Raw genomic sequence first — 56,455 nt, 5'->3', positions numbered from 1 at the left:
AGCTTCATCCGACCTGCCATCAGCCACCTCTATCAAATACTGCTTCCATCTTATGCTATTTCATTTTAAATTGGTATAAATATAATTTATGTTAATTGTTTCCCTTTTTTACGATAATTGTATAGTTTTCAAATAAATTTTTAGATGAATTAAGAATATTGGTTTAAAGATTCCGGAACGTAGAGTATTTCGGAATCTTTAACTTTCACAAGTATTAAGTAATTTCATCTGGATTGATACCCAGTTCTTGCAGCTTTTGCCGCAAGATAGCGCTACGCTGACGTTCGGTATCAACTTGGGCGATCGCCTCCTGAGCACGAGCACGTTCGGTATCCACTAGCAATAAAGCTTCGGATTCCGCTTCCTCTGGCGTCAGAACCAGTTCCCCTTCTGGGGTAAAAAACCGCAGTTTTTCCTCTAAAATCCCTAAATAAAGCTGCAATTGTTCACTCCAAAGCCATCCTTGATCATTGGGTTGAAGGACTTGATATTCCCCATTCATCAGGTGAAATCCCTGGAACTCTAAAGTATAGGGATCAAACCAAAAATAATCGGGAGTGCGCCAAACATCTTGATAAAGTTGTTTTTTTAAGCCCCGATCTGTATTGGCCGTGCTATCAGAGAGAATTTCGATAATAAAGTTAGGATATTTTCCTTCTTCTTCCCAGATGACCCAACTTTTTCGCTCTCGGCGTTCCGTATTCAAAACTACGAAAAAATCCGGTCCCCGCATCTCTTCCGATTTGCGCTGGCGGGTACTGTAATAGACACTCATGTTAGCTGCTACAAAAAAATCATTACGCTTTTTCCAAAACCTCTCTAAACAAGCCAGCAGCAGCAGCAGTTGTTTCAGGTGTCGATAACTTTCTAAGGGCGGCTCCTTACTCCATAAATCGCCTGGGGGAAAGATAGGAATCTCCGAGGTTTGACTCTGTACCATATTGGTCTCCCCGTTTATCGGTGTTTTTATCTAGTTTAGCAGATTTTTGGATAAACAACAGAGGTAGATCGGAAGAACCCTATTGCCTCAAATCTCTAAGACTCTAACTCTTTAAAAATTTGCCTTATCTTAGGTTTGAATTCAATTAAATGGGCGAATTCTTTCCTAGGGTATGGTTGACTCATACATCTTTAAATAGGGTGAGTAACTGGGTGGATTAGAGTGTAAAAATAATTTAAGTTTTCTATAAAATTTGTATTCAAACCTTACAGCTTGCTCAGGTCCATTTACATGAAATTAGATGGACTGGTTTATTCCTAGAAAATTTACCCTGATCAATTTTGACAGACTGGGGGGTGATGCCTGCTGTATAGGGAGTGATTAGGACACTGAGTAAAAGTTGATGATTCCCTGATATTAATAATGATAACTTTGAGGCTGATTCCTAAACTTTCGTTTATCTCTCCCCTAGGTTGCCCCCGATATTAATCTTCTAGGAGTCTACTCAGCCTCAGTTTCACCCTAAAACTCAATGATATTTCTTCACCTGTTTTTTACTCGACATCGATTTCACCGGAGAGTAATTTAGCCAAGAGTAACTCCCGGGTAAACTTGAGGTTAGTGGTTTTGGCTTGTAAGGTTTCGATTTGCCGACAGAGGGGGTCGAGGGTTTCGATAAACTGACGGTGGGTAGCGGGGTCGGGAATAGCGATCGCTAATTGTCGAAACCAGCCGAGATTGATTTCGCGGTACATTAATCCAGATGCCAGATTAAAAATGCGATCGCGGTTTTCCTTAATCCAAAAATATAAATAGTAAGCCGATAACTGCTCATTGGGGATACAAGTGATAAATCCTTGGTTGGTACAAGCAGTGGTGGTATTAATTGCCACAACCCCAATCGTTGCCCGAGATGTCATCATTACCGAATAGGGGGGGAATGTGCGAATTTTACTACGCTGCCGCCCTAATTCGGTAATTTTGTGAGTGGAACCCGAAACATACATTGTTCCAGCCGTGGTTAAATCGGTGGTTCTATACCAAACTAATGTTCCATTAGCCCAGTATTCAGGCTTTTTCTTCGCTGGGGTATCGCCGCTAATGGTTTCGATCGCCTCACCAATTGGTGCGATCGCCCATCCTACCGGGAACAATTCCTGACCGGTCACTTGTTGTTCTTCCGGCGTTGCTTCCCGCCATTCCAAATTAGGAATCCGCCATTTCACAAACCACTCGTGATAGATACTTTGCGCCATCTGTTCCAGTAGCTTAATCCGCTGTTGGTTGTTAGAAATTAAATCATCATAATCCGTCAGAATAGCTGCTATTTTTTGTTGTCTACCCAAATCTGGATAGGCGATCGGCATTCCTTTCAGAGCATTCAAACTGATATAACACTGAACGACTCCAGCCTTCCTAGCCTGTAAGGCATTTTGAAAAATGGGTCCTTTCACCCAATAATAAAGATATGGAGACCAGAGAATCGTCTGATTGGGTCTTAAAATAGCCAGACTACTAGAAATCCCAAATAAGTCTCCGGGTTGGACTAAATAGGGTTCTCCAATACTCCCAATAATTCCCAGTAAAATATCCCCGGCTTCCGGCTTACGAATCGACTGAGCACTCTTACAAAAATAACGGTCAAAATCTGCTTCAGAGATACAGTCAACCTTGGAAAGTTTTAACCGTCCCGGTTTAATATTTTTAGCCGTTAAGTAGAGGATACCCTCGTCTTGTCTTTTAATTTTGGCATGAGTGCCATCTCCAACAAGACAAAGTTTTCCAATGGGTTTTTGCGTCCAGTTGTTTCCTTTTTTCACGGTTTTACCTGAAACGTATGATCATAACAGACTTTAGAAGTAACCAGTCCGCAGTCCTGAACCGAAGATAGGAATGAGGACGGCGCGAACTCATTGGCTTGTTTATTCATGCTCTTTTACCTTTAATAAGCCATGAATAGTTTGAGAAATTCGCTCTTCGAGTTCCCTCGCTTCCACTGTGAGCATCTCGAATTCGTCATTAAGTTCTTGTAACTTTTCATAAAAATCAAAATCATCTTCGGGTTTGGGGGCGATTCCAACATAGCGCCCCGGATTTAAGCTATAAGCCTGTTCTGCAATTTCTGAAATGACGGCAATTCGGCACAAACCGGGAACATCACGATAGATATTGTCCGGAAATGTTTCCTCCCAATTGGGTAAAGTTCCGTAAGCAGGGACTGTAGGATTGTACCGAGTATGTTCCGGTAAAGTTGCCACAGGTTCAACCAATTGTCCACGATACATTCGGACAATATTTCCTAAAAATTGAATTTGTTCATCGCTAAATTGCCGGTGGGAACGGTAAACGTGCTGATAGAATTGACGAGCATCGATAAACAGGATTTTATCTTTGCGGGGGTTATTCACTTTGTCTCGATCAAAAAACCAGAGGGTACAGGGTAAGCCTACACTATAGAAAAAGTGAGAACCGACAGCAACGATCGCCTCTAAAACTCCTTCGTGAATTAGCTTTTTGCGAATTTCCAACTCCAGGCCGCGAGCATCACTGGCGGAATTTGCCATAACAAACCCCGCCCGCCCTTTAGCATTTAACGCACTATAAAATAATTGAATCCACAAATAGTTAGCATTGTCAACCCGAGGTAACCCCAAGGGAAATCGGGGGTCATCTTTGATTTTTTCTTTGTCTACTTTGTCTACATTAAAGGGAGGATTTGCCATCACAAAATCGAATTGACCTACACAATTATGAATATCTTCATAATAGGTATTGCTCTGGCGAATATCTCCGGTGAGCCCGTGGATAGCAAGGTTCATCAAGCAGAGGCGAACATTGTCAGCAATTTTTTCCTGTCCATAAATCCCGATTTCAGTGCTAGGATTTTTCTGCCGTTTTTCTACAAATGAGGCACTTTGAACAAACATTCCCCCACTGCCGCAAGCCGGGTCAAAAATTCGACCATGATAGGGTTCAATAATTTCAACAATTAGCTTGACTAAAGAGGTAGGGGTAAAAAATTCACCGCCTTTTTGTCCTTCACTCATGGCAAAATTGCTGAGGAAGTATTCATAAATTCGCCCAAACGCATCCCCTTCGATATCTAAGGCGATGGTATCAAAGTCCGTCAGCAGTTGCCGGAGGATCTCGTTACTGAGACGGTGGTAAGTTTTGGGGAGGATATTTTTTAAAGCAGGGTTTTCCGCTTCTATCGCCCGCATCGCACTATTGATCTCTTCCCCGAGGTTGGCTTCTGCCGGACGATTCAGCAGAGAGTCAAACCGCGCCTGGAGGGGAACGGATAAGACTCGTTCCCGTTCGGCGATCGCGAGATCGCTTGTGTGATACCGCTGTAAAGCTTGTGTAAACTTATAGTCCGCATAGCGCAGGAAGATTAAACCGAGTACCGGCAGGGAGTATTCCGACGGTTTGAGTTTGGAATTGGCACGCAATCGATCCGCCGCATCCCATAAGCGTTTTTCAAGTTGATAGTAGTCTGGCATCGGTGAGTTTTCCCCTATCTGTGAATGATATTTGAGCGCGTAGACTTGGGTGGCTTCCCTCCATAGGGTGTTGACAGAACTTTTATTGTATGGTAATTATGGCGCGGAGTCTAATAATTTTTTCAACAAAAAACCCTAGTGCCCTAAATAGGGTGCTGCGATCGCAACAAAGTCTCTTCTGGACGGGTTAATTGACGGAAGGCTTGAGTCAGCAGGATGGTTTAGGACTGTTCCTCGGATTAGCCTAGATATCGGTGCTTTCTGGGTTTTAAGTAACGATCAGTAAATGGGGTTACCCCATTTATAGGGGCCACCTCTGGGGGGGCCTCTAAATGGGGCCTAAGCGATCAAGGGGAGCAGACCGGACATGGAGTAGCCGTTGCTACAAACGCGCTTAACGTGAGGTTTGAGTCTGAACAATCAGAACTTATCGATGGCGGGCTGATTCATCAAGTCTGCTCAGAGCATCGGTAGAGTAGAGGGAAGACAACTCAGTTTCTTGTCCTAGCTTATTTAATAAGGTACTCGTGTCCTAGGTCTTTTAGTGTCGCTTCCTAGGGATTCCCCAAATTAGGCTAGATTTTCTATGAAGCTTGACTAAAAGTGAGAAAAAAGCCCGAGAAATCGGGGATGATTTGTGCTTGAGGGACAAATCGGAAATCCGGGTCTTAGGGTCTGAAAATGCTGATCCATTCAAGAGTTTTGCTCCTGGAAAAAAGCTTAATCGGTGAGAGTTAAGCGTAAACGGGCTTTAAAAACTGCATGGAGTATAAAACCAGGATACAATAAGACATCGATAAAAAAGCCCAGATCAAGAGCGATCGCCACTATTAATTTTGTAAATGGTAGCCATAATTACTGCTGATAGAGGTAACAATCCGCTAGGGTAGACTTGTTTTGGCAGTGCAGTCTTTAAGAGTACCTTCTCTGCCGACTCTAGGGGGTTTGACTGTCATTGGCAGTTGCTCCTAGAGGAGTTGGGGACTCTTTCATCCTGGACTTTTGTCCATTAGATTGGACCATCATAAATTGTGTTTTGGAAAATCTCAGACTGTGCAGACAAACCCGGACAAAAATGGTTTACTAAAAAGGATGGATAGCGTTATGGTGAGAATGAGGCTTTAGATTTACTTGCTTTTCCAACGGTGGGCATTAACAGTGGCAAATGGCAACCTATCGGGACGGTTACGGCGATCGCTTGTGGTTTATACGGCATTGGGGATGCTCTCCATCGGTGCAATCATTTCTATCGTCAGTATCGGATTCCTATATCATCATCTCAACCAGGACCGACAACAACAGGTCTTTTTAGTAGCCCAAACGAAAAGTCAAGCCCTAGAGCAGTATTTCTGGCAGGTGAGGGCGAGCGCTGAACAGCTTTCCTATAGCAAAACTCTGGCAACATCGAGTCAATCCCTTGGGGTTGACTTAACTAAGGGGTTACCGTTGAGTTCCCCCCTGTTGGTAGAGGTTCTCCAAGAAGCCCCAAAAATAGCAGGAATCACCCGGCTCGATCGCCAGGGTAAGGTAATGGTCCAGGTAGGAATGGAAATTCCACCAACGTTGTGGCCGAAATCCGACCAGGATGCGGCAGAACCGATCTCCTTCCAGCCGGTGCAAGTGGGTAACCCGTCTTATTTACTCGTTACAGTCGCCCGAGTTCACCCGCCCTCCCCCGAACCCCAGGGGACGGATTTATTCTTATTCACGGTCTCGGAAATTGACAAAATTTTACAGCAGTTTGCCGGTGCAGGGCAATCAGTAGAAATTGCTTTAGCAAGAATCAATAATGCGCGGATCGATCGCCTGCTGCCGTTCCTCTCTTATACTGAGCAAACTGGTTTGATGCCGCTTGGACCGAATACCAGGCTTTTAGCCTTGCGGAACGAGACCCTGACTGACCCACGGGGTGTGCGATTCTCGAAGAACAGTCTTCCCGGTTTGGAAGCAGTGGCCTTTGCACCGATTCCGAGCAGTAATTGGGTGGTTTTGTTACAGCTTTCCTCCAATCATATCGCAGCCGGGATTCACCAGATCCAGCTTTTAGTTGCGGTTACCGTGGTGTTATTACTCTTAGGCACTGGATTAATCGCACTTTTGCTCTATCCCCTCACGCGTCCGATTCTCATTCATGCCGATCAATTGGAAGAGCAACTGCAAGCGAATATGGCATCCTTGGAACGGGAACTGCAAGAACGGAAGCGGACCGAACGGCTATTAGCCTCACACGCTCGGGAAAGTGCGGTAATTGCGGGGTTAGGACAGTGGGCGCTGGCGGGGATGGAGGTGATGAGCCTGATTGAAGAAGCAGCGGAGGAAGTGCTTTATACTCTGGATAGCGATTGTTGTTGTTTGTGGGAATTGTTACCCGATCGCCAGGAATTGGAGTTAAAAGCGGGGGGGGGATGTTGTCAGGATGCGATGGGGTCGATAAAAATGGGGGTGAATACAGAATCTCAAGTCGGTTATACTTTGTTGATGAATGAAGGGATTTTGTCCCCTAATTTCCACGAGGAAACCCGTTTTACGCCCTCCCCTTTTTTAGTGGAACGCGGTATCGTAAGTGGGATTACCGTGCTAGTACATGGACAAAGCGAACCTTATGGGGTTTTGGCGGCTTATAGTACAGAACGCCATCAATTTGATTTAGAAGATTTGCATTTTCTACAGGCGATCGCCAATGTTTTAGCAGCGGCGATCGACCGTCAGAAACGAGAACGCGCTTTATGTGAGAGTGAAGAACGGTATGCTTTAGCCGTAGCTGGGGCAAATGATGGACTGTGGGATTGGAATTTGATCACCAACCGGGTGTATTTTTCCCCGCGATGGAAATCCCTGCTGGGGTATCAGGGGGAAAAGGGGGAGAAGATTTCTGAGACTCACTCGCTTTACCGTCCCGAAGACTGGTTCAGCCGAGTTCATCCGGATGATCTCGACCCTTTGAAACAAGCGATCGCCGATCATCTTGCCGGAGTTACACCGCACTTCAAAAGTGAACATCGGATTTTAGATGTTCAGGGACAGTATCGTTGGATGCTGTCTCGGGGTCTGGCGGTGCGCGATCATCAGGGAAACCCCTATCGCATGGCGGGTTCCCAAACTGACATCAGCGATCGCAAAGCAACGGAAGAAGCCAATATCCGTCTGGCTGCCTTTCCCAAATATAATCCCAGTCCCGTCCTCGCCTGCGATTTTCAAGGAGAAATTGTCTATGTCAATCCTGCTACCGAGCGAGTATTAGAAGAATTACGCCTAGGATTAGCAACCGGCTTTTTACCCAGGAATCATCGAGAACTGGTTGTCACCTCCCTCAAGCAGGGAAAATCCGGGTGGCAGGTGGAACGCTTCGTCCAGGATCGCCTCTTTTATTGGTTGTATCACCCGATTCTATCCCTGAATATTGTGCATATTCACGTCATGGACATCACCGATCGCCAAAATGCCCAAGATACATTGCGTCATGAAGCCCTGCATGATAGCCTCACCGGATTGCCGAACCGGGCCTTTTTCCTGAACCGTCTCACTTCCGCTTTAACTCGGGCCAAAGTTCAAGTCGATTATCAATTTGCGGTGATTTTTCTTGATTTAGACCGATTCAAAGTCGTCAATGATAGTTTAGGACATTTTATTGGAGATTGCCTGCTTGTCGCTTTGGCAAAACGTCTGCAAAAGTGTGTGGGTTCTGGGGATATTTTAGCTCGGTTTGGGGGGGATGAATTTACAATTTTAGTAGAACATATCCCGGATATTCAATCAGCAATTACCGTGGCTGAAAAAATTCAAGCTGAACTCATTTCTCCTTTTAATCTCAAAGGTTATGAAGTTTTTACCTCAGCAAGTATGGGCATTGCCCCTAGCACCTTAGCCTATAATCGTCCCGAGGAGTTACTCCGGGATGCAGATATTGCCATGTATCGCGCCAAAGCCCGAGGCAAAGCGCGATATGAAGTGTTTGATAGTAAAATGTTAGAAAATGCCGTTGCTCAATTAAACTTAGAAAATGATTTGCGGCGCTCTATTCTGAAAAATGGTGACCTGCCTCTCCCCACTCCTGTAATTCCCTCAGAATTTATCCCCAACAAAATCACCCAACCTGGGTCTGATTTGGTCATTCCCTATACTTCAAGTTCAGCAGAAAAAACAGACAGTCCCCCCTATTTAGAACCAGCGGAATTCCTACTGCATTATCAACCGATTGTGGCGTTAGATACGGGACTACTCTCAGGATTTGAAGCCTTAGTACGCTGGCAACATCCGGAACGGGGGTTAGTGTTTCCGGGGGAATTTATCCCGTTGGCAGAAGAAACGGGCTTAATTTTACCTTTGGGGGAATGGGTATTGCGGGAAGCTTGTTTGCAAATGCAACAGTGGCATGAGCAATTTAAGACCCCGGAACCGTTGAGTATTAGTGTTAATTTGTCGGGACAACAGTTGGGGCAACCGGATTTACTGGCCCGCATCGATCGCATTTTAGAAGAAACCCATCTGGATCCGAGTAGTTTGAAGTTGGAAATTACGGAAAGTGTGTTAATGGAAAATGCAGCCTTAGCCGCAGAGTTACTCGAACAGTTGAGAGCGCGCAATATTCATCTGTGCATTGATGATTTTGGAACGGGATATTCTTCTTTGTCTCATCTTGCACAATTTCCGATTAATACCTTAAAAATTGATAAATCATTTGTGATGGGAATGGAGGGAGATAATGAAAGTTCGGAAATTGTCCGGGCGATCGCCACCCTCGCCCATAATCTCGGGATGTATGTCACCGCAGAAGGGGTGGAAAAAGAGCAACATTTAGTGCAACTTTGGTCCTTGCACTGCGATTATGGGCAGGGGTATTTTTTCTCTCCGGGGTTAGATCGGGTAGCGGCCCAAAAATTGCTAGAACAATCTCCTCGGTGGTAAATCGGGTCCCGATTTGTCAATCCGGCTTTATTAGCATGAATTAGTAATTTTGTCAATCGTTTAAAATAAATCATCCAGAGAGGAGGGGAAATCATCTCGGGGCGGAACCTGGCGATCGGCAAACTCAGAAGGGGGGCGATCGCTACTCCAGGCCCACCAAACACAACCGCAGTCACCACACTCGTAAAACTCCTGCCACTTGCGACGGTGGTTTTCCATGTAAACCGGCGATCGCCGGTTAATCCAAACCCGCTGCGCCTGCATCGAGGTAGCATGGCAGGAAGGGCAGTAGAACTCGTGAGCGTGAACTGCCTTCGTTGTCCATTCCGGTGGAATTGGCTCAAAAGCTTCCATGTCTTAAACTTCACTCATTAAAATGGCCGATAGCTGCCCTAAGATTCCCTGGAACGGCTGGTTTGGTCCAAACCCACTCCAAAGGAGGAACGAATCGCACTATCGTATTCTATTGTAGGACGCACTGGGCGTTTCTTTGCCAGTTCCCCCAAACTCTAACTCTCCCCACTCTCCACCGGAATCTCCCTATCATGGATCCATCAACCGAAATCTTCCGCTTATTGGACTTGATGCCTGCATCGGGTCGGATGCTGTGCAAAATCCTCAATAAACCGCAACAATCCACGGCGATCGAGAGTTCCTTTCCCCTGCCTTGGGCGAGGGAACGACCGATTTATATTAACTTTGACCTCTGGCGTAAATTATCCAGACCCCAAAGAGATTTGTTACTTCTGAGAACCGTGAGTTGGTTATTGGGGGTGAAATGGTTTAAACCCGACTTATATCAAGGGATTGTGATTGCGGGATTGTTAGGGACTCTCGTGCAACTCGTCGAAGGAGATGCCGTCGGAGTCGTTACCGCTGGGGGGTTAACGGCCCTTGCAGGCGCTCAAATTTGGCGAAGCACCCACCGCAGCGATCGCGAGATAGAGGCCGATCAAGCGGCCATTCAAATTGCCCTGAGAAGAGGATATAATGAACCGGAAGCAGCTAGACATTTGTTGAGTGCGATCGAAACTGTCGCGACCCTAGAAGGGAGACCCGGGTTAGATTTTATGGAACTGATTCGCGTCCAAAACTTAAGGGCGATCGCCGGACTTTCTACCGTCGGGATTCCTGAAGACGGGATTCGAGAATAGGGACAAAAATGAACGCTAAAAATAGCCGGTTAAAAACCGGGTTTCTTCTAATGAACTCTAGCCATTCACTACAAAATTAGGCCAGAAACCCGGTTTCTTGTCCTTAGCAAAGGTTAGAAAACGGGTTTCTTCTAACAAGCTCTAGTAATGGACCCTAAATTTACGAGAAAACCCCGTTTTTTTGTCCCTGTACGCGTTTATTTTGTTGCTCAAGCGGTTATCGGCTCGGGGGTTCAATGACTTCACGAATCCGATAAATCGGTCGTTGCTGAGATTCATGATAGGTTCGCATCAATAACTCAGCTAATAGGCCAAAACTAAACAATTGCACCCCAGCTAACAAAAGGACCACAGTCAAAATCAGTAAGGGGCGGTCTCCAATACTTGCTCCAAATCCGAGTTTTAGAATCGTTAAATACAAGCCTAATAGAAAACCCAAGACCATAGAAATAATCCCAAACCCTCCAAAAACGTGCATAGGACGGGTAAGAAATTTTTTCATAAAGAAAACCGTTAACAAATCCATCAAGACCCGAATGGTTCGGCCTAATCCATACTTACTTTTACCATAGCGCCGAGCATGGTGACGGACTGGAATTTCGATAATTCTCGCCCCTTCAATAAATGCCAAGGCGGGTAAAAACCGATGCAATTCCCCGTATAAATTCATATCCGCCACAATTTCCGTGCGGTATGCTTTCAAAGAACAGCCGTAATCGTGCAATTTAACCCCAGTTACTTTGCCAATCATGGCATTAGCAATTTTAGAAGGAAGCAAGCGAGTGAGGGCCGCATCTTGACGATTTTTACGCCAACCACTGACGAGATCATATCCCTCATTTAGCTTCATCACCAGTTCGGGAATATCAGCGGGGTCATTTTGCAAATCCCCGTCCAAGGTAACGATAATCGGCGATCGCGCCGACTTAAATCCCGCTGCCATTGCCGCAGTTTGACCATAGTTACGGCGCAAAATCACCGCTACTAGGTCATTTCGCTGTTGCGCTTCTTGTTTGAGCGCTTCCGTGGAGCCATCGGTGGAGCCATCATCCACGCAGATGAGTTCATAATTAAGTTGAGCATCACTCAGAGCCTGGGCGATCGCACTAATTAGGTGCGGCAGACTTTCCACCTCATTATGAATGGGGACAACCACAGATATATCTAGGGAGGAAAGCGCGGGTTGGATGTAGGCTGGGTGCAAAGCGGGTGAAATTTCCATTAATCTGTAATAATCAAACCCAAATAGTCGTGTTTTCCCTTCGGGCTAAAATCGATGAGCAAGTGAAATCAATTTGGATTACAGGAACATCGAACCCCAAGGACCAAGGATCTATTATGACGCCTTGATCCAGTTTTTGAAAGGGTCGCTAATTTTATCCCTTGCTCATCCGGTCCTATTTTCCGGGAATCGAACCGCCCTCTTACCTTCAAAGGAAGAAATTAATCAGATTATAGAATGTCGGGATGAACGGAGATTAATTAACTGAATATGCTCCCCCGGATTGGGATAAATTTCCTTAGCTCGTGACTGATGGGTTAATTTTAATGAATTAGCCTTTCCTATTTCTTAACTAATTCTACGATAATGACTTTAAAAACTGTTGATTCTATTCTCTGTCGTGCTTTAGCCGAAACCGATATTTCTCCAGCAGAAGCCGTGATTTTGCTCCAGCAAACCGAACCCGAACAGATAACCGCCATTGCCGAGGTTGCAGACCAACTTCGGCAGAAACAATCAGGCAATCTGGTCACCTACGTGATTAATCGTAATATTAATTTTACGAATATCTGCGAGCAACATTGTAGTTTCTGTGCCTTTCGTCGGGATGCGGATGAAGAAGGAGCATTTTGGCTCGATTGGGGAAAAATTTTGGAAAAAACTACCGATGCCGTGCAACGGGGAGCCACAGAAATTTGTATGCAGGGCGGCTTACATTTGGAGGCAAAAATTGAGGGTAAATCCTTGCCTTATTATCTGAAATTGGTGGGGACCATTAAAAATGAATTTCCGGATTTGCACTTGCACGCTTTTTCTCCCCAAGAAGTCCAGTTTATTGCCCGGGAGGATAAGATTAGTTATGAGGAAACCATTGCCGCTTTGCAAGAGGCGGGAGTCGGTTCTATGCCGGGAACTGCTGCGGAAGTCTTAGACGATCGCATCCGAAATATTATTTGTCCCGAAAAAATTAATAGCGAAACTTGGCTAGAAATTGTCAGTGCCGCCCATCGCCTAGGATTACCGACTACTAGCACGATGTTATGTGGACATATTGAAACACCGCAGCAACAAATTGACCATTTGGAAAAATTGCGATCGCTCCAACAAACTGCCTGCGATCGCAACTATCCCGCCCATATTACTGAATTTATTTTACTTCCCTTTGTAGGAGAACAAGCCCCCGCCCCCTTGCGCCGTCGAGTCGGTCGAGATCAACCCAGTCTCGCTAATACTTTGCTCCTCACTGCGGTTTCCCGGATCTTCCTCGGCAACTGGATTCCCAACCATCAACCGAGTTGGGTGAAACTGGGATTAGAGGGTGCAACAAAAGCCCTCAACTGGGGATGCAATGATATTGGGGGAACCTTAATGGAAGAACATATTACGACAATGGCTGGGGCGAAAGGGGGAAGCTGTATGGAACCGGAAACCCTGCGATCGGCGATTACCTCAATTAACCGCCCTTACCAACAACGAGATACCCTATATCGCCCCATCACTGTCCCCATTTACTCTTAAAAAAATGTGACTACCCAATTCAAAAGAACATGACCCCATTTAGGCTAAATCTGATGCAACCAAGCGGAACCGATGTTCACGCTAATCCCGTCTATGGGGTCAGTACAGCAGAGGAAAACCCCCGGAGGTTTTCAGAAAATCCCTAGCAATTTTGCACTCTCTATGGGCGATAAAATTGTTTTTTTCCTTTTTATTAAATCCGGTATCCTCAAACCAAGAATTCACCCCAGGGATGTAAAATAGTCCCTGAAATTTCTACTTAAAAAACCCGGGTGTTCCCTCCCTTTAATTCTTCCCCTGGCTTATTTCTGTATCCTGTATCAGCGGGGTTCTGCCAGTAGGCGGATCCCACATTTTTGAAAATAGGGGGAGGATACCCGAAAGAAAGGAACAGTTTGCGTTAAATTGTCAATTGCACTCCTGACGCTCGGTAATATCATGTCTGAGACTAACTCTGAGACCCAAGACACTAAAGAGACCCCAAAAGTAAAACTGGAGAAACAGAAAGTTTCCATCGCGATCGCTGCTGTTGCTGCGGTCCTGTTACTCGGTGGAGCCATTACGGCATTCTGGGCGATCGCCCAAAAACGGCCTTTACCTGAGATTCCAGTGGGTGCCGAACTGATTCCTGAAGATGCTTTAATGACCCTTTCCCTCACCACTGATGCGGGACAATGGCAAAAAATGCGCGAATTTGGCACTCCGGAAAGCCAACAGTTGCTGGATAATTACCTGGTGCAGTTGCGCGATCGCTACCTTACCGCCAATGGATTCGAGTATGAAAAAGATATTAAACCTTGGGTAGGGTCCGAAGTTACCCTCGGGGTTTTACCTCCCTTCCCAGTGAATGCCGGTGGGGAAAAGAACGAAATAGTGCCCTCTCCCGCAGCATTTTCGGGTCGTCAGTCTCTGCTGATGGTGTTACCGATCGCCAATCCCAGTCGCGCCAAGCAAATTTTAGAATCTGCCCAACCTCCACAAGGGGGCAGATGGGTCCCTCGGACCTACAAAAATATAGAAATTAAAGAAACCCAAGGGGTGCCGGATGAGAAGCGCTTTTCAGTCACTGTTATCGATGGCAGCTATTTAGCGATCGCCAAGGATAGCGAAACCATCAACCGCGCCATTGACACCTTCCTCGGCGAACCCTCCATCGTTGATGCACCGGGTGCGATCGCCGCATGGCAACAAATCGAAACCTCCCGACCCTTTGGCCGTTTTTATGTGAATGTCCCCGTAGCTGCCGCTGTTGCCTCGTTAAACTCCGATCGCGCCGTTCCCGAAGAAATTGCCCAGCAACAACAAAACCAAGGGTTCGCCACCAGTATCACCCTCCAACCGGAAGGGATTGCCTTTGATACCGTGGCATGGCTCAAACCGGATAGCGAACGGAAATATGCCGTCGAAAATAATGCCAAAACCATGACAACGCGCCTCCCTGCGGACACCGTAATGATGATGTCTGGAGGAAATTTACAGCGCGTCTGGCAAGATTATAGTCAAGGAGTGGCAACAAATCCCCTGGGACCGATTGATCCCGAGTGGTTGCAAACAGCAATCCGAAATACCACGACCCTCGATTTAGAAAAAGACTTACTCCCTTGGATGCAAGGGGAATTTTCCCTGGCAATGCTGCCAGCGCCAGAAAACAATCCCTCATTTTTTTCCGTTGGGGTGGTATTAATGGTCCAAGCCAGCGATCGCCGTGCAGGAGAGGCGACTCTCTCTAAGCTGGATCAGGTCATGACTGAACAATATAACTTTAAAGTTGAATCAGCCCAGGTTGGGAAACAGCCTATAGTCAAATGGACGGCTCAAAATGGGTCCGTGAGTGTCAACCACGGCTGGTTAGATGGGAATGTCGCCTTTATCAGCGTTATGGCCCCAGTTGTTGAGAGAATCGCCCCCAAACCTCAAACCCCCCTGGGTATGAGTCAGCAATTTCAAAGCGTGGTTCCCTTAGAGTTGACCCCGAACAACGGCCATTTTTTCATCGATATGGAACGCGCCCTGAATACCAATACTCCCGCCTGGTTGCAACTACCTCCCCAGCAAAAAATCGCCTTTAATGCCATGCGGGCGATCGGGGTGACTGCGGCAATTGAAAACCAACGGACCACCCGTTATCAAGTCTTTGTAGCGATGAAAAAAGCGGGTAATCCCCAACCTCTCCCCGGTGCCGCCCTTCCCAGTGCACCACCGACGACCCCTTCTCCCGCCCCTACACCACAACCGACTCCAGGGGCAGAAACTCCCAAAACTCCAGAGTAACAGCGACTCCCAGAGACTGGCGGGGCGATCGCTACAAACCCACACCCGTTCTAAGCGGAACGTTCCGCTTAGAACGGGTGCGGGTTTTTTCTCCAATGCGATCGCCTCTGAAAACTCCAGTGCGAAATTCACAGGTTTGAGCCGCCCCAAGAATGGTTAGGATGGAAATAACTAGAATGTCTCAATCTAAACTGATGGGAGAATGCTTGTGGACCTCAGTAGCCTTCAGAATTGGCTAGACAATACCTCTTTCTGCGTCCTATTTATCACCCTGTTGTTGTATTGGGTAGGTGCAGCATTTCCGGGAATTCCTGCTTTGTGGCCCTTGGGGACCAGTGGCATGGCGATCGCCAATCTCTGTATTGCCGCCTTACTCGGTGCCAGATGGATTGAAGCGGGATATTTCCCCCTAAGTAACCTCTATGAATCCCTATTTTTCCTCGTTTGGGGAATTACCACGATTCATCTAATCGCGGAAAATATGAGCCGCAGTCGGTTAGTTGGGGTTGCCACTTCCCCGGTGGCAATGGCAATTACGGCATTTGCCGCCCTCACATTACCCGGGGAAATGCAGCAATCAGCACCCCTCGTCCCGGCGTTGAAATCTAACTGGTTAATGATGCACGTCAGCGTCATGATGCTCAGTTATGCCACCCTGATGGTGGGTTCGTTGCTGGCGATCGCCTTCTTAGTCGTGACTCGGGGTCAAAATATCGAACTGCGGGGGAGTTCCATAGGGAATGGGTCCTATCGCAGCGATCGCTACCGCCTCCAACGTGCAGGAACCCCCATTCCCGCAGTGGAAGCTCCAACCCCTACCCCTGAATTTACCACCGGATTCTCCAGCGATAACAATGGCAAGGGCCTCAGTGGCAACGTTGCCTTGCTTGATGTCGTCCAAGTTGAAACCCCCGCACAACCTGCTACCGCAACCCTCCAACCCTCCCTCTCTCCCCAACGCCTCAGCCTCGCCGACACCTTGGATAACATTAGTTATCGGATTATCGGATTAGGGTTTCCCCTCCTCACCATCGGGATCATTGCCGGTGGAGTTTGGGCAAACGAAGCCTGGGGTTCCTACTGGAGTTGGGACCCCAAAGAAACCTGGGCTTTAATTACCTGGTTAGTCTTTGCTGCCTATCTTCATGCGCGCATTACCCGAGGTTGGCAAGGACGAAAACCAGCAATTTTAGCAGCCGCTGGGTTTGTCGTAGTCTGGATCTGTTATCTTGGGGTCAATCTTTTGGGTAAAGGGCTGCATTCCTACGGTTGGTTTTTCTAAACCGTCAACACAAAGCGGTCATGGGGTCCCATCAGGAGTCGCTCTGAAAGGGCGATCGCCAGGGTCGAGGGAGACTGAATATCCACCCCATAACCGCAGCCGGGAAACTGTCAAATTAATAGAACGCGGAGATAGAAATGGATCAGCAATTTGAGGCGCTCGGAAACGAAGACGTCTTGTCTACCAGTGGCAGCAATCTAATGTTTCAATGCACGTTCAAAGTCAGTGAACTCATGGACTTGCTACAAACAAAATTAGAAGAAGAAAGTTTATTTACCGAGGGCTTAGAATGTGAAGTGTTAAGTCCAGGCAAATACTGGCGACGAGGAAAAGTTCAACTGCGTCTTGAATTTTGTCCCGAAGACAGTAACCCGGTTCAAAATCATCTCAGCGGGTTTGCCGAAGCTTCCACCATGAAACAAGAATAATTGGGAATTCTTCTTCCCCCACCTTAACTGGGAAAAAGATACAAGATTGGCTAAGTTTATATAGCAAGTGTTGGCTTAATTTTCTTATCCAATCTAAACTCAGCAAGACAACCTATTGGGTGCGTTAAACTTCTCTAACGCACCCAATTTCATGGAAAATTCCCTCAACTTCACCTCACTATTGTGTGTACAGTCAGACCAGGAGGAATAAAACAGTGGATGAAAGCTGGATAATATTAAATTCCGAAGAGGATGTAATTTCTCAACAATTCAATTCCGAAAATCAAATTGAGGATTGGCCCTTGAATTTTACGGGTATCCAAATCCTTGATCACCTGCGAGAGCACCTGAGTGAGGACGAGCAAGCTTTTATCGATGGGTTTGAGTGTAAAGTCCTCCAACCGGGGAAAAAAGGGCAGACTGGAAAAATTAGAATCAATGTGCAATTTTGCCCGGATAACCTCAAGGAACCAGATTCTCCCCTGGATGATATTCGGAAAATGGAGCGTTAGAATCCAGCCGGAGTTATGCTGGTCAAGCGGGGTTAGCTCAAAAGTTGAGTTTTTGTACAACGTAAAACCCCAGCTTTCGCCACGATAAAAGAAGGTAAAAAAATCAAAGGGAGAGACGAAAATGAATGATAAATGGATTGAGTTGCATCCAGAAAATGACGTAATTTCTCAGCAATCCAATTTTGCAAAAATTAGTAACTTGCCGGAGCTATTTACACTGGCAAATTTACTCAAATCCTGGGAAAATCAAAGTTACGATCCGCTTAAAAAGTTTTTTCTCAATGGATGGGAATGTAAAGTTCTCCAACCTGGAAAAGGATGGCAAACTGGAAAAATGAAAATCCATATAGAATTTTATCCCGATCGCCCCACAGAACCAGAATCTCCCCTGGATGAAATTCGGAAAATGGACAGTTAGGATAAACAACCGATGCTCAATGACTCATGACTCAATGGACGCCTCTCCATGTTAAACTCCATCGGACTTTGCGACAGCGCGGGTTATTGTCACCGGGCGATCGCATTTTAATCGCCGTTTCCGGTGGACAAGATTCGCTTTGTTTAGCCCAGTTGCTGTTAGATTTACAACCTAAATGGAATTGGCATCTGGCGATCGCCCATTGTGATCATCAGTGGCGTAGTGATTCCACTCCTAATGCCAAATATGTGGAAACTCTCACAAAACAATGGCAGTTACCCTTTTTCCTCCAAACCGCAGGCACTGAAGTCCCGCACACGGAAGCCGGTGCGAGAGAATGGCGCTATCATGCCTTAAGCGCGATCGCCCATGCAGAAGGTTATCCCACCCTCGTTACGGGTCACACCCAGAGCGATCGGGCGGAAACCCTGCTGTTTAACTTAATGCGGGGCACCGGGTCCGATGGATTACAAGCCCTTTCCTGGAACCGGCATCTCACTCCCACTCTGCGCCTGGTGCGTCCCCTCCTAGAAGTTACCCGCCAAGAAACCGGCACATTTTGTCAAAACCGTGAGATTACGATTTGGGAAGACCCCACCAACCTCGATATCACCTATTCCCGCAACCGTATTCGCCAAGAATTGCTCCCTTACCTCACACAACAGTTTAACCCCGGTGTAGAGCAACATCTCGCACAAACTGCGGAACTCTTACGCGCTGAGGTGGAGTATTTAGAAACCCAAGCTAGGGAATTGTTACATCAATCCTTATCACAAAGTGAGTCATTTGTCAAGGGTGAATTTGCAGAGATTACCCAGAAAATCAATCGCCGCATTTTGGGGAATGCACCCCTCGCCCTCCAGCGTCGTGCCCTGCGGCAACTGTTGCAGCAACAGTTACCGAAAGCGCCGAATTACGAGCAAGTGGAGAAAATGACCGCCTTAATTCAGGCCCCGAACAAAACTCAAACCGATCCCTTTCCCGGAGGGGCGATCGCCCGGGTAGAAGGAGATTGGCTCCTTCTGACCCCTCCAGAGAGGTGAAGGGACCACTGAACGCACCCCCTTCCCTGGGGATGCTACGATGCTGCCAACTCAGCCGACTGGGAATTCATCAACCCGATGAGGAGGTCCCGGAGTTGGGCGACAGCCTGCTGTTGATGACCCTCGGTTTCCTGGACCTGAGTCAACAAGCTGCTGACTTCTTCCAGCTTAGACTTGAGTTCATTCAGCTTATCTTGCAGCGGCTGCAACATCTCCTCATAATTGGTAATTCGACCCCTTAATTGAGCAGCGCTACTCCGCAGTTGAAGCAAGTGCGCCTCCAATTGCTCGATCGCCTGTCGTTTCCCGTCCATTTGATTGGCGCGATCGCTCACCTGACCCTGAACCCCCTCAAGAGACTGTCGAGTTTGCTCAATCTCCTGTTTAATCTGAGCCAGTTGCTGTTCCAAAGTTTGTTTCCGTTGGTCAATTTGTGCCAAAACCGGATCCAGCGGTTGACCTTGTTTAATCGGCGTCGCATCCCCGTGCCCTTGACGACGGGCCAAAACCGCTTGGTGTTGAGTCAACGTTTCTTGACGTTCCCGGAGATTTCGGCGCTGACCGACCAAGGTTTGGTCTAACATTTGATAAGCTTCCTGCTCATCGGTTAGATTGCGCTGAATATTCCAGCGATCGGAGTCATTAGCATTTGCCAACTGTCGCTCTAGCTCTTGAATCGTCTCCCGCTGTAACTTCAACTCCTCTTCTTGACCATTCACAAATTGAAAGATTTTATCCAAATCTTGCTGGAGATTTTGTGACAACCCTTGCAGTTCTTCAATAGGCATCCGTTCCAGAGCTTCTATATCCACCTTTTGAACCACAGCCACCTGTTCAAACAGCTCTGAAAGTTGAGCCAATTGTTCTTTTAACTGCACCTGGTTCTTAACCTGCGCATCCAGCGTATTCCCATGATTTTGCTGAATAGAAAGGGTCTTTTCCAGGAGTTTCAATTGGGAATGAGCCTCGGCTAAATCTCCTTGATTTTGTTCCCACTCTTGACGCAATCGCCCTAATTCTTGTTGTTTCGCCTCCGCTTCTTGTTCCTCTATTTGCGCTTGGGAACGATGTTGTTCCAACCGTTGCCAGTGTTCATCAAGAACCGCCTGCTGTGAGGAAATTTGTTGAAGCACCACTGCAATCTGTTCCCCAAGGGAGGCCGTCGGAGGGGTCGTTTGGGTTAAATAATCAAGCAATTCCTGAACGTGAGTGGCGAGTCCCTGATCCAACTTAACGGACTGTTCGGATTGAGCCAGTTGCGCCTCCATCCCCTGTTTTTCAGACTGGAGTTTTTCCAGCGCCGCATCCAGTTCCTGCTGTTTGGCTTTCAGGTCATCGCGAATGCGTTGTGCTTCCTCCGAGGAGCCTTGAATTTCTTGGCGTTGAGACTCCAGTTGAGCGATTTCTTCTTCTCGAACTTGAAGTTCCATTTCGCGGCGCTGGAGTTCTTGACTTTGGTAAGTCAGCGACTGCATCCACTGCTCAATTTCTTCTTCCTTGGTTTTAATTTTCTCTTGGCCTCGGGAGAATCCCTGCAAAATACTGACGAGACGATTAGCCGCCTCTTCAATATTGCCTTTAATTTGTTTATTAGGACTCAGATCGACGAGTACCAGAGTCCCCGCATTCAAATTATTGGCATCGTCCGCTGGGATCGTCTCCGATCCGGGTACTGCCGCCCAACTTTGTTCACCTCGCTGACAGGCGAGTAGTTTGAGTTCAGCTTTTCCGCTACCCAGGCCAAAGCCGCTTTTCTGTTTTTGTACTTCCGCTAGATAAAGCACGCCGATCTTCCTCTTCCGTTTCTATGCCGAATTCTGATCTCAACCAATACTTTTGATACGTTTTTGCTAACCTAAGTTAACCCATTAATCCGTTGAAGGCTGGCCTCAACCCAACTGTATCAATTTCAGAAACAATCCGGTCTTTCTTACTAAAAAAGTAAGGGTCAACCGTGATGAAACTCCGCTTAGGTATCCCCTTCTTTGGGGTCACCGGTCCTAAATACTCAAGATACATTCCTGGCGTTTTAAGAGCCAACTTAGGGAACAATCCGGTTGGGACTTTATCCAATCGACTGCTATCTTCATTTTGATGAATCTGCGCCTCCTTTTTTGACCCGGGTTGGCTTAATTTTAGTGCTATATCCGCAATCTTAACTATATTTTTTTTAAGGGGAGGGGGGACTAATTTAACCTGTTTTAGCAGGGCATTTAAAATAATTGGGGTGATGGCTATATCCGCTGATCGCTGGAGTAATAATTGAGCTAAGGTCAGCTTAGGGATATCGGTTTGGCTTATAGTTCCAGAGTTTAACTTCCGGACTTTTTGGGGGTCGAAAATCAAGTCAAGGTTAGCAGATAATGACCGGCTTAATTGAATCCGGTGAATCCTATTCAACGGAATAAATTCGTGGGTTTTGAGCATTTTGGGTGCAGTTGATGTGGCCTTCATCTGTTAAAAACCTAGTTGAAACCCCGGAGGTTATGGTAAGAAGGGGGAGGGATTTTTCGGGCATTTAATTCCGTTGGAACTCTTTGAAAACTGGATTTGTTCCTTTCAACCATACTCAGGAAAAGTCTGCCTTTGAGTCGAGTCTGACAACTGATGAAAAAGCAGAGCAAGGTAACTAGGGGGTATTCATTCAGTATTGATGGGGTAACGGTGTGATTGGCACGGTCAGCATTTTAGTCCGGATGGTTGGTCTAAGTCCCTTCCGATTGGGAGGGTTGCTGACATTTTCTTTACTTATTGGGGGATATTCCCCTTAATTTAACTGCGTTGAGTGCAGTGGTATTATGCCTTACCTAAATGGTAGCGTATATTAGCATTTGTTAGCATAAGTTCACCTGTTAATCAACCCCAATGATGACTTAAGTTTAAAGGGGAGCTAAGTTTTTTGACCTCCGGTGAATGGGTAAAATGATCGGGGTGGGTTAGGATAACTTGACCCCACGCGATCCCCGAGGGGCGATCGCAGCGCTGATCGCTAAGTGTCAATCCAACCGGGGAGAAATCACCCCAGCGATCGCCGAGCTTGATTCAGGCGATCGCTCCAAGCAAGTGGGGAGAGGTTGACCTATAATCAGAACGAACACTGTAGATCAGATCCCTCACGGAAGATCCCCAGATGGATCAGTTGCCGAGCTATCTGCTGTTTTATCCACTTTTAGAGCTTGAACAGCGTCTGGGAGAGTGGCAGTCACAGAAACCCCAGTGGATCTTCTGGCTTACCCTTCACCCACTGCTGGCAATGGAAAAAGTCTAAAAATTTGGAACATCCAGATGGCAGCTCCGGGTCAGAACCTAATAAATCAGAACCTATAAAGGCGTATCATACCCTATCAGGGAAGCGATCGCATAAAGACTAGGTTGCGTGGTAGACCCCGGAATCTCCAATCGGCCTAAAAACCGGGAGAGAAAGAAAATTTTGTTCTATTGTATCAGGCCCAGGATGGTTTAAAGCCAGTTGTTGCACGACTCCTAAACCCGGGAATCGTCAAAACCCAGAGTTCTGGGGTGGGAATAGGCCAGCCGAGGAGATCATCCGGCTTATTCACGCATCATAACAATCGGCGTTTACCCTTCCACTACCGGGGGATAAGACGGTACAGTAAAAGGACAGCTTTGGCAATTCTAGTCCGACTGCTTTGATCCAGACCCCTCAAATAGAGGCGGATCTGCTTGAAGATCCACGGTCAATACCTTGTCAAGGTGCCATAACCGGCTCAAAACAATGACCCGAATGAGAGGGATTGTAATTTAGCTCACATTATGATATGGAAATCTGCTGGTCATTGTCTGTCACCCATGCGGTGTTAGGTCTGCTCAACCATTCTCAGACGTGCGGGTTCAACGGGGCTTCAGCATACAGCCTTCTGGGTTAACCCAGAAGTCTCACCTTATTTCAGGGGTTCCCCAGGCAGACCATTCTTCGGGCAGATCTTTCGAGCGTAAGCTGCCTGCTTAACTCGGACTCAATGAAAGAAGACACCGCCTTTGTTCCCTGCTCTAAATCAACAGGGATTCCAGGCATCCCATACGTTCAGGTGAACAGTGTATTCCCTACCCCTGCGGGCCTTATAGCACGGTCGGGTTCAAACGGTTTTAAGGAGAAAATTTTAGTGGCATGCAGGGAAATTTGAATGAAATCGATATTCGGAGCATTCTACAACTCATTGAACTGGGACAGCGAACCGGAGAACTGTTTGTAGAAGCATACGGAATTAACTCCGGCAATACCTGTGGCGGACGCGATAACGTGCGTGACTCCTTGGTGTATCGCTATCCTTACCGAGATAAGCGATCGCGCTCCTGTGACCAATCCTGGTTTGTGTTCTTCTCCAATGGACAAATCATTTATGCGGCCAATACGGATACCAGCCTATCCCGATTGCGGGACTTCCTGCGGCGCTATAACGTAGAAGCAGCCTTAGACAGCATTACCAACCTCTCCATTTCTGCAACCAATGCCCTAGAGTATGGCTATTTATGGGCTTTACTCGAAAACCATATCCTCACCCCAGCCCAAGGACGTAGCATCATTCAGGGCATGGTTCGCGAAACCCTCTTCGACCTCCTCAGCCTCCACCAAGGCTCCTTTATTTTTGAAATGGGTCCGGCACTCGCACCGCAACTGACCACCCTGGAAATTGCCCCCCTCGTGACCAAAATTATCAAGCAAGTCCAGGAGTGGAAACAGTTTCATCCCCATATCCAATCCCCCAATCAATGCCCGGTGATCTCCGATGCCGTCCAGATGCGGGAAGCCCTGCCGGAAAATACTTTTAATAACCTCAATCGCTGGGCAGATGGGACCACCAACCTCCGCCAAATGTCACGGTATCTGAATCGGGATATCTTAACCGTCGCCCGGGCGATCTATCCCTTCGTTCAGTTGGGATTGGTCCAACTGTTTTATCCCAACTCATCTTTTAATGGCAACGGATTGGGAGAATGCGAGGTCGATCCGGGATTTAAAATTCCCCGAGTCGTTTGTATTGAAGATGACATCACCGTTGGTAAAACCGTGGAAGCCATCCTGGCCCAATATGGGTATGAAGTGACCGCCTTGATGAATCCCCTCAAAGCCCTGAGTTTAGTCTTTCACCTAAAACCTGACCTGATCCTGTGCGATATTACTATGCCGGAACTGGATGGATATGAAATCTGTGCCATGCTTCGTCATAGCAGCGTTTTTCGTCAGACTCCCATCGTGATGCTCACGGGAAAAGATGGGTTTATCGATCGCGTCAAAGCGAGGATGGTGGGAGCCACAGACTATCTCACCAAACCGTTTGGGGAAAGTGAACTCTTAACCATTGTGGAAAAATATATTGGCCCCGGTGACCCTGATGTTCCCGAACCGGACCGGGTATTAGCTGAGGTGATCGAAGCCGAACTCTAGGGGAAACTGTCATGGGAATACTCAGCCGTCCGAGGCGATCGCCCCTTGTGTCCCGGGCAAATTACACCCCAGCGATCGCGCCTCAAGGCGGGATCACCTGGAGTCCGTCCGGGTGACCCGCCGGGTTAAGAAACGGGGTTTTTTTGACAACCTCTTTGAATCCCTAATTTAGGCTACAAACCCGCCTTCTTGTCTGTGGCATCTAAAAACTGTAGCCCGCAACTAGAAGACGAGAAACTTTGGGAAACTAGAATCGCAGTCTATTTAGATCTAGGAGCGTGAAGAGGTAAACTATCATTAGCACCAAACCCGACCAACGAACACTTTTTTGAAAGAAAGGGTCCCAAACCAGAGGCTGCTCGTTCGTCCCCCTCGGTGAGTTAGACCCCAACCCCTACCCCTTGAAGCAACCCGGCGATCGCACCGGAGGCTAATCGGCGCTTTGAATACCCCCTTTGTGGGCTACCCAAATTGACCGCACCAGAGGGTGGGGGGTGAAAGCCTTGATTTTCATGAGTGCTTTGGGGCCAATATAATAGAATTTATTTCTAATTTTCAAAGGAAAATTACCTGTCACCCACTGTGTTGAAGACGCTTGCAGTATTAAACCCATCCCTCAAATGTCTCCGGTTGCATAACCTGAAGACAGCGGGGCTAAAACAAGCACGCCGCCATGAGGGCGGTCCCGTTCATCTATTTAGAGAGCTTTTCACCGAAGGGAAGTTATGAGCACAGTTCTGGTTGTAGAAGATAGCGTCACGCAACGGGAGATGATCTCAACCCTACTGAAAGAGAGTGGATTGAATGTTACCGTAGCAAGTGATGGCTTAGAAGCCCTGGAACGTATTCAGGAGACCTGCCCGGATCTCGTGGTACTCGATATCGTGATGCCTCGGATGAATGGCTACGAAGTTTGTCGTCGTCTTAAAGCTGATCCCAAAACCCAAAACGTTCCAGTGGTCATGTGTTCGTCGAAAGGTGAAGAATTTGATCGCTATTGGGGGATGAAGCAAGGCGCAGATGCTTACATTGCCAAACCGTTCCAGCCGACTGAACTGGTAGGAACGGTCAAACAGCTACTCAGAAGATAGGGGACTTGCAATCATGGTGGGTAATCCGGACTTTTTAACGGGGATTGGCTTAGAACAAGCACCGGAATTTCAAGAATTAGAAAGCCCTGAAGGAGAGTTACATCTCCGGTTTTTCGTGCCTTCTGGCAATGAATTTGCGTTAAGTGCAACGGGGATTCGTGAGGTGATTTCCCAATCCCCCGATCGCATTACACTGATTCCCAACGTTTCCTCCTTACTGTTGGGAACACTGAATATTCGAGGGCGGGTGATTTGGGTGGCGGACCTCGGTCAATTTCTCGGAGAACCCACAACATTGAATACCGATCGCCCAGAAATTCCCGTGATCGCAGTCGAAGACCAAGACACTATACTAGGGTTAGCGGTTGATCAAATTGTGGGCATGGACTGGCTGGATGTGGAGCAAGTCCGACTACCCACCAATGTTCCAGACAGTATGGCTCCTTTTTTACGAGGGGAATGGGTCATCCCACCCAAAGAAGAAGTCAAAGAAGAAGAGGAAAAAATTTTGCGACTGCTGGACCAAGTGGCGATCGTGCGATCGGCACGATGGGCTGCCTAAATCGCCCCGACCCCCAGTATCGCCCAGGATCACCCATCCAGGAGATTTAAAGGCAGATCCCGCTCAATCAACCGGGTTTTTACCCCAGACTTTACCCTCGGACAAGACTCTATTTTTAAACCCCTTCTCAGTTTTGGAAACCTGATGATTCAGGAAGTTGAGAAACTTCTGCCACCGATTCAAGTTAGCCAGATTTTCAACCGTCTGACAACTGGAGTCGGTGTCACAATCATTCCATCGCCCTATTCAAACTGATGAGGTAGAGCCCAGATGAGCGAGGCAAAGGGTTAAGCCTGGGTCAAGAGATAAGGGATTTGGATCAAATCGGAAAAGGCTATCGTTACGTCCATACACTACACTCATTTATAGCACACCTCTTAAAAGCCGTCTGAAAAGGACGGGGCTTTAAATAAATCCATTTTTTGTAATATCAGTCTCCTAGAATCCCATCAAGGCAGTCCAGAAATCCAATGGATATAACTATAGTTTTAGTTAACCTTGATAAGATTTCACTAGAAAAATTGTAAGAGCGCACCAGGTAGGCACCGCCAGGAGGGGGCAAATGGTATCAAGTACGGACTATCAGCAGGAGTACGAACAAGCTTTAACGGCCTATACCGAGAAAAATTATGAAGAAGCAGCGGGAATCGTCAATCAATTAGTGGCGAATTTTCCCGAGGATCCCAGTGCTCGACTCTTAGCCGGTCATATCTATTGTTATGGATTGCAAATGTATGATGTGGCACTGGGTCAGTATGAAGGGGTACTGAATCTGACGGATGACCCAGCTTTCGTGGAGGGAGCATCCCAGGGCATGGAATACGCCAATCAGTACGCTACAGAAGGGATGCTATCTTCGGAGTATGGGTATGAGCCGGAGAACGAATTTGAATCCGCAGCGGAGGATTTCGATGCGGATTTTGATCCGATGGAATCGGAACAAGAAACCGCCGTGTTTGAACTCGAAGCCCCAGCCCCAAGCGAGCCAGAAGAATTCTGGGAAGAAGATGAGTCTGCCCTGGGTCGGGCTTACAATGAAGCCTTAGCCATTAACCAGATTGGGTCAGATTCACCGGAGTTGAGTATGGAACTGGATCCGGTGGACCCGAATCTCGAACTGGAATCAATGGAATTTGACGAGTTTGAGCCGTTTGATTCGGGGGATTTAGGAGCCGCTTCGGGGACCGAAGAAGGTGGACTACTCAATCCTTTTACGAGCGAAGAGGGTTATGAAGGGATAGCGGACGAAGACCCCTTTGCCATTGATGATGAAGAAATCTTGTCCGAGATTCAAAATAACCGATGGAGCGATCCCCTGGCCTCTGAGTTACCGGACTTTTTGCCTAGAGAGGATGAAATGCCGGATTTGGTCGGGGAAGAGACAGCGATCGGGGTCTCGAATCCGGCCCCCTTTAATCAGGGTCATGAGGACTTGGACCTCATGGATTTGGCAACGCCGTTTCAGGAGTTTGAAGATGCTTTTGCTCCCGATGATGAAATGGACTTTGAGTCCGATTCAGACCCCCTAGAGGATGACGAACCCACCAGTTATTACAACAACAATGGGTCGGCGATCGACTCAGATTTTGACCTATTCGATGCTGCCGATGATTTAGGGAATGAGTTCAGCCCACAGGATGAAGACGCACCTTATCACCAGAATGGAAACGGTGCCGGGGAACTGGGCATTCCTTATGATATTGACGAAGACTTTGACTTTAGCTCCCCTTCCGAGGAAGAGGAAACCTTGTTGATGGGACGCAAACAGCTTGAACAGACTCAAGCGCTCAACACCATTTCCAAAGCATCGGGGCCTCCGTATTCCCAGCCCAAAGGACTGGCTCAACCGAAAAGAGTAGAAGAAGACGATGATGATTACGATAGTAAGACCTTCGTCTCTGAACCCACCAATGGATACAACCGGGCGGATAGTTACGATTTAGAGGATTTTGACGACGCCTTTAGTGGGGATAATTCCTTTGATTCAGAGGGCAACGGCGAGGAGTTTCACAGCGGCATCGCCACCTCGTCCCCCCTCCAAGAAGACGGAGTTGATTTTTTAGGTGAGTTTGATGATTTTGATGATTTCGGCAATATTCCCGATAATATTCCCGATTTCGATCTGTCGGAGGATACCACAGGTTCGAGTACAGGTGGATTCGGAATGGGCAGCATGGGGAGGAAAGCCTCCTTCCGAGATATCGATGATAGCTACGATATTGGCGAAGATACGGATGGGTCGATCATTCGAGATGATGAGATTTTTCGGTTCGCTGGAAGTGCTGAACAGGTCCCAGTCTTTACTCAACCGGAAAATCCTCCGGTAGAAGCGGTTGCGAATACAGAACCGGGGATTTTGAGCTTTTTAGAAAATGCGTCCTTGGGGAAAAAATTCCTGTGGATTGCATTAATTTCTGGAGGAGTCTCGGCGATCGCAGCGGCTTCGGTTTCTTTTGCGTTTTCCAGTCAACGTAGTTGGCCCCAACAACTGAAGGATCCTATGATGGCCTTAGCCGCTGGCGGGGCCAGCATTCTGACCTGTTTTGGGGTGGGCAGTGCCAGCGCTAAGTTGATTCGCCGTTCTATGGACGATTTACAAACGCAATTCGATACGATGTCTCAGGGCAATCTGTCCGCCCGAGCAACGGTTTATACCGAAGACGAATTCGGCCAGCTTTCGGCTAAATTCAACCAAATGGGGCGAATCATCTACACTACCACCTCGGAAGCCCAACGGAAAGCAGAAGAACAGGAACAGTCCAAGGAAGACCTGCAACGCCAAGTAATTCGTCTGCTGGATGATGTGGAAGGGGCGGCGAGAGGGGACCTGACCGTTCAGGCAGAAGTTACGGCTGATGTCCTCGGTGCCGTCGCTGACTCTTTCAATCTGACGATTCAAAACCTCCGGGAAATCGTTCTGCAAGTGAAACTAGCGGCGCGACAAGTGACCAAAGGAGCAACGGATAGTGAATCGTTTGCTCGGAGTTTATCCACGGATGCGCTGCGACAAGCTGAAGAACTGGCGGCTACCCTCAATTCAGTCCAGGTGATGACGGATTTGATTCAACGGGTGGCTGATAACGCTCGGGAGGCCGAAGAAGTGGCAAAATCTGCCTCGGCAACCGCCAAAAAAGGCGGAGAGGCGGTGGAACAAACGGTGGCGGGGATTCTGGAAGTCCGGGAAACCGTTGCAGAAACCACGAGAAAAGTCAAGCGATTGGCGGAATCGACTCAAGAAATTTCCAAAATTGTGGCCTTGATTGCAACGATCGCCGGACGGACGAACCTCTTGGCCCTTAACGCCAGTATTGAGGCGGCTCGTGCCGGGGAAGCCGGTCGAGGGTTCGCAATTGTGGCGGATGAAGTCCGTCAGTTAGCCGATCGCTCCGCTAAAGCTCTGAAAGAAATCGAACAAATCGTGATGCAAATTCAGAGTGAGACCGGCGGGGTGATGGTGGCAATGGAAGAAGGTACCCAGCAGGTCATTGAAGGGACGAAGCGGGCCGAACAAGCCAAACGGGCCTTGGAAAATATCATTCAGGTGACCAATCGCATTGATGTGTTGGTGCGATCGATTACGGCAGATACGGTGGAACAATCCCAAACGTCGCGATCGGTTGCCCAGGTTATGCAAGCGGTGGAACTGACGGCCCAGGAAACTTCCCAAGAAGCCCAGCGGGTCTCGGGTTCTCTGCAAAACCTAGTGGGTGTGGCGCGAGACCTGTTGACCTCGGTGGAACGGTTCCGAGTGGAAACCGGAGAGCGTCGCTAGGGTCTACAAGCTGCTTTTACCCACAGGGGAGAGTTTTAATCTCTGCCTGGGTGTGGGGCTGAGTTGTTGAGGGTAGAGATGCTCTAGGGCGTCTCTACAAGGGTTGACAACCACCGGCAGCCGTGGCTTTTGATAAGGGAATCCGTAGGAATGGGTACATTGATCCCAGGTGACCCGTCGTCAAACTCATCAAGGACCGATCGCCAGAAACGGACCTTAACCCCGAAAAGACGTCGGGTTATCGGCGGACGACAACCCTTCTCAGCGGGCGGAGGCTGTTCTCATCAGCAACATCCGGACCCAAACAAGGGGATAAAACTCCGTTAAATAAGCCGATCAGACCCTGGTTTAATCAATAGGAATGGGACACCCGCTATGCAGCCGGAACAACGAGCGCGAATCATGGGCTATTTTATTGAGGAGGCCACAGAACACCTCAATACAATAGAACAAGGGTTGCAAAATCTGTCGATCGCGGTACAAGATCCGTCCGTACTCGCCGAACTCTTTCGGGCGGCCCACTCCGTTAAAGGGGGGGCAGGAATGCTGGAACTGGGTGCGATTCAAAAAATTGCTCACAAACTAGAAGACGAATTTAAAGTGCTTCAGGATGTGAAAATTGAAGTTGACCCCACGCTCTCCTCCCTATTTCTGAGAGTGTTTCGGGGGCTTCAGGAGACTGTCGCCTTAATCCGCATACCTGGACCCTTAGACGAAGCAAAAGGAGCCGCGATTTGTGCCGAAGTCCAACCGGCGATCGCTCAACTTCACGAGCATTTAGCCCAGCTTGTCCAGGATTACGAGAGTCCATCGGCCTTCGTGGCCCACACCCAGAAGAGAATCCAGATGGAGGGCGAACTCACCCGCCTCCAGAGTCCGCCCAAGCACCGAGTCACCGAAGAAGACAGTGCCAAACAACTCATTTTTAAAAGTGACGTGTCTCGGCTGTTGCAAGAAATGGTGCATCTGTTGAAGCAGGGAGAAAATCCTGAACGACAACAACGGATGCAAGAAATTTGCCGCCAATGGATACGAGCCGGAGAGCAATTCGATTTAAAATTATGGTGTCATTTAATTGCGCAGGTAGCCACAGCGATCGCTCATCCAGAACATAGCTATCGGGTGCTTGCCCCTATTCTTATCAAAGAAATCCAAAAGGCCAGAGAACAGGTTCTCAGTGGTCACGCAGAAGCCATTACAGTCAGTCCAGAACTCGAAAGACTGCTACGCCCTCAACCACAACCCACCACTTCATCAGCCCCCAAAACCCGATCGGAAACGACTCATACAAACTCAAAATTTAATCCTATGTCTAATAACTCGTCAAACTCCAATCAAAATCAACGTCGCTTTGAAGGGCGCGACTCTACAAAAAACAAAAATCATGATTCAGAAAACACCCAGACTTGGGCTGAAGATAAACGGGCTGCCAAACCCACTTATAATAGTGGCCCGGAAGTAGGTGCAGCGGAACTCAACACTCTAGCAGACTTATTTGAAGGGGAGAGTTCCTACTTTGATGAAAACTGGGAAGGAGAAGAAGTCTCAGAAGAAGCAACTCCTGGAGAAGGGACCCGGGAAACTCTACCCCCGGACCCTGGCGAACTCTTCTCTAATTCTGATGATTTTGACGATTTATTATTTGAACCCCCTTCCGGCAATCGCACTGAAATGAGGAGTCCGGAAAATGAAGAAGAGGATTTAGGCAACTTATTCGGACTGGAGGGATTTGTGGAGATGGAGGATAGCAGCATCAGCGAACCGCTGCGCAGTCCCTCCCCCGGAACACCCCTCAAGTCCTCCAGTCAAAAACTAGATGACTTGGGCGATTTGTTTGAGGAAGTTGCTACAGAAGAACTCAAAGAACCGGATGATTGGGAGCAAATGTGGGATGATGAGGCCCTAGATTTGGGCCAGGAAATCACCCCCCCGGAACCGGATACGGAGTTCTCCCTAGAAAGCGCTGACGATTCAGAGTTTAACGATTTGCTAGAAATCAATGGATTTGAAAGTGGCCCAGCATCTGGATCCGACCCGTTTGAACCGGAATTGGCAACTGAAATCCCTGTGGATGAGGAAGATTTTAACGAGTTGTTTGGAGAGACAACGGAGGAGGGGGAGGCTTCCTCGAATCTGACCGCATCTGATGAATCCGTGGATTGGTTTGACTCTGACCCCTCGGAGAGTGCAGCCCTCGAAGATGATTTGACGGATTTATTTGAACTCGACACCGCACCCTCCATTCCAGCTCGGAAAGAGCCGGTAGCGCCGGGAAAACCGGCCCCTAGGGCTGAACAGTCCGACGAGTTTTGGTTGGACTTTGAGGAAACCGATTTAGAGCCACAGTCCAATATCTTAGAACCCTTAGATGGACTGTTTGATGATGAACCGTCCCCGCCGATCGCAGAGCTTGACCTACTGGCGGAGTCGTCTTTAGATTCTGAACTATTTGGGGATGAACTCGCGGCAGGGGATGACAACAACAATCTCGACGGTGAGGAGTGGAATTGGGACCTGGACCCGGAGAGTTCGGAAGATAAGGAAGACACCAGTGATTTTTATCAAAACTTAGAGTCGCTGTTTGATGAACCGACGGGGCGATCGCCCAATCTGGATGTCAACCAAACCGCCCCACCCCCGCAAGGTTCATCCAAGGCAACTCCTTCAGGGTCTGGATTTTCTTCGTCTCCAGAGGCTAATTTAGACTTTGATGCCTTGTTTGGGGACAATCAATCCGTCTCGCTGATGAGTGACTCGGGCCAAGTCCCGCCTGTTGCCATATCCGCCCCCATCCGAGAGCGCCTTGACTTGCCTCCGGAACCCAAACTGACCCAGGGATCCGATGTTTTTACGGAATTGGACTATTTGTTAGCAATGGGGCCGCTCAAAGCGAGTTTTGAGGAGTTAGAACTCCTGTTAAACCCGGTGAGTAGTCAGAAGCCAGGAACAACCAGCCCTTCCACGGCTCCCGCTGCATTGGCGGCAAATGCCAATTCTGCAACATCCTCATCCAGCTTCCCCCCATCGGATGTAGATACCACGGCTTCCGATGATTGGGCGACCCTGACGAAATTGATTGAAACTCCAGGTACAGGCTCCCATGACTCCGGGGGGAGAACCCCTCGGCGTGGGGGCTTTGAGCAAACGATGCGGGTCCCGGTGCGACAATTAGACAACCTGAGTAATCTGGTGGGGGAACTGGTTGTTAATCGCAATAGCATCGAGCAGAATCAAGAACGTATGCGGCAGTTTTTGGATAATTTGCTGCATCAGGTCTCTCAGCTTACGGATGTCGGGCAGCGGATGCAGGATTTGTACGAGCGATCGCTCCTGGAGATTTCTCTGCTGGCTTCGCGACAAAACTACCACTTTATGGTGGGGAACAGTAACAGCCATAAGGACCAAGGCAATAATGGGTCGGATTGGAGCGCCCTGGAAATGGATCGGTTCACGCCGTTTCATAGTCTGTCCCAAGATATTTTAGAACTGATTGTTCGGGTCCGGGAATCAGCTTCAGATATTGAATTTTTGGTAGATGAAACGGAACAGGTGACCCGCCAACTGCGCCAGGTGACGACTCAGTTACAAGAGGGCCTGACGCGATCGCGCATGGTGCCTTTTGCTCAAACTGCCGATCGCCTCCCGCGTGGGGTCCGCGACAATGCGATTAAGTTTGGCAAACAGGTGGAGCTTCAGGTTGAGGGTCGCGAAACCCTGATCGATAAGATGATTCTGGAGCAACTCTCCGATCCGATGACCCATTTGGTTAACAATGCTCTGGCTCATGGGGTGGAAACCCCGGAAGAGCGCCGGAAAAAGGGTAAACCTCCGGTCGGGCGGATCGTCGTGCGGGCGTTCCACCAAGGGAACCAAACGGTGATTTCAGTCTCCGATGATGGCGCGGGGATTGATTCGGAAAAAGTGAAAGCTAAGGCATTACAACGGGGGCTGATTTCTCCGGAAGTGGCGAAGATTATGACCCGGTTGGATGTCTATGATTTACTGTTTATGCCTGGATTTAGTACCCGGGATCAAGCGGATGATTTGGCGGGTCGCGGGGTCGGAATGGATGTGGTTCGGACCTGCTTGAGCGCGATTCGCGGGGTGGTGACGATTGATTCAACCCTAGGCAAGGGGACGACCTTTACGATTCGTTTGCCCCTGACGTTGAGTATCTCTAAGGCCCTGTGCTGTATTAGCGATCGCGCCCGGATTGCCTTCCCAATGGATGGGGTGGAAGATATGATCGATGTCCCCCGCGATCGGATTAAAACCCAGGACGATGGTCAGACGTTTATTCCCTGGCGGGATACGATGTTGCCTTTCCGTCACCTGCGCGAACTGTTGGTTTATAATCGCCACCTGGGTCGTGGGGTGGTGTATGGGGCCAATCCCGAAGAGGATATCATTTCCGTGGTGGTCCTGCGCTCTGCGGGTAACTTCCTGGCGCTTCAGGTGGATCAGGTGTTAGGGGAACAGGAAATCGTCATTAAACAACTCGAAGGACCTGTACCCAAGCCCGTGGGAGTTGCCGGTGCAACGGTGATGGGGGATGGTCGCATTGTGGCGATCGCCGACGTTTTAGAGTTGCTCGATCTGGCTGCTGGACGTTTACGGCGCGAAGGCACCGGCACTCTCTGGGAGGATGCCCTGGGTAACCGGATTCAGCCTGAACCTGAACTGGAGCCGGTGATTGACCCGACAGTGCTGATTGTGGATGATTCAATTACGGTCCGTGAACTGTTGTCCATGACCTTTAATAAGGCGGGATACCGGGTGGAACAGGCCCGGGATGGTCAAGAAGCTTGGGAAAAAATGCGATCGGGCCTCCCCTGCGATTTGGTCTTCTGCGATATTGAAATGCCCCGGATGGATGGGTTGGAACTGCTCTCGCGAATGCAGAAGGATCCCCAACTTACCACTCTACCGATCGCGATGCTTACCTCTCGCGGTGCAGACAAACACCGGCAAATGGCAATTCAAATGGGAGCTAGTGGCTATTTCACCAAACCCTATTTGGAGGAATCGTTACTGGAAGCTGCCGGACGAATGCTGAAAGGTGAAAAGCTAGTCTCCCTGAAGGCGGAGGCTGGGGTATAGCCTTAATTTCATGGGAAGTCAAAAGGGCGATCGCTTGATGGCGATCGCCCTTTTGATAGGAGGGAAATTTTCTTAAGTTTGTGATATGGAATCCGGTTGTCCTAATAAAAACCCGCACCCTTGAAGGTGTGGGTTTTTACAGACTTAAAACAACCGAATTCCAGAGGATTTGGGCTCAGGTTGCAGGCGATCGCCCGTGGGGTTTAGGCAACCTCAGAAAGCTGCTGGTCTTCATGTTCTATTTTGAAGACATTGGCATAGAGGTTAGCGACGATTTGTTTACCTTGTTGGGTCAAATTCAAGTAAGCCAGCGCTTGAGTAATAAAGGGGAAAACGCCATGCCAGTAGAATTTGGGATAGTTCCGGCGGAGGTCTCCCGGATGGCGGTAGTTGAGCTTTTTATTCGCCCCAGTTTCATCAAACTCATAAAATAATGCTGCAATTTTTTGCAAGTAGCGGGGATCACTTAATTGACCGATGAGATCTGCCGCCCTAACCATTCCCGCATAATTAAAAGTATCTTTATGATCTTCATCGGCGGGAACGGGAAAGCGAGTGAGTTCGATATTCCGTTTAATGACTTCTGCATCAATGAGGCGATGACCTCCGAACCGTTCGGAGATGAAAAGTTTACCGCGATCAACATGATAGGGGGTTAAACTGGCATCCGTAGAGCCAAAGGGAATGGGGACTTTCAGCCCATCTCTGCCGGTGGCATAGAGTCGTTTACTATCTTCATCTTGGCGACAGACTCCCTTCACATAGCCAATATCATGACACAGCAAGGAAATGATGAAATGTAGCCAATCTTCGCAGGATACGCCCCCTTCTCGAATATGTTTACCGCGCAAGATTTCTTGCCCAACTAAGGTGACCAAAATGGTATGCTCTACGTTGTGATACAGGGCATCACTGTTGGCAATATTTTCTAATGCCATACCACCGGCCCAAGCTAGGATTTCTGCGTAATCCGGTTTATATCCTCCGTAAGTCCGATGGTAGCCTTCTTGCAGGCGGTCTACGAAAGCTTCAATGAGTAGTGCTGTTGAATTAAACATCTTCCGTCTTCTCAATCAAACTAAGTCTTAAAGTTGGGGCAGGTTTCTTGACCACTCAGAGGGCTTTATAAGATCGGACCCCCCCAGAATTGGGGGTGTATCGCCTTTCCCTCTGGATTGGAGTTGGAGGTTGGAGCGACGTCCTGCCTTGAGAACTGAGGGGTGAAACCCACTCATTGCCCAGGTGGATTTCGGCATCGAAATGGGCTGGTTTACTTAGGGTTTAAGGTGACACCCAATCCGCTAATTGTTTTGAGGTTTCCATAAATGCTTCTATTATGAATTAAACCCTATCCAGATGATGTGATGCGAGTCATTTGACCGATGTGACAATGGAGTTATCTCTGGAGGGCCTAAAGCCTAGAATCGGCTGAATTCGAGGGGAGGATGACGGCTAAAACGATTTTTTGACTCAAAAATGAAAAAATCATGACATGAAAGGGATTGCCGTCAGATTAGAGAGTCTCCCCAGGGGTATCGATGGACCCCTGGGAGGAAAGCCGTAACCGTTAGGGGGATTGAATATCTGAAACTGTCTCCGGTAAAAAGTTCCCACAGGGGGAGCGCTCTTTTCGATTTCGTCAGCGATCGCGGGTTAGGGAAGGCTCCCGGGGTCGGCGGTGGATTGCACCAGGGGGAGTTCAATGACGAACTCTGCGCCTTCTTCTGGGGTGGAATTACAGGAGAGTTGTCCTCCATGTTTTTGGACGACTATCTGGTAACTAATGGAGAGTCCCAATCCCCTCCCTTTACCCACGGGTTTGGTGGTAAAGAAGGGGTCAAATAAGCGCGATCGCCCCGATTCACTGATTCCGGGACCATTATCTTTGATCCGAATCAACAGGGTTTGGCGATCGGTTAACCCTGTAGAAATCCGAATGGAAGGCACGAACTCAGGCAGTTGGGGATTGACTTCCTGAGCCTTGAGGCGATCGGGTAAGATATCGCTTAAAACATCAATAGCATTATTTAAAAGATTAAAAAACACTTGGTTCAGTTCGCCCGGATAACAGAGAATCGGCGGAATGTTTCCATAGTTTTTAATTAATTCAATCTCTTGGTTATCCGATATTGTTAAGCGATGTTTCAATAAAATTAGGGTGGTGTCCAAATTTTCATGAATATCAACTTTTTTAACGCCTGCTTCATCCATGAGGGAAAACTTCCGCAAAGATAAAACAATTTGATTGATGCGGTTTGCTCCCGCAGCAATTGAAGTCATCATTTTTCTTAAATCATCGGCTAAAAAATCAAAATCTAACTCCTCCATTATTTCTTGCACTCGGGCATTGGGGGGATGTTCTTGTTGATAAACTTCCAAAAGATTGACTAAACTAGAGAGGGCATTTTGAACATGAGAGATATTCCCATAAATAAAATTAACCGGATTATTAATTTCATGGGCAATTCCCGCGACTAATTGACCTAAGCCCACCATTTTTTCATTTTGAACCAATTGGACTTGAGCTTCTTGAAGCTCTTTTAAGGCTTGTTCAATTTTTTGCTTTTGATGGCGCATAATAGCTTCAGCTTGGAGTCGAGCAGCATCAGCCTGTTTGCGAGAGGAAATATCCCGGGCGATCGCCAGCACCTCTGATGGGCCACTTTTGACATAGCGCACCTCATAAGAAACCCAGCGATCGAGGTTTTTATCCCGTTGAATATATTCCCCAAGCTGGAGTTCTGAAGTCAGGAGAGTTTGCTGCACATAATGCATAATCCAAATGGCTAAATCATCGGATAAAACTTCATTAATATGCTGGCCCACAAAACTCGAAGCAGTGGCTAACGATTCAGAAATGGGAAAAATATTCTGAGTAAAATCCTGACTCTTTTGGACAGTATTACTGGATGGATTCCCGAGACTATCTATCATTTCATCAGGACCCCTTAAAGAGGGACTCCGATAATCCAAGAAGAATCCATCCTCACCAATCCGAAACATCACATCAGGAATGGCATTGACCAACGCCAAATTTTTGGCTTCAGTGATTTCCAAAGAGCGTTGAGCGTGTTGATGTTCTTTAATTTTTTGTTCTAAACAAAGATTTTTTTCTTGAAGATTAATCTGGAGTTGGCGGATCTGTAAATGAGTTTGAACTCGGGATAAAACCTCTGCCTCTTGGAAGGGTTTGGAAATATAATCAACCCCTCCTACTTCAAAGGCTTTGACTTTATCTTCTACCTCATTTAAGGCACTTAAAAAAATTACGGGAATTTGGCGAGTGGTTTCCTGTTGCTTCAAGCATTTGCACACCTCATAACCATCCATCCCTGGCATCATGACATCCAGAAGGATTAAATCAGGCAAGGTATTTTTACAGACGGTTAAAGCCATGTCTCCCTTCAAGGCTTTACAAACTCGATAGCCATTATCAGTCAATACAGAGGACAACAGGCGCACGTTATCGGGAGTATCGTCCACCACCAAAATATTCGGGCGATCGTTTTGGGATACCCGGGGTTTACTTAATTCACCTAAAGCGTAATTCATGCCTCCTCCTGTTCCGTTAATGCGATAATCATTTCAAAATCAAAATTTTTCGTTAATTCTCTCAAAGTATGAGCCAAAGGGCTAATTTCTTCGGGAATAAACTCTAGTAAAGAAAAAATTCCTTCATCGTAGCCTTGACAAGCGGATTGATAAAGTTCGGTGACAAATTTAGGAGGCATTTGAGATAAATAATTTTTAATTTCATCCGTATTCAAAACGTGGGAAGTTGGGCCGCAGTCTGGAGAATCGAGAGAAATTTCCGGTTGATAACGATAGCGAACTCCCAGATGAGTGGATATTTTTTCGAGAAGGACTTCCTCTCGAAAGGGTTTGTGCAGAAAGTCATCACAACCACATAACAAAATTCCTTTTCGTTCTTCTTCAAAAGCACTAGCTGTCAGGGCGATAATCACAGTTTCCTGTCCTTTCAGACTGGCTTTAATCTGTTGGGTGGCTTGATAGCCATCTAGGACAGGCATCCGCATATCCATGCAAATTAAATGAGGGTCCCAAGTAGACCAGAGGGCGATCGCCTCTTGACCATTTTCTGCTTCCCGAACCTCAAACCCAATCTCGGATAGCAGGTTTGCTAAAAACAGGCGATTGTTAACGGCATCATCGACTACTAAAATTCGATAGCGTTCCTGATCATAGTCTAACCCAATCACCTGTCCCCTCGTTTGCAGCGGAGGTTCTGGGGTGGCGTTGATTTCCATAATTTGAATCTTAAAGCTAAACACCGTCCCCACTCCCAGGGTGCTACTGACGTGAATATCTCCCCCCATTAATTGCACAAATTTGCGACTAATTGGCAATCCTAATCCCGTCCCTTGTTGGGATTTTCGTCCCGTTTCAGTTTGGGAAAAGGGTTCAAAGAGCTGATTCATTTCTTCCGGTGCAATGCCGGTTCCCGTATCGGCAATTTCTATGCAGAGATTAGATGGAGTTTCGGTAAAATCTGAGAAATTATTGATGGATTTAGGGTTAAAACAGGGTTCTATTTTGGCCCGTAAGGTCACCCCACCGGATTGGGTAAATTTGATAGCATTGCCTAACATATTAATTAAAACCTGACGCAATTTCCTTTCATCTGAAATTATCATTTCAGGCAAATTGCTATCTAACTCAAAGTGAAGTTCTAAGCCTTTGAGTTGAGCTTGAAACTTTAGCATTGCTTCTAGGTTTCTGAGTAAGGAAATTAAATGAAAGGAAGTCGGGTTAAAGACAGTTCTCCCCGCTTCAATTTTTGACATTTCCAGAATGTCATTAATTAAGGATAATAAATGTTCTCCCGCTTGATTGATAATTTTCAAGTGTTCTTGGTGCTGTGGACTTAAGGATGAATTTCGATTCATCAGTTGGGTAAATCCCAGAATTGCATTGAGTGGGGTGCGCAATTCATGACTCATGTTCGCGAGAAATTCACTTTTAGCTTGGTTGGCTGCATCTGCTGCGATCGCGGCTTTTTGGAGGGCTTCTGATTGCTTCTGGGTTTGTTCGAGCAATTCCGCTTGCTGCAACGCTACCCCCAATTGATTGCCAATTTGGATGACAATCTGCCGATCGCTGGGTTGCCAGTGGCGCGGGCGATCGCTTTCGTAAGCGGCTAACAATCCCCAGAGTTTGGGTCCACAAAAAATCGGAACAATAATGTAAGCTCTAACCTGAAATTCCTCTAATCGGGCTAAATAACAAGGGCTAAAGTTGCGTTGATAAATATCTTCCACCACCAAACAACTCTCGTCTCGGTTAAAAGCACCTCCTTTAGTCTGACTGAGATGGGTATCTTGCCATTCTAAACAAGAACTAATTAGAGATTGCATTTGGCAAGTTTCCCCGGGAGAGGGTTGCGCAGAGAGGTGCAGGGATTGGCGGTTTTTTTGCAAGACTGAAACCCGTGGTGATGTGACCGCTTCTGAGACAAATTCGCCACTGTAGTCCGGATTAAAGCGGTAAATAGCAACAATATCACACGTTAAACATCCTTGTAATTCTTCCGTAGTCGCCGCAAAAATTGTCCCTAAATCGAGGGATTGACGAATGCGGTGGACTGCGGAAGCTACAGCCTTTTCCCGTTCGGCACTTTCCCGCAAGGCGGCTTCACTTTCTTTGAGTTTGGTAATATCTGTTGCTGTGCCTAAGAGTTGTTTAACAGTGCCATCTTCCGTTCGGGCAAAAATCGTTTCTCGGGCTAAAACATTCCGCCATTCTCCTTTAATATTTCTCATTCGATATTCCAGTTCCAAAATCTCTCCCTCTTGAGCTTGAGAGAGGGTTTTAAAATGTTCCGGAATTTTAGCTAGATCATCGGGGTGAATTAGGGTGGCTAATAAATTATTCCCAAAATTAGAAATTGCTTCAGAAGAATATCCCAACATTTCAGCAATTTCTCGGTTAACATAAATATTCCGCTGTTCTAAAATATCGTAAATATATAAAAGATTGGGAGAAGTATCCGCGATGTTCTGGACGAAGCGTTGGCTGGATTGCAAGGCTTCTTCAGCTTTTTGGCGCTCAACGAGTTCAGCCTTGGCTTGTTCAAATAGAGTAGATTGTTGAACAGCGATCGCTAGTTGTCCGGCAATAGAGCGCAGGGATTCTATCTCAGAAGAATGCCATTGTCTGGGACTATGGCAATGATGGGCAATCAGTAACCCCCACAAATTTTGCTCTTTTAAAATGGGAATGACCAATTTAGCCTTAATCTTGAGAGTTTGGATTAATGCCCATAGACAAGGTAAATGTTTGACTAACTCCGTATCTTCAATCGCGACTATTTCCCCTTGGGTATAACGGTCTCTTTCTTCTGGGCTAAAGTTTTCTTGGGGAAACGTATTCCCGTTAATCTTAGGCGCTAGGGGATCGGAGGAATGGGTAACAACGATGCCGGTCCCATCAGGATCAACTCGGTAAATTAATACGCGATCATTGGATAAAAATTGCCGCACTTCTTGGGCAGCAGTTGTTAACACTTCTTCTAAATTCAAGGACGAGCGAATTCGGTCTTGAATGGCATTGAGTAATTGCTCGCGCTTGAGTTGTTGTTCCAGGGCGATTTCGACTTGCTTGCGATCGGTGATATTAAAACTGGTTCCAATCAGACGATAAATGCGATCGCTACTATCAAAAATGGGGCTTAAGTGGGTCAGCCACCAACTCTCTTGACCATCCAAAGGCAGCTTTTCCTCATAGGTTATCCGTTCTCTCGTTTGGATGCAGTGCTGATACCGCTGCGTCACCTGCTGGGCAACAGCTTGAGGCAAGAGTTGTTCTGGAGTCGTCCCGCTCATTTCTTCCGCAGAAATTTGCCAAATCCGTTCATGAGTGGGATTACTATCAAAGTAGCGAAATGTGCCATCCGCCAAAACATCTACGATAAAAATTGCCGTTTCTACCCCTTCATAGATGCTGCGTAAAAACTGTTCGCTTTCTTTCAAAGAAGCTTCGGCTCGTATCTGCTCGGTGACATCTTCAAAATACACCGAAATTCCCTCTTTGGCAGGATAAGCATGAATTTCAAACCAACGATTGAGGGGGGGATAAAATTCTAGGAATTCCCGGCTAATGTTTTCCGCAACAACTCGATGGTATTCCTCATAAAATTTACCCTGACTGGCTTCAGGAAATTCTACCCAGAGATTTTGCCCGAGGAGTTCTTCTTGAGTTCTTTGAAAGAGCAACTCGGCTTGGGGATTGATATAAGTAAATCGCCAATTGGAGTCGAGGGAAAAGAAAGCATCGGTAATACTTTCTAAGATATTTGTCACCCGATTTGTAGCGGTTTCGGCTTCGGCGCGGGCGACTTGTTCGCGATCGAGCAGTTGCAAACGTTCTTGTTCAGTCTGTTTGCGATCGCTGATTTCTCGGACCAGGGCTAAAATTGATTCTACTTCCCCGTTTTTTCCCAACTCCGGGACAATTCGAGCAAACCACCATTTCACTCCCTCTAGTCCAGGCACTGCACATTCCAGGGTTCGTTCACTCGCCGTTTCAAAGGCTTCTTGTAGCACTTGACTCCACTGGGATACTACGGCATTTGGAAACCCCAATTCTTGAAGGGTTTTGCCGAAAATTTCCCCACTGGGAATGCCAAATAAACGTTCCGAGGAGGGGTTGGCATAAAGATAGCGAAACTCCCGATTAAACCGCCAAATTAAATCCGGCGAGTTTTCAACTAAGGCTCGAAATTCTTGTTCCCGTTGAGCCAGGGTCTCTTCGACTCGGATGCGATCGCAAATCTCAGCCTGCAATCGAGCATTTTGGGCTTTCAATTCCCCCTCCAGTCGGGACCGTTCCTGCAATTCCTGTTCTCGAAGGGTAATTTCTTTTTGGAGACGATTGTTGACCTGATTTAACTCCATTACTCGGCGATTGACTTGCTCCTGTAACACCTCTAAGGTTCTGTCCATTTCAATGGGATCTAGGGCTTTTAACAGGCTGGTTTGAGTGAGGAGACCTGCTAAATTTCCGGAGTCATTCACAACAACTAACCGACGAATTTCATGGGTTTTCATTAATTGATGAGCATTCCACAAAGAATCGCCGATTTTAATCGTCAGTAACGGGGTACTCATGACCTGGGAGGCCATACTTTCGGCTAGGTTTAAATGGGAAGCCCGAAAGTTCACGATATCCCGTTCGGTAATCATCCCCAGGGGAACCGTTCGTGAGTCATCGGTACGGTCAACAATCACAATACAACTGACCTGATCTCGGGTCATTTGTTGAGTGATTTCCCATACAGAAGCAGTTTGAGGTAAGTGAATCACGCGATCGCTCATTACCTGAGCGACTTGCTTAAATTTTAATAAATCCGTCGCTTGGAGGACTTTGCGGATACTATGTTGGGTAATCACCCCTAAGAGATTTCCCGACTCATCCAGAGCAGGTAAGTGGCGAATTTGGCGCTGGCGGAGGGTTGATAAGATGGAAAAAATATCCAAGTCAGCGGAAACCCGAATTCGGAACGGATTCCGGGTCATAATTTCGGCAACTTGGAGGGTGTTAATATCCATCATTTCGGCGGTCATTCTGACCACATCTCGTTCTGTCAAAATGCCGATTAATTGATGATTATCTACGACTAAGGCACAACTGACTCGCTGTTGACTCATGAGGGCGATCGCCTCCCGCACCTCAGTATCTGGCGCAAGTATTAACGAGTCTTTTTCAATGATATGAATTGGATCTGAATTCATGTTCTATCCGTGCTTAGGGACTTCAGTTTATGGGGGTCTGTCCCTTGGAGTTCAACCACCTTAAATGGGTTAAATTGATTTCTCTAAGGAACTTACTGTTTTTATTGATAAATGCTATGTCTGTAATGTTTTAGGATTTTCCCCGGGGATGGTTTGACTATTTTGATCCGGATAGAACCTAGTTTAATAATGGGTAGACCCCACTGATAGACTTTAGAAGGAAGTAAAGCCCAGGTAAAAATTGCTCAATTTACTTTAATTTACTAGATCCTGAAGGGAGATTTTACATATCTTTACAATTCTTAAGGGACCGCCAATCCCGAAGTCCGGGGGGCAGGGTCCGCAAGGGGCGGAATAGAGTTTAGTGATTTTGATTGGCTTGATTCCCCCTAAAAGCTGGGCTCCATCCTTCGGATATCCTGCGCCGGGGCAACCCTACCAATTAGAATAGCCCGCTTAACCGGCTTAGACCGATTTAAAACAGTAATTTTACAGGATTAACACTCTTTTGACAAGCTTTTTTTTCGGTTGATCTCCCGAAATTTTGAGGGGGGAACGGCAGAAACTGGGTTAGGCAAACTCCAGGGATTCCTAAACTCTATCGGGATTGATCAACCCTCAGCGGGACAGCGGGAAAAAAGGCCCTACCTATTGCTCAATTCCTGACATTCTGCGTAATTAATCCTTTGGATATTATACGGAATCAGGTTTTTAAACGTCTATAAAAACCCCCACCCTCAAGGGTGGGGCTATAAGGACGAAGCCAGAAAAGTATGAGTTAAAGAGAAAATAGGTCTTTGACAACGGGATTGAGTATGAGAATTCTGGGTTTCCTTCGAGGATTAATCCTCCCAACCCTCCAGCCGATCGCACTCCCCTACCCTTTTTTAACGGGGAAGCTAGAGAAATAAAAATTGGATTCAGGGGGGGCTTAAGACAATTGTGCAATAGGTCTATTGACCTAAAAAAACAAAAATTCCCGGAAAAAACTCCTCCCTAATAGAGGGTGAGTTAACCGGGAGAAAGGCTGCCAGGACGGGTGAGAAGAAAACCGGCTTTTAAAAACCCGATTGGGTCTAATTTTAAACAGGCTTTGAGAGGGGGATTAACTAGGGATTGAATGAGGAGGGAGCCAGGGGTCCCCGAGTCCTCCCTATGGGGGAACCACACCGCAGCACCTTAGCACGATAGGAGACAAAGGTCATGGCTGCCGAGATCCCCGCGATGCCAGTGAGCAGGGTCAGGGTGGTAGTCACGAGGTTTAATACACACAAGGTCGATAGGGCAGTTGATGTGGCGATCGCAGCCCAAACGGATAAAACATCCAGAGTATAAGTGAGAATGAGTAAAAGTAGGGTAATTACGATCGCACTTAGGGCGCGACGCTGTAGGGTGTGGATTCGTACTGCGGCCTGATTTAAAGGGTTTACTAGGGGGGGCAGGTAATGGAATGGGGCTGAGGTCGCCTTGAGGGTCATAAAGATTATCCTTTGGGGACAAGGAACAGGCTATATCTGCTCAGAGATGACGGGTGATACCGGGTGATTCCTGGAGGGCGATCGCATCCAGGTGGGGGCAGGGGCACTCATTGCCCTGGGATGGCGATCGCCGCTTTGTTGGAAACCTAATAGGTGAGTTCGGGAAGGGTTAAGGCTTGAGGAGAAGTCGGTGCATTCAAGTCCTTCAGATATTCCAAGGCCAGCAGATAACCGGCTTGATTGTTATTCTGACGGTAAACCTGGGCCGCTTGTTCTAAGTCGGCGATCGCGGCTTGAATTTCCCCTTGATAGGCGCGGGCCTGTCCTCGAATCAGATAGGCATTCCCTAACGCCGGTTCGATATCGATCGCCCGGTTGGCATGGAAAATAGCATTTTGGTAATCTCCCACATCGAGGGCGTCTTCTGCGAGCACTACAAAGTCATAAGAATCGACTTCAATCACACTCTGGGATTCGGCGACAGAGGACTCAGATAAATTTTCTGCGATCGCCGGTGGGGCGAGGCCAATTCCTAAACTAATCGCTAAAACGGTAACTATATTATAAATGCCTTTCATGGATATTCTCCTTAATTTTTGTCTCTTCAGTTCGCCGATCGCAGGGCCTAAAAGTTTGAATTTCGTCTGGTGTTTTGGACTCTACCTGTGCGATGGCAATGAACACCCTGAAGACCCGCAATTTTCAGTGAAGCCGTTGAAAAAATTGTTAAGAATCTTTAAATAATGCAGGTCGCTGCCCGAGATTATCGATAGTCTCTTTGAGTCAGGCTTCCAGGGTTTGGGCGGTAAATTTGGTGATTGTTATTCTATCTTATCTGCAATTCGCACTGTTAGTCTGAGGCAAATCAGCCCTATTATTGATTGATGCGATTACTCCTAGTTTCGCTTTACCTTATGTTTCTATTGTCTCGATATGACTACAGTTAATACTCCCCCCCGGGGCAGAGATTTTTAGGAATAGAGGGGAGAGAACCCCTCTATCATTGGGGTTAACAATAGGGAATAAATTTAAACAATTAAATAAGGAAATTTTCCCCTTGGGTTGCTCAAATCCTTACCGGGAGTTGATTTCGCAAAACATTAACAAATATTAACTAATTTCACAAATAGCGATCGCTAATGTTGGGGCTGGAACGCTACTTGCTCAAAAGAATGCTTTCGTAATTTCTGCTGATACACCTGTTCCAACCGGGCGATCGCCCGGGCGCGATCGCCATTGCCTACATCGTGAAAGGAAGGCCAGACGGGAATCAACTCGATGACCGCATAGGTGAAGGAACCCGCTTCAATATCTTCTAAGACCCCATATTCATCCAACAGGGCGATCGCGGCGCGGTCTTGATTGGCCGGGGAGAAATCAGACGCCCCTATTTTTTTAGCCATGCGGTCCCAAGTGGTACTCAGAAACTGGTATCGGCCTGCGGCATCGGAACAAAGCCCGGACCCACATCTAATTTCCCGGGGATGATCCTGAAAACTCGCAAACTCAGTCCCCGTAAACTGCATCCGATAAGCCGAGGGACCGGCAGTCCCTTCAGCCCAGGCGATCGTATCGAGAAAAGCCTGGACATGAGCCGCTTTGAGGTCTGCGACCCTCTGACGTCGAACTTGGGGTGTGGGCTGGGAAAGGGTGATTTCTTCAGGGGTTTCCGCTTGAGAGTTGAGATGGGCTGGAATCACTAACGCCACCCCGGCTAAACAGACGCCACTCCAAAACACGGCCTGCTTCTGAGGGGTCACGGGTTTCCGAGACCGTCGCCCAAATCTCTGTCTGAGGGTAGATTCTAAATGAGACCAAATCTCAGTGAGAATTGCTGAACCTGAAGGTGAGGGTCCCTTAACCCGGACTTTGGGCCAATGTTGGAGGGGAATATTGACGGGCCACTGCCCCTGACGATACCCATAGGTAAAGAGAGACTTGATCACAGACAATCGCGCTTGAGCTTGTCGGGGTGGGATGCCCCGGGCAGCAAGGCTTTGAGCAAAGGCGCGGACATCGACTAAGGTAACCACCGCTAGGGGTTTCCCGACAAAGGCTAAAAACTCTCTCACCCAGAGGCAGCGATCGCGGCGTTTATGGGGAGGCTGTTGTTGCAGCCAGAGTTGAATCGCCGCGCGATCGCCGTGGATTTGAGGGTTTAGCGGGTCTGGATTCATAACAATGCACCTGTATTTCGGTTTTTCCAGGGAAAATGGTCCCTTCAGGTCCCGATGTCCGATGAGGGTCAGCCCTAGGTCCTCGGATGGTTTTAGCCTTCACGCCCCTACAGAGGAGGGGAGATTGAAGCGATTCTCAGATAGGAGAGGCGATCGCCTGGGCTGGGGATCAGCTTCCTATACATCAGCCTCTCATCTACAGGAAGAGAAAAAAACACTCCCCAGGTAGACCTAAATTTAGGGATTTCTCAAGGTTGGATTAACAATCTCACCCAATCGGGAGATCTCAACCCCCTTGAGTCCAAGCTAGTTTAATTCTATGGCGTTGAAGTTCAGGAAATTATCAATATTTATCAATAAAACTATTGCAAAATAAAAAACTAGGAATGGTATGATAATAGATCCTCTACTCTCTCTGTTTTCCCAAATTTCGTCTCATAATGCGCCGATCCCCAACTAGCTGAAGGTGAGCAACAGGAGCGATCCCCCCGGGGACTTTACCGCCATTAGAGCCTGGATTTTTATAACCGAGGTCTGGCTAACTGAGGGATATTGGATGAAAAAACCCGGTTTCTTGTCCGGGGCGGCTTCATGAAAACCCCGATTTTTTCACCGGGTTTTGCTGACTGATTGCCTGATTTGTTGTGAAGAAACTCGGTTTCAAGTCCTAGGCAGCCAGACGATTCTAGGGCGATTCACCCCGAAGCACTACCCACGAAGCAAAGACTGAGGGATAATACAAAGGAGGAGTCTGTGCCGTACAAAGGAAGTCGATGAGCATCTTTACCCTGCAATCCGTCAAAAAAGATTTTGGCATTAAAGAAATCCTCCGGGATGCCAGCTTTAGCCTCAATCCCACCGATAAAGTTGGCTTGATCGGCACGAACGGATCTGGCAAATCTACCCTATTGAAAATGATTGCCCGCTTAGAACCCGTGGATGGCGGACAAATCTTGGTAAATTCTGGGGTGAGAATCGTGTATCTCCCACAGCAACCGGATCTGGATGAAAACCGGACGGTATTAGAACAGGTTTTTGCAGACTGTGGCGATCGCATGAACCTGGTCCGTGAATATGAGGACCTCAGTCATAAAATTGCCCGCAACCCTGAAGATGGGCAGTTAATGGCGCGGTTATCCGAAGTCATGCACAATATGGAAACCAGCGGCGCATGGGAACTGGAAACCCAAGCCAAAATTATTCTCAGTCAGTTAGGAATCGAAGATTTTGACGCCCAAATCGGCACCCTTTCTGGGGGATACCGCAAACGCATCGCCCTGGCTGCGGCTTTACTGAGTGATCCAGATGTGCTGTTGATGGATGAACCGACAAACCATCTGGATGCAATTTCCGTGGAGTGGTTACAGAGTTACTTAAATAGCTTTCGCGGGGCAATTTTGCTGATTACCCACGATCGCTATTTTCTCGATCGCGTCACCAATCGGATTATTGAACTTGATCGCGGTGAACTTTACACGTATGACGGAAATTATTCTTATTATTTAGAAAAAAAAGCCCTCGCCGAAGAAGCAGCCGCCAGTCAGGAACGCAAACATTATGGGCTATTGCGCCGGGAATTAGAATGGCTCAGTCGCGGACCCAAAGCCCGCAGTACCAAGCAAAAAGCTCGGATTGGTCGGGCGATGGATCTCCAGGATAAGGAGTTTAAACAGAGTTTAGGGAAGGTGGAAATTTCCACCGCCAGTCGGCGGATTGGCAAGAAGGCGATCGAGCTAGAAAATGTCAAGAAATCCTATGGCGATCGCACCTTGATCCAGGACTTTTCCTATAAATTTAGTCCCGAGGATCGCATCGGAATTATCGGCAAAAATGGCATCGGCAAATCCACCTTACTGGATATCATTACGGGACGCCTTGCCCCGGATTCAGGAACCGTAGAGATTGGCAGTACCATCCATATCGGTTATTTTGACCAACACTGTGATGATTTACTCGCCGCTGCGGATCAAAATCAACGGGCGATCGATTACGTCAAGGAAGAAGCGGAATTAGTGAAAACTGCCGACGGACTCCAAATTACTGCCTCCCAAATGTTAGAACGGTTTCTGTTTCCCCCGAATCAACAATATTTACCCATTCATAAACTCTCCGGAGGCGAAAAACGGCGACTGTTTTTACTCCGCGTCTTGATGAGTGCGCCCAATATTCTCATTTTGGACGAACCGACCAATGACTTAGACGTGCAAACGTTATCCGTCCTAGAAGATTACCTGGATGATTTTAACGGATGTGCGATCGTTGTCTCCCACGATCGCTATTTTCTCGATCGCACCGTCAATACCATTTTTGCCTTACAAGAAGGGGGTAACCTCCGGCAGTACCCCGGCAATTATACAGTTTATCTCGAATACCAAAAAGCCGAAGCCGCAGAAGCCGCACGTCTGGCAACAGCCAGCCAACCCGAGAAAAAATCCGACTCCCCAACCGCCACCGTTGACAAGTCGGAACGGGTCAGTTGGGATAAAAATCGCCAGCGCAAACTTTCCTCCAAGGAAAAGCGAGAGTATCAGCAACTCGAAACCAAAATTGCCGAAATGGAAGCCGAAAAAGCCGCAACGGAAAAAGCCCTTTATCATGCTGAACCCGGGGCTGTTACTGAAGTCCAAAAACTTCATCAAAAAGTTCAGGATTTGGCCCATGAAATCGAAGTAGCTACGGAACGTTGGATGGAATTAGCTGAAATAGAAAGCGCCTATTCTAGCAACTAATCCGGCATCCGGTTGTGATCAGTCTATAAAACCCTGTACCCTCAAAGGCCTAGCTCCACAGACGTAAACGCGCCTGCGCGGGCTGAAGAAAAACCCGACTTTTAACAACCGGATTTGGTATGAACCCCAGGCGGTTTCAGCCACTTTTATAACCCAGTGGGGCAATTTTATCCCCAAATTATTGACTCTAAACCTATTGTTTATTCTCCTGAAATTATGACCCTCACCTGTCAAGAAATCCTGAAAACCCATCAACCAATTTGGCAGAAAGCCACGGTGCATCCGTTTTTAGACGGGTGTAAACAAGGCACGATTACTCCAGAGCAATTTAATACTTGGCTCGTGCAGGATTATCAATTTGTGGTGGAATTTACGCGGATGGTAGCCCGAATTTTATCCGTTGCGCCTCGCCATCATTTTGATGTATTGTTAGGGGGACTAACCGCCTTAAAAGATGAATTGAATTGGTTTCAAATCAAAGCGGCTGAACGGAATTTATCCTTGGATGTTGCTAAACAGCGCACCTGTGAAGAATACAGCCAATTTTTAGCAAATCTCGCCGGGACTCCTTATGCCGTCCAAACAACAGGATTGTGGGCGGTAGAGTTAGCTTATAATCAAGGGTGGCAATTGCCCGGACCCATGCCGGAACCCTATACTGAATTTGCCGATCGCTGGGGAAATCCGGGCTTTACCGATTACGTCAAATTGTTAGAACAACAAGCGGATGAAATGCTCAAGGATGCCTCACCGGAGGTTCAGAAAGAAGCGGAACAAACGGTAATCACCATCGCTCAATTTGAAACAGAATTTTGGCAAATGGCATTTAATGCAAGCTAAACTCAATGGGTGTCAAAACTGGGAATAATCAACATTTTGATACCCATTGACCTTATTTAAACTGACTTAGATAAAGTCAGAGAACTCCTCGTTATCGGGATTTAATCCGACTATATAATGATAGTTTCCTTCGCCCACCGACTTGTTCAAGGTATTAATAATTGAGGTAGGATTGTCGTAGGGTCCGCTATGATATAAAGGTTTTCCATTGTCTCCGAATTCGATTTCAACTTCCCGATCCCATTCCCCTAAATACTTTTTGGCTTTTTCAAAATCCGCATGGGGTTTAAAGCCTAATTTTTCGGCATATTCAACCGCACCCCAGACAATGGCTTGAGCCTCAGTTAAGGAAATTCTCTCAGAACCTCCAATTAAGGAGTCATAATACAAGTTGATAATTCTTTCATATTCACTGCGGTTGTATTTGCGCGGTCCCGAGGCATCTTTGACCCCTAAACACCAATAATCGACCAGGTAATTACAAGTAATATAGCGATTAAATCCAGGCGATCGCGTTACGGTAACTATTGCAAAACCCGGCCCTCTCTTGTTATGGATTTCGTCATCCTCATCTTCGTCCGAGGCTGGGTTGAGTTCATCTTCGGGTGGAAACAGCCTGTGCAGACAATTGGTATTGACTAAACACTCGACTAAAGGGGGTAATTCTCCAGATTCCTCACGGGCGATCGCTACTTGTTCCGCTTGTTCCTTCAAAAACCCGGTAACGTCTGAGACTTTCAATCCCATTTTGCGGGCGATTTGCTTTGGCGTTAACTTTCTCTCCCGCAAACTGAGAATTTCTTGAGTTTGTTCGCTATCCATAATTGACTCCAATCTGTTCAGTATTACAGTACAACAATCCAGCCGTAATCAACATCATGCTTCCCAAAGATGAACGCAAAAAATTCATCTCCCCCATCCTCCCAATCTCCCCCATCCTCCCCATCTCCCCAATCTCCCCAATCTCCCCAATTTCCCCCATCTCCCCAACAACCGACGCTCTAAGGTAATATAGGTCTGTCATGGGCGATCGCACCTACTGAGAACGCCCTTAAATCTGAATCAATTGAAGGAGAAACCTATGCCTCGCGCCATTATGGAAACCGACAAAGGAACGATTCATCTGGATCTGTTCGATAAAGATGCCCCGAATACCGTGGATAATTTTACCAAATTATCGGAAAGTGGGTTTTATGATGGATTAACCTTCCATCGCGTCATTCCCAATTTCATGATCCAAGGGGGATGTCCCAATGGAACCGGCACTGGGGGTCCGGGTTATAAAATTAATTGTGAAATTAACCCCAAAAAACATCTAGCGGGTACATTATCAATGGCCCATGCAGGGCGTAATACCGGGGGAAGTCAATTCTTTATTTGCCACTCTCCCCAACCCCATTTAGATGGACAACATACGGTTTTTGGTAAAACCGAAGATATGAATGTCGTCAACTCGATTCGCGCTGGAGATAAAATTCTATCGGTTAAAATTGAGAAAGACTAAGTAAAATTGGTAGGGGGTTTCCCCAGGGATTTCCCCTACCGAGTCATCTGACCTCAAACTTAATACAATTCATATTTAAGTAAGCTACAAGGTAAGGAACCGTTGTAAATGGGAATGCGTTTTGAAGATTTCAGCCCAATTTTTTTGGTAAGTTCTTTGTTCCCGGATAAAATATAAGCGGTCCATCCGGTAAAACGCTGTTTTAAAATATCTCCCATAGATTTATAAAAATCCCCGAGTTGATGAACTTCACCGAGACGTTCTCCATAAGGAGGATTGCAGATCAAAATCCCGCTTTCGGCAGGGGGTTCTATCTGATAAAATTCTTGAATGGAAAAGTGAACGTGAGCATCTAATCCACAGTTTTCCGCATTCAGATACGCTTGTTGGATCACATCCCGATCGCGATCGCTGCCGTAAATGGGGGCCGCTAATTCTCCTTTTTGACCGTCTAGGGCTTCTTGGCGGATATCCTGCCAAAGTTCTAGGTCAAAATCGCGCCAACTCATAAATCCAAACCGTTCTCTAAACAATCCGGGGGCGATATTTAATGCCTTTAAACCCGCCTCTAAAGGTAAAGTTCCGGACCCACAAAGGGGGTCTAAAAAGGTTTGTTCTGGGGAATATTCAGCCAGTTCTAAAATAGCTGCCGCTAAGGTTTCTTTCAGGGGTGCAGTCCCCATTGCTGGACGATATCCGCGTCGATGTAAGCTGTTTCCCGAACTATCTAAACTGAGAATAGCCCGATCGCCATGAATATGCAGATTTAGCAACAAATCCGGGTCCTTCGGATCCACCGTAGACCGTTCTCCCGTGCGATCGCGCTGTTGGTCTACAATCGCATTTTTGACCTGTAATGCAGTAAAATGAGTGTGATTGAGTTTCTGATTGCTGCCGGTACAGTTCACCGCCAAAGTATTACCGGGATCGAGATACGCCTCCCAATCAATAGATTGGACTTCTTGATACAGGATTTCCGCATTGGGACAAGAAAATTCTCGGATTGGAACCAGAACTCGAAACAGCGTTCTTCCCCATAAATTAACTCGGTAAAGTAACGCGCGATCGCCCGAAAAATGGACTCCAGTAAAGTCCGGACGAACATCCCGCGCACCTAACCGTTCTAATTCTTGAGCAGCAATGGGTTCTAAACCCCGAGCAACCGTTGCAAAGTATTCAGTCATCATAAGAGATAGTTTATCAGAACAGCACCCGCCCAGACCCGTTAAACAGTCATTTCCACTTCCCCAAAATTCGGGAAGCGGCAGAATTGAGCACAGACGGATCAGGATAATCGGCTGAGGATAATTATCCCACTTGCTGCGACGTTGAATCTTCTTCTCGCTGTCGGCTATACAAAGGAAGTCTAACGGTAAATGCGGTCCCGAATCCTACCTCACTTTTGACGGAAATTTCCCCGCCATGTAAGTCGGTACTGCGTTTAACCATTGCCAACCCCAACCCTGTACCGGGAATATTTCCGACATTTCCGCAGCGGTGGAACGTTTGGAACAGGCGGGGGATTTCATCGGAGGGAATCCCAATCCCCGAGTCTTTAATCATAAAAATTACATCGGTTTCGGTACAGGTTAATTCAAAATACACCTCTCCCCCCTCCGGAGAGTATTTAATCGCGTTGGAAAGCAGATTGTTTAGAATATATCGTAATAATTTTTCATCAAAATAAGGCTTCCGAAATTTATTGCTCAAAAACTCTTTAGAGTAATGTTGAACAAAATTAATCTTGTAATTTTTGGTTGCAGAAAACTGAAATTCCTCTACAATTCCTTCACAAAACGGGGCGAGGTCAAGGGGCTGTGGATTAAAGGGAAGTTGGCTCATTTCGGCCCGCCCGATGAACAAGACATCTTCCAGGAGTTGGGTCATGTTCACCGTAGCCGATTGAATGCGATGGAGGGCTTGGAACTTTTTATCCAGTTTGTCATGGGGCCATTCCTCTAAATAATATTCGAGTAAATCAGCGGAAGAAAGAATGGTAGTCATGGGGGTGCGGAATTCGTGAGAAACCATTGAAACAAACCGGGTTCTAAACTCCATGATTTCTCGTTCTTTCGCCAAGGCATGACGCAATTGCTCTTCAGCGCGTTTGATTTCAGTGATATCTTCAGAAATTCCGGCAATGCGGTAGATTTTGCCTTCTTCATCACGGATGGGAAAACCCCGATCGCGTATCCAGCGGATAGAACCATCGGGCCGAATGATTCGATATTCGCGATCAAGGCGATCTAACGGCATCAATCCAGTCAGGACGGCTTGGCGATCGTCGGGATGAATTGCCTCTAAACGGGCGGTGGGTTTCTCATACAATTCCTGGCGTTCTAGTCCCCAAATTTCCTCATAGGCGGGGGAAACGTACAGGATTTGACTATAATCTGGATCGCTAATCCAAAAGACCTCTTCGATATTTTCAGCTAATTGGCGGAACCGTTCTTCGCTGGCTTGAACCGCTGCCTCGGCTAATTTACGTTCCGTGATATCTCGTCCCACGGCTTGAAACTCACTCAACACCCCCTGGGCATCAAAAATGGCGCGATCGGTCCATTGTTGCCAGCGCACTTCTCCATTGGTCAGGATGACCCGGCGTTCCCGCGTAACCACGGGCATGGTAACCGGATTGCGATCGATATCGGGTATCAAAGAGACCACCGATCCATCCATGAGTTCTTTGCGACTCACGCCGAAATACCGGCAGTAGGCATCGTTCACAAAGGTTAGGGTACCATCGGGGGCAAACCGACAAATCAGTTCCGTTTGATCTTCAACAATGGCCCGATAGCGAGCTTCCGAAGACCGCAGGGCCACTTCCGCTAAGGCCCGCTCTTTATGTAGAGAGACCGCAGCAGCAGCAGCTTGAAGGATGGAGACTTCTGACTCGGACCAGACCCGAGGTTCGGTGCAATTGTCAAAGCGAATAAATCCAAAGAATTCCCCATGCACAATCAGGGGCAAAATCAGCAGGGATTGAATCCCGGATTGTTCTAAAATTTCCCGTTCGGAGTCGGGAAAGTTACTCACAACATCAGCAATGACTTCTCCTCGCGCCAACAGGGACACCCACCGCTCAATCAACACAGGCGCTTTTAAGGAGAAACATTGCGCCGGTTGGGGAGTGGTGTCGGATCCGGGTTTAATTTTTAATTCTTCGCAACTCCACTGGGCCACCAAAAGGGGAGAATGGGCGGTTTGCGTGGAATTCCCCGTAGACAGGGGTGGATTTTGGCACAGGTAGACTCGACTGGCATGAGCCGCTTGTCCCAAGGGTTTGAGAATTTCCGTATAGGGGTAGCTGGGACTATTATCTGTGGTGGTGTCTCCCTTAAAGGCGAGGAGTCGGCGCTGCACTTCGACTAAGGCTTCTAACTGCTGATTGGCTTGGCTGAGTTCCTGGGTTAAGCCCTGCAATCGTAAGGCGGCTCGGATCCGTGCCAGAAACTCTTCGGTTTCGATGGGTTTGGAGAGAAAATCATCGGCTCCTGTGTTGAGTCCCTTGATGCGATCGCCCACTTCTTCCCTAGCGGTGAGCAGGATGAAGAACATCGGCGCAAGTTCGGGGTCAGACTTGATTTTTTGACACACTTCTAATCCATCGAGTCCGGGCATCATCCAATCGCAAACGATCAAGTCAGGTTCTAGTTCTCTAGCCAGACGCAAGCCCTCGGTCCCATCAGACGCTACGGTGATGCGATGTCCGTCGCTTTCGAGTAAGTCCTGGAGGACGAGCTGCACGGTGATGTCATCATCAACAATTAGGATTTTAGCCATAGTAAAAAATGTAGCACTGTAAAAAAAGAAAGGGTCAACTTCACTCGAATACGGGGTTAATTCAAA

The 56,455-nt window shown here is 47.4% G+C and carries 33 protein-coding genes and 1 pseudogene; 19 read left to right on the top strand and 15 right to left on the bottom strand.

From position 1 onward, the window contains the following. Positions 1-214: 214 nt before the first annotated feature. The 3 genes from NG796_RS09065 to NG796_RS09055 form a co-directional block, all read right to left on the bottom strand. Positions 215-940 carry a Uma2 family endonuclease gene (locus NG796_RS09065; protein ID WP_261205729.1) on the bottom strand — a complete coding sequence of 242 codons (726 nt, stop codon included), beginning with the start codon at positions 938-940 and terminating at the stop codon, positions 215-217. 554 nt (positions 941-1,494) lie between these two features. Next, on the bottom strand, positions 1,495-2,760 hold the full coding sequence (locus NG796_RS26430) for a restriction endonuclease subunit S (RefSeq protein WP_261205727.1): 1,266 nt from the start codon (positions 2,758-2,760) through the stop codon (positions 1,495-1,497). Between the two features lie 102 nt (positions 2,761-2,862). Next, positions 2,863-4,443: a class I SAM-dependent DNA methyltransferase gene (locus NG796_RS09055; RefSeq protein WP_261205725.1), complete on the bottom strand. Its 1,581-nt coding sequence runs from the start codon at positions 4,441-4,443 to the stop codon at positions 2,863-2,865. A 1,158-nt stretch (positions 4,444-5,601) separates the two neighbouring features. On the opposite strand from NG796_RS09055, the gene NG796_RS09050 reads away from it, so the two are divergent. Continuing rightward, a complete protein-coding gene (locus NG796_RS09050; RefSeq protein ID WP_261205723.1) occupies positions 5,602-9,348 on the top strand; it encodes an EAL domain-containing protein in 3,747 nt (1,248 codons plus the stop codon). A 60-nt stretch (positions 9,349-9,408) separates the two neighbouring features. Here NG796_RS09050 and NG796_RS09045 read toward each other — a convergent pair whose 3' ends face one another. Continuing rightward, positions 9,409-9,702: a hypothetical protein gene (locus NG796_RS09045; RefSeq protein ID WP_261205715.1), complete on the bottom strand. Its 294-nt coding sequence runs from the start codon at positions 9,700-9,702 to the stop codon at positions 9,409-9,411. Positions 9,703-9,893: 191 nt separating this feature from the next. Here NG796_RS09045 and NG796_RS09040 point away from each other — a divergent pair, with 191 nt between their 5' ends. Next, the gene (locus NG796_RS09040) at positions 9,894-10,502 is read left to right on the top strand and encodes a DUF3318 domain-containing protein (RefSeq protein WP_261205708.1); all 609 of its coding nucleotides are present in this window, start codon (positions 9,894-9,896) and stop codon (positions 10,500-10,502) included. 217 nt (positions 10,503-10,719) lie between these two features. Here the strand turns inward: NG796_RS09040 and NG796_RS09035 are convergent, their stop codons facing one another. Next, entirely contained in the window at positions 10,720-11,724 is a 1,005-nt protein-coding gene (locus NG796_RS09035; protein ID WP_261205707.1) for a glycosyltransferase, read from the bottom strand. Positions 11,725-12,090: 366 nt separating this feature from the next. Here NG796_RS09035 and cofH point away from each other — a divergent pair, with 366 nt between their 5' ends. The 7 genes from cofH (at position 12,091) to tilS (ending at position 19,196) form a co-directional block, all read left to right on the top strand. Beyond that, a complete protein-coding gene (gene cofH, locus NG796_RS09030; protein WP_261205667.1) occupies positions 12,091-13,242 on the top strand; it encodes a 7,8-didemethyl-8-hydroxy-5-deazariboflavin synthase subunit CofH in 1,152 nt (383 codons plus the stop codon). A gap of 438 nt (positions 13,243-13,680) precedes the next feature. Next, positions 13,681-15,513 carry a DUF3352 domain-containing protein gene (locus tag NG796_RS09025; RefSeq protein WP_261205657.1) on the top strand — a complete coding sequence of 611 codons (1,833 nt, stop codon included), beginning with the start codon at positions 13,681-13,683 and terminating at the stop codon, positions 15,511-15,513. Positions 15,514-15,721: 208 nt separating this feature from the next. Next, on the top strand, positions 15,722-16,795 hold the full coding sequence (ccsB, locus tag NG796_RS09020; protein WP_261205651.1) for a c-type cytochrome biogenesis protein CcsB: 1,074 nt from the start codon (positions 15,722-15,724) through the stop codon (positions 16,793-16,795). A gap of 137 nt (positions 16,796-16,932) precedes the next feature. Beyond that, entirely contained in the window at positions 16,933-17,223 is a 291-nt protein-coding gene (locus NG796_RS09015) for a KGK domain-containing protein (protein WP_261205646.1), read from the top strand. A gap of 215 nt (positions 17,224-17,438) precedes the next feature. After that, positions 17,439-17,735 (top strand): KGK domain-containing protein, encoded by a 297-nt coding sequence (locus tag NG796_RS09010; protein WP_261205645.1) that lies wholly within the window; start codon positions 17,439-17,441, stop codon positions 17,733-17,735. Positions 17,736-17,856: 121 nt separating this feature from the next. Next, positions 17,857-18,153, top strand: a complete 297-nt coding sequence (locus NG796_RS09005; protein WP_261205639.1) for a KGK domain-containing protein — start codon at positions 17,857-17,859, stop codon at positions 18,151-18,153. A gap of 26 nt (positions 18,154-18,179) precedes the next feature. Beyond that, positions 18,180-19,196, top strand: a complete 1,017-nt coding sequence (gene tilS, locus NG796_RS09000) for a tRNA lysidine(34) synthetase TilS (protein WP_261205633.1) — start codon at positions 18,180-18,182, stop codon at positions 19,194-19,196. 35 nt (positions 19,197-19,231) lie between these two features. Here the strand turns inward: tilS and hmpF are convergent, their stop codons facing one another. Beyond that, entirely contained in the window at positions 19,232-20,980 is a 1,749-nt protein-coding gene (gene hmpF / locus NG796_RS08995; protein WP_261205627.1) for a pilus motility taxis protein HmpF, read from the bottom strand. A gap of 1,162 nt (positions 20,981-22,142) precedes the next feature. Between hmpF and NG796_RS08990 the strand changes: the two genes are divergently transcribed. The 7 genes and pseudogenes from NG796_RS08990 to NG796_RS08960 all read left to right on the top strand — a co-directional run. Next, a complete protein-coding gene (locus tag NG796_RS08990; protein ID WP_261205616.1) occupies positions 22,143-22,274 on the top strand; it encodes a hypothetical protein in 132 nt (43 codons plus the stop codon). 52 nt (positions 22,275-22,326) lie between these two features. After that, positions 22,327-22,464 carry a hypothetical protein gene (locus tag NG796_RS08985; protein WP_261205613.1) on the top strand — a complete coding sequence of 46 codons (138 nt, stop codon included), beginning with the start codon at positions 22,327-22,329 and terminating at the stop codon, positions 22,462-22,464. Positions 22,465-23,325: 861 nt separating this feature from the next. Further along, positions 23,326-24,603: a response regulator gene (locus NG796_RS08980; protein ID WP_261205611.1), complete on the top strand. Its 1,278-nt coding sequence runs from the start codon at positions 23,326-23,328 to the stop codon at positions 24,601-24,603. A gap of 725 nt (positions 24,604-25,328) precedes the next feature. Beyond that, entirely contained in the window at positions 25,329-25,694 is a 366-nt protein-coding gene (locus NG796_RS08975; protein ID WP_254566766.1) for a response regulator transcription factor, read from the top strand. Between the two features lie 13 nt (positions 25,695-25,707). Then, positions 25,708-26,256: a chemotaxis protein CheW gene (locus tag NG796_RS08970; RefSeq protein WP_261205609.1), complete on the top strand. Its 549-nt coding sequence runs from the start codon at positions 25,708-25,710 to the stop codon at positions 26,254-26,256. Positions 26,257-26,818: 562 nt separating this feature from the next. Further along, positions 26,819-30,028 carry a methyl-accepting chemotaxis protein gene (locus NG796_RS08965; RefSeq protein ID WP_261205607.1) on the top strand — a complete coding sequence of 1,070 codons (3,210 nt, stop codon included), beginning with the start codon at positions 26,819-26,821 and terminating at the stop codon, positions 30,026-30,028. A 411-nt stretch (positions 30,029-30,439) separates the two neighbouring features. After that, a pseudogene (locus NG796_RS08960) lies at positions 30,440-35,128 on the top strand (response regulator); the annotation flags it as partial. 203 nt (positions 35,129-35,331) lie between these two features. Here NG796_RS08960 and NG796_RS08955 read toward each other — a convergent pair. The 6 genes from NG796_RS08955 to NG796_RS08930 form a co-directional block, all read right to left on the bottom strand. Then, positions 35,332-36,186, bottom strand: a complete 855-nt coding sequence (locus NG796_RS08955; protein WP_261205589.1) for an Npun_R2479 family HD domain-containing metalloprotein — start codon at positions 36,184-36,186, stop codon at positions 35,332-35,334. A gap of 595 nt (positions 36,187-36,781) precedes the next feature. Then, positions 36,782-38,680: a hybrid sensor histidine kinase/response regulator gene (locus NG796_RS08950; protein ID WP_261205587.1), complete on the bottom strand. Its 1,899-nt coding sequence runs from the start codon at positions 38,678-38,680 to the stop codon at positions 36,782-36,784. Then, a complete protein-coding gene (locus tag NG796_RS08945) occupies positions 38,677-43,878 on the bottom strand; it encodes a PAS domain S-box protein (protein ID WP_261205581.1) in 5,202 nt (1,733 codons plus the stop codon). Before NG796_RS08945 ends, NG796_RS08950 begins: the two co-directional genes overlap by 4 nt. Before the next feature lie 1,109 nt (positions 43,879-44,987). Then, positions 44,988-45,356, bottom strand: a complete 369-nt coding sequence (locus NG796_RS08940) for a hypothetical protein (protein ID WP_261205574.1) — start codon at positions 45,354-45,356, stop codon at positions 44,988-44,990. 146 nt (positions 45,357-45,502) lie between these two features. Further along, positions 45,503-45,934: a hypothetical protein gene (locus NG796_RS08935; RefSeq protein ID WP_261205572.1), complete on the bottom strand. Its 432-nt coding sequence runs from the start codon at positions 45,932-45,934 to the stop codon at positions 45,503-45,505. Between the two features lie 558 nt (positions 45,935-46,492). Beyond that, positions 46,493-47,533 carry a glycoside hydrolase family protein gene (locus NG796_RS08930; RefSeq protein WP_261205570.1) on the bottom strand — a complete coding sequence of 347 codons (1,041 nt, stop codon included), beginning with the start codon at positions 47,531-47,533 and terminating at the stop codon, positions 46,493-46,495. A gap of 773 nt (positions 47,534-48,306) precedes the next feature. Here NG796_RS08930 and NG796_RS08925 point away from each other — a divergent pair. Continuing rightward, entirely contained in the window at positions 48,307-50,262 is a 1,956-nt protein-coding gene (locus NG796_RS08925; RefSeq protein WP_261205569.1) for an ABC-F family ATP-binding cassette domain-containing protein, read from the top strand. 216 nt (positions 50,263-50,478) lie between these two features. Continuing rightward, positions 50,479-51,102: a TenA family transcriptional regulator gene (locus tag NG796_RS08920; protein ID WP_261205568.1), complete on the top strand. Its 624-nt coding sequence runs from the start codon at positions 50,479-50,481 to the stop codon at positions 51,100-51,102. Positions 51,103-51,168: 66 nt separating this feature from the next. Here the strand turns inward: NG796_RS08920 and NG796_RS08915 are convergent, their stop codons facing one another. Next, on the bottom strand, positions 51,169-51,924 hold the full coding sequence (locus NG796_RS08915; protein WP_261205567.1) for a DNA-binding response regulator: 756 nt from the start codon (positions 51,922-51,924) through the stop codon (positions 51,169-51,171). A gap of 259 nt (positions 51,925-52,183) precedes the next feature. On the opposite strand from NG796_RS08915, the gene NG796_RS08910 reads away from it, so the two are divergent. Then, positions 52,184-52,606: a peptidylprolyl isomerase gene (locus tag NG796_RS08910; protein WP_261205566.1), complete on the top strand. Its 423-nt coding sequence runs from the start codon at positions 52,184-52,186 to the stop codon at positions 52,604-52,606. Positions 52,607-52,665: 59 nt separating this feature from the next. Here the strand turns inward: NG796_RS08910 and NG796_RS08905 are convergent, their stop codons facing one another. Further along, complete coding sequence (locus NG796_RS08905) at positions 52,666-53,790, bottom strand: class I SAM-dependent RNA methyltransferase (protein ID WP_261205780.1); 1,125 nt, start codon at positions 53,788-53,790, stop codon at positions 52,666-52,668. A gap of 124 nt (positions 53,791-53,914) precedes the next feature. Beyond that, a complete protein-coding gene (locus NG796_RS08900) occupies positions 53,915-56,389 on the bottom strand; it encodes a PAS domain S-box protein (RefSeq protein WP_261205565.1) in 2,475 nt (824 codons plus the stop codon). Positions 56,390-56,455: the final 66 nt, after the last annotated feature.

This window comes from Laspinema sp. D2d, assembly GCF_025370755.1.
Classification (GTDB): Bacteria; Cyanobacteriota; Cyanobacteriia; order Cyanobacteriales; family Laspinemataceae; genus Laspinema.
The sequence above is the reverse complement of the archived record's forward strand: the minus strand, read 5'-3'. Positions and strand labels throughout refer to the sequence as shown.

Bases quoted from the DNA above. Each gene is read 5' to 3' on its own strand.
- NG796_RS09065 (WP_261205729.1), bottom strand. From the start codon at position 940: ATGGTACAGAGTCAAACCTCGGAGATTCCTATCTTTCCCCCAGGCGAT.
- NG796_RS09055 (WP_261205725.1), bottom strand. From the start codon at position 4,443: ATGCCAGACTACTATCAACTTGAAAAACGCTTATGGGATGCGGCGGAT.
- NG796_RS09045 (WP_261205715.1), bottom strand. From the start codon at position 9,702: ATGGAAGCTTTTGAGCCAATTCCACCGGAATGGACAACGAAGGCAGTT.
- NG796_RS09040 (WP_261205708.1), top strand. From the start codon at position 9,894: ATGGATCCATCAACCGAAATCTTCCGCTTATTGGACTTGATGCCTGCA.
- NG796_RS09035 (WP_261205707.1), bottom strand. From the start codon at position 11,724: ATGGAAATTTCACCCGCTTTGCACCCAGCCTACATCCAACCCGCGCTT.
- cofH (WP_261205667.1), top strand. From the start codon at position 12,091: ATGACTTTAAAAACTGTTGATTCTATTCTCTGTCGTGCTTTAGCCGAA.
- NG796_RS09025 (WP_261205657.1), top strand. From the start codon at position 13,681: ATGTCTGAGACTAACTCTGAGACCCAAGACACTAAAGAGACCCCAAAA.
- NG796_RS09015 (WP_261205646.1), top strand. From the start codon at position 16,933: ATGGATCAGCAATTTGAGGCGCTCGGAAACGAAGACGTCTTGTCTACC.
- NG796_RS09005 (WP_261205639.1), top strand. From the start codon at position 17,857: ATGAATGATAAATGGATTGAGTTGCATCCAGAAAATGACGTAATTTCT.
- tilS (WP_261205633.1), top strand. From the start codon at position 18,180: ATGACTCAATGGACGCCTCTCCATGTTAAACTCCATCGGACTTTGCGA.
- NG796_RS08985 (WP_261205613.1), top strand. From the start codon at position 22,327: ATGGATCAGTTGCCGAGCTATCTGCTGTTTTATCCACTTTTAGAGCTT.
- NG796_RS08980 (WP_261205611.1), top strand. From the start codon at position 23,326: ATGCAGGGAAATTTGAATGAAATCGATATTCGGAGCATTCTACAACTC.
- NG796_RS08975 (WP_254566766.1), top strand. From the start codon at position 25,329: ATGAGCACAGTTCTGGTTGTAGAAGATAGCGTCACGCAACGGGAGATG.
- NG796_RS08970 (WP_261205609.1), top strand. From the start codon at position 25,708: ATGGTGGGTAATCCGGACTTTTTAACGGGGATTGGCTTAGAACAAGCA.
- NG796_RS08965 (WP_261205607.1), top strand. From the start codon at position 26,819: ATGGTATCAAGTACGGACTATCAGCAGGAGTACGAACAAGCTTTAACG.
- NG796_RS08955 (WP_261205589.1), bottom strand. From the start codon at position 36,186: ATGTTTAATTCAACAGCACTACTCATTGAAGCTTTCGTAGACCGCCTG.
- NG796_RS08950 (WP_261205587.1), bottom strand. From the start codon at position 38,680: ATGAATTACGCTTTAGGTGAATTAAGTAAACCCCGGGTATCCCAAAAC.
- NG796_RS08945 (WP_261205581.1), bottom strand. From the start codon at position 43,878: ATGAATTCAGATCCAATTCATATCATTGAAAAAGACTCGTTAATACTT.
- NG796_RS08940 (WP_261205574.1), bottom strand. From the start codon at position 45,356: ATGACCCTCAAGGCGACCTCAGCCCCATTCCATTACCTGCCCCCCCTA.
- NG796_RS08935 (WP_261205572.1), bottom strand. From the start codon at position 45,934: ATGAAAGGCATTTATAATATAGTTACCGTTTTAGCGATTAGTTTAGGA.
- NG796_RS08930 (WP_261205570.1), bottom strand. From the start codon at position 47,533: ATGAATCCAGACCCGCTAAACCCTCAAATCCACGGCGATCGCGCGGCG.
- NG796_RS08925 (WP_261205569.1), top strand. From the start codon at position 48,307: ATGAGCATCTTTACCCTGCAATCCGTCAAAAAAGATTTTGGCATTAAA.
- NG796_RS08920 (WP_261205568.1), top strand. From the start codon at position 50,479: ATGACCCTCACCTGTCAAGAAATCCTGAAAACCCATCAACCAATTTGG.
- NG796_RS08915 (WP_261205567.1), bottom strand. From the start codon at position 51,924: ATGGATAGCGAACAAACTCAAGAAATTCTCAGTTTGCGGGAGAGAAAG.
- NG796_RS08910 (WP_261205566.1), top strand. From the start codon at position 52,184: ATGCCTCGCGCCATTATGGAAACCGACAAAGGAACGATTCATCTGGAT.
- NG796_RS08905 (WP_261205780.1), bottom strand. From the start codon at position 53,790: ATGACTGAATACTTTGCAACGGTTGCTCGGGGTTTAGAACCCATTGCT.
- NG796_RS08900 (WP_261205565.1), bottom strand. From the start codon at position 56,389: ATGGCTAAAATCCTAATTGTTGATGATGACATCACCGTGCAGCTCGTC.